49 protein-coding genes (1 of these 49 cut by a window edge) are annotated in these 57,040 nt (G+C 70.5%); 21 read left to right on the top strand and 28 right to left on the bottom strand.

What is annotated here, in order from left to right; all coding sequences use genetic code 11:
* The 3 genes in view from ACIBHY_RS51530 to ACIBHY_RS51520 are tightly spaced (at most 49 nt apart) and all read left to right on the top strand, a layout consistent with a single transcriptional unit that may run on beyond the window.
* Nucleotides 1–341, top strand: partial view of a helix-turn-helix domain-containing protein gene (locus ACIBHY_RS51530; RefSeq protein WP_397310663.1) — the 3' portion only. The gene continues 118 nt to the left of window position 1, outside the view; the window shows 341 of its 459 coding nt (coding positions 119–459); the start codon falls outside the window, past its left edge; the stop codon is at nt 339–341.
* 49 nt (nt 342–390) lie between these two features.
* Complete coding sequence (locus ACIBHY_RS51525) at nt 391–933, top strand: hypothetical protein (RefSeq protein ID WP_397258900.1); 543 nt, start codon at nt 391–393, stop codon at nt 931–933.
* Nucleotides 930–2,123: an MAB_1171c family putative transporter gene (locus tag ACIBHY_RS51520; protein WP_397310662.1), complete on the top strand. Its 1,194-nt coding sequence runs from the start codon at nt 930–932 to the stop codon at nt 2,121–2,123. Before ACIBHY_RS51525 ends, ACIBHY_RS51520 begins: the two co-directional genes overlap by 4 nt.
* 11 nt (nt 2,124–2,134) lie before the next feature.
* Here ACIBHY_RS51520 and ACIBHY_RS51515 read toward each other — a convergent pair whose 3' ends face one another.
* Nucleotides 2,135–2,569 (bottom strand): hypothetical protein, encoded by a 435-nt coding sequence (locus ACIBHY_RS51515; RefSeq protein ID WP_397258904.1) that lies wholly within the window; start codon nt 2,567–2,569, stop codon nt 2,135–2,137.
* A gap of 166 nt (nt 2,570–2,735) precedes the next feature.
* Nucleotides 2,736–5,003, bottom strand: a complete 2,268-nt coding sequence (locus ACIBHY_RS51510; RefSeq protein WP_397310661.1) for a phosphatidylserine/phosphatidylglycerophosphate/cardiolipin synthase family protein — start codon at nt 5,001–5,003, stop codon at nt 2,736–2,738.
* Between the two features lie 187 nt (nt 5,004–5,190).
* Between ACIBHY_RS51510 and ACIBHY_RS51505 the strand changes: the two genes are divergently transcribed.
* The 5 genes from ACIBHY_RS51505 (at nt 5,191) to ACIBHY_RS51485 (ending at nt 10,486) form a co-directional block, all read left to right on the top strand.
* Nucleotides 5,191–6,321 (top strand): ROK family protein, encoded by a 1,131-nt coding sequence (locus tag ACIBHY_RS51505; protein ID WP_397310660.1) that lies wholly within the window; start codon nt 5,191–5,193, stop codon nt 6,319–6,321.
* Between the two features lie 134 nt (nt 6,322–6,455).
* On the top strand, nt 6,456–7,637 hold the full coding sequence (locus ACIBHY_RS51500; RefSeq protein WP_397258910.1) for a Gfo/Idh/MocA family protein: 1,182 nt from the start codon (nt 6,456–6,458) through the stop codon (nt 7,635–7,637).
* On the top strand, nt 7,634–8,446 hold the full coding sequence (locus tag ACIBHY_RS51495) for an SDR family NAD(P)-dependent oxidoreductase (RefSeq protein WP_397310659.1): 813 nt from the start codon (nt 7,634–7,636) through the stop codon (nt 8,444–8,446). Before ACIBHY_RS51500 ends, ACIBHY_RS51495 begins: the two co-directional genes overlap by 4 nt.
* A gap of 31 nt (nt 8,447–8,477) precedes the next feature.
* On the top strand, nt 8,478–9,548 hold the full coding sequence (locus ACIBHY_RS51490; RefSeq protein ID WP_397310658.1) for a glycosyltransferase family 4 protein: 1,071 nt from the start codon (nt 8,478–8,480) through the stop codon (nt 9,546–9,548).
* On the top strand, nt 9,545–10,486 hold the full coding sequence (locus ACIBHY_RS51485) for a DMT family transporter (protein ID WP_397258916.1): 942 nt from the start codon (nt 9,545–9,547) through the stop codon (nt 10,484–10,486). The genes ACIBHY_RS51490 and ACIBHY_RS51485 overlap by 4 nt, the downstream gene beginning before the upstream one ends.
* A 147-nt stretch (nt 10,487–10,633) precedes the next feature.
* Here the strand turns inward: ACIBHY_RS51485 and ACIBHY_RS51480 are convergent, their stop codons facing one another.
* Nucleotides 10,634–11,617: a saccharopine dehydrogenase family protein gene (locus ACIBHY_RS51480; protein ID WP_397258918.1), complete on the bottom strand. Its 984-nt coding sequence runs from the start codon at nt 11,615–11,617 to the stop codon at nt 10,634–10,636.
* Between the two features lie 57 nt (nt 11,618–11,674).
* Nucleotides 11,675–12,826 (bottom strand): amidohydrolase family protein, encoded by a 1,152-nt coding sequence (locus ACIBHY_RS51475; RefSeq protein WP_397310657.1) that lies wholly within the window; start codon nt 12,824–12,826, stop codon nt 11,675–11,677.
* 61 nt (nt 12,827–12,887) lie between these two features.
* On the opposite strand from ACIBHY_RS51475, the gene ACIBHY_RS51470 reads away from it, so the two are divergent.
* Both ACIBHY_RS51470 and ACIBHY_RS51465 read left to right on the top strand, forming a co-directional pair.
* On the top strand, nt 12,888–13,523 hold the full coding sequence (locus ACIBHY_RS51470; RefSeq protein ID WP_397258922.1) for a TetR/AcrR family transcriptional regulator: 636 nt from the start codon (nt 12,888–12,890) through the stop codon (nt 13,521–13,523).
* 57 nt (nt 13,524–13,580) lie between these two features.
* A complete protein-coding gene (locus ACIBHY_RS51465) occupies nt 13,581–14,729 on the top strand; it encodes an FAD-dependent oxidoreductase (protein ID WP_397310656.1) in 1,149 nt (382 codons plus the stop codon).
* Between the two features lie 118 nt (nt 14,730–14,847).
* Here the strand turns inward: ACIBHY_RS51465 and ACIBHY_RS51460 are convergent, their stop codons facing one another.
* Nucleotides 14,848–15,618 carry a TetR/AcrR family transcriptional regulator gene (locus tag ACIBHY_RS51460; protein ID WP_397310655.1) on the bottom strand — a complete coding sequence of 257 codons (771 nt, stop codon included), beginning with the start codon at nt 15,616–15,618 and terminating at the stop codon, nt 14,848–14,850.
* Nucleotides 15,619–15,678: 60 nt separating this feature from the next.
* On the opposite strand from ACIBHY_RS51460, the gene ACIBHY_RS51455 reads away from it, so the two are divergent.
* Nucleotides 15,679–16,686 (top strand): helix-turn-helix domain-containing protein, encoded by a 1,008-nt coding sequence (locus ACIBHY_RS51455; protein ID WP_397310654.1) that lies wholly within the window; start codon nt 15,679–15,681, stop codon nt 16,684–16,686.
* 54 nt (nt 16,687–16,740) lie between these two features.
* Here ACIBHY_RS51455 and ACIBHY_RS51450 read toward each other — a convergent pair whose 3' ends face one another.
* Complete coding sequence (locus ACIBHY_RS51450; RefSeq protein WP_397258930.1) at nt 16,741–16,908, bottom strand: hypothetical protein; 168 nt, start codon at nt 16,906–16,908, stop codon at nt 16,741–16,743.
* A 73-nt stretch (nt 16,909–16,981) separates the two neighbouring features.
* Between ACIBHY_RS51450 and ACIBHY_RS51445 the strand changes: the two genes are divergently transcribed.
* Nucleotides 16,982–18,367, top strand: coding sequence for a PLP-dependent aminotransferase family protein (locus ACIBHY_RS51445; RefSeq protein WP_397310653.1), 1,386 nt, complete (start codon nt 16,982–16,984; stop codon nt 18,365–18,367).
* Nucleotides 18,368–18,430: 63 nt separating this feature from the next.
* Here ACIBHY_RS51445 and ACIBHY_RS51440 read toward each other — a convergent pair whose 3' ends face one another.
* The 18 genes from ACIBHY_RS51440 to ACIBHY_RS51355 all read right to left on the bottom strand — a co-directional run bounded on the left by ACIBHY_RS51440 (nt 18,431) and on the right by ACIBHY_RS51355 (nt 38,149).
* The gene (locus ACIBHY_RS51440; protein WP_397258933.1) at nt 18,431–19,957 is read right to left on the bottom strand and encodes a carboxypeptidase regulatory-like domain-containing protein; all 1,527 of its coding nucleotides are present in this window, start codon (nt 19,955–19,957) and stop codon (nt 18,431–18,433) included.
* A 244-nt stretch (nt 19,958–20,201) separates the two neighbouring features.
* Nucleotides 20,202–21,116: a helix-turn-helix domain-containing protein gene (locus tag ACIBHY_RS51435; protein WP_397310652.1), complete on the bottom strand. Its 915-nt coding sequence runs from the start codon at nt 21,114–21,116 to the stop codon at nt 20,202–20,204.
* On the bottom strand, nt 21,116–21,811 hold the full coding sequence (locus ACIBHY_RS51430) for a VWA domain-containing protein (protein WP_397310650.1): 696 nt from the start codon (nt 21,809–21,811) through the stop codon (nt 21,116–21,118). Before ACIBHY_RS51430 ends, ACIBHY_RS51435 begins: the two co-directional genes overlap by 1 nt.
* Nucleotides 21,812–21,837: 26 nt before the next feature.
* Nucleotides 21,838–23,010: a hypothetical protein gene (locus tag ACIBHY_RS51425; protein WP_397310649.1), complete on the bottom strand. Its 1,173-nt coding sequence runs from the start codon at nt 23,008–23,010 to the stop codon at nt 21,838–21,840.
* Nucleotides 23,007–24,170 (bottom strand): protein phosphatase 2C domain-containing protein, encoded by a 1,164-nt coding sequence (locus tag ACIBHY_RS51420; protein WP_397310648.1) that lies wholly within the window; start codon nt 24,168–24,170, stop codon nt 23,007–23,009. The genes ACIBHY_RS51425 and ACIBHY_RS51420 overlap by 4 nt, the downstream gene beginning before the upstream one ends.
* Nucleotides 24,171–24,220: 50 nt before the next feature.
* Complete coding sequence (locus ACIBHY_RS51415) at nt 24,221–25,273, bottom strand: hypothetical protein (protein WP_397310647.1); 1,053 nt, start codon at nt 25,271–25,273, stop codon at nt 24,221–24,223.
* On the bottom strand, nt 25,270–27,381 hold the full coding sequence (locus ACIBHY_RS51410) for a hypothetical protein (protein ID WP_397310646.1): 2,112 nt from the start codon (nt 27,379–27,381) through the stop codon (nt 25,270–25,272). Before ACIBHY_RS51410 ends, ACIBHY_RS51415 begins: the two co-directional genes overlap by 4 nt.
* Nucleotides 27,365–28,150, bottom strand: coding sequence for a hypothetical protein (locus tag ACIBHY_RS51405; protein WP_397310645.1), 786 nt, complete (start codon nt 28,148–28,150; stop codon nt 27,365–27,367). The genes ACIBHY_RS51410 and ACIBHY_RS51405 overlap by 17 nt, the downstream gene beginning before the upstream one ends.
* Before the next feature lie 137 nt (nt 28,151–28,287).
* A complete protein-coding gene (locus ACIBHY_RS51400) occupies nt 28,288–29,016 on the bottom strand; it encodes a Crp/Fnr family transcriptional regulator (RefSeq protein ID WP_397310644.1) in 729 nt (242 codons plus the stop codon).
* A 532-nt stretch (nt 29,017–29,548) separates the two neighbouring features.
* A complete protein-coding gene (locus ACIBHY_RS51395) occupies nt 29,549–29,956 on the bottom strand; it encodes a carboxymuconolactone decarboxylase family protein (RefSeq protein WP_397310643.1) in 408 nt (135 codons plus the stop codon).
* Nucleotides 29,953–30,099 (bottom strand): hypothetical protein, encoded by a 147-nt coding sequence (locus ACIBHY_RS51390; RefSeq protein WP_397310642.1) that lies wholly within the window; start codon nt 30,097–30,099, stop codon nt 29,953–29,955. The genes ACIBHY_RS51395 and ACIBHY_RS51390 overlap by 4 nt, the downstream gene beginning before the upstream one ends.
* Nucleotides 30,100–30,183: 84 nt before the next feature.
* Nucleotides 30,184–31,776 (bottom strand): AMP-binding protein, encoded by a 1,593-nt coding sequence (locus ACIBHY_RS51385; RefSeq protein WP_397310641.1) that lies wholly within the window; start codon nt 31,774–31,776, stop codon nt 30,184–30,186.
* 1 nt (nt 31,777) lies between these two features.
* The gene (locus ACIBHY_RS51380) at nt 31,778–33,106 is read right to left on the bottom strand and encodes a carboxylesterase/lipase family protein (protein ID WP_397310640.1); all 1,329 of its coding nucleotides are present in this window, start codon (nt 33,104–33,106) and stop codon (nt 31,778–31,780) included.
* The gene (locus tag ACIBHY_RS51375; RefSeq protein ID WP_397258938.1) at nt 33,103–34,392 is read right to left on the bottom strand and encodes a M28 family metallopeptidase; all 1,290 of its coding nucleotides are present in this window, start codon (nt 34,390–34,392) and stop codon (nt 33,103–33,105) included. Before ACIBHY_RS51375 ends, ACIBHY_RS51380 begins: the two co-directional genes overlap by 4 nt.
* Entirely contained in the window at nt 34,389–35,189 is an 801-nt protein-coding gene (locus ACIBHY_RS51370) for a carbohydrate ABC transporter permease (RefSeq protein WP_397310639.1), read from the bottom strand. The genes ACIBHY_RS51375 and ACIBHY_RS51370 overlap by 4 nt, the downstream gene beginning before the upstream one ends.
* On the bottom strand, nt 35,186–36,049 hold the full coding sequence (locus ACIBHY_RS51365) for a carbohydrate ABC transporter permease (protein ID WP_397258942.1): 864 nt from the start codon (nt 36,047–36,049) through the stop codon (nt 35,186–35,188). The genes ACIBHY_RS51370 and ACIBHY_RS51365 overlap by 4 nt, the downstream gene beginning before the upstream one ends.
* On the bottom strand, nt 36,046–37,278 hold the full coding sequence (locus ACIBHY_RS51360; RefSeq protein ID WP_397310638.1) for an extracellular solute-binding protein: 1,233 nt from the start codon (nt 37,276–37,278) through the stop codon (nt 36,046–36,048). Before ACIBHY_RS51360 ends, ACIBHY_RS51365 begins: the two co-directional genes overlap by 4 nt.
* 10 nt (nt 37,279–37,288) lie before the next feature.
* The gene (locus tag ACIBHY_RS51355; protein ID WP_397310678.1) at nt 37,289–38,149 is read right to left on the bottom strand and encodes an alpha/beta hydrolase; all 861 of its coding nucleotides are present in this window, start codon (nt 38,147–38,149) and stop codon (nt 37,289–37,291) included.
* Nucleotides 38,150–38,329: 180 nt separating this feature from the next.
* On the opposite strand from ACIBHY_RS51355, the gene ACIBHY_RS51350 reads away from it, so the two are divergent.
* Nucleotides 38,330–38,902, top strand: a complete 573-nt coding sequence (locus ACIBHY_RS51350; RefSeq protein WP_397258946.1) for a TetR/AcrR family transcriptional regulator — start codon at nt 38,330–38,332, stop codon at nt 38,900–38,902.
* On the opposite strand, the gene ACIBHY_RS51345 is transcribed toward ACIBHY_RS51350, so the two are convergent.
* The 3 genes from ACIBHY_RS51345 to ACIBHY_RS51335 form a co-directional block, all read right to left on the bottom strand.
* Nucleotides 38,872–40,740: a hypothetical protein gene (locus tag ACIBHY_RS51345; RefSeq protein WP_397258948.1), complete on the bottom strand. Its 1,869-nt coding sequence runs from the start codon at nt 40,738–40,740 to the stop codon at nt 38,872–38,874. The two genes, ACIBHY_RS51350 and ACIBHY_RS51345, sit on opposite strands and share 31 nt — an antisense overlap.
* Nucleotides 40,741–40,760: 20 nt before the next feature.
* Nucleotides 40,761–42,344 carry a hypothetical protein gene (locus tag ACIBHY_RS51340; RefSeq protein WP_397258950.1) on the bottom strand — a complete coding sequence of 528 codons (1,584 nt, stop codon included), beginning with the start codon at nt 42,342–42,344 and terminating at the stop codon, nt 40,761–40,763.
* Nucleotides 42,345–42,445: 101 nt separating this feature from the next.
* The gene (locus ACIBHY_RS51335; RefSeq protein WP_397310637.1) at nt 42,446–43,456 is read right to left on the bottom strand and encodes a LacI family DNA-binding transcriptional regulator; all 1,011 of its coding nucleotides are present in this window, start codon (nt 43,454–43,456) and stop codon (nt 42,446–42,448) included.
* A 158-nt stretch (nt 43,457–43,614) separates the two neighbouring features.
* On the opposite strand from ACIBHY_RS51335, the gene ACIBHY_RS51330 reads away from it, so the two are divergent.
* From ACIBHY_RS51330 to lanKC, 8 genes are all read left to right on the top strand, one after another.
* Nucleotides 43,615–44,904: an ABC transporter substrate-binding protein gene (locus ACIBHY_RS51330; RefSeq protein ID WP_397310636.1), complete on the top strand. Its 1,290-nt coding sequence runs from the start codon at nt 43,615–43,617 to the stop codon at nt 44,902–44,904.
* A complete protein-coding gene (locus ACIBHY_RS51325) occupies nt 44,898–45,752 on the top strand; it encodes a carbohydrate ABC transporter permease (protein ID WP_397258956.1) in 855 nt (284 codons plus the stop codon). Before ACIBHY_RS51330 ends, ACIBHY_RS51325 begins: the two co-directional genes overlap by 7 nt.
* The gene (locus ACIBHY_RS51320) at nt 45,749–46,567 is read left to right on the top strand and encodes a carbohydrate ABC transporter permease (RefSeq protein WP_397258958.1); all 819 of its coding nucleotides are present in this window, start codon (nt 45,749–45,751) and stop codon (nt 46,565–46,567) included. Before ACIBHY_RS51325 ends, ACIBHY_RS51320 begins: the two co-directional genes overlap by 4 nt.
* A complete protein-coding gene (locus tag ACIBHY_RS51315) occupies nt 46,564–47,553 on the top strand; it encodes a serine hydrolase domain-containing protein (protein ID WP_397310635.1) in 990 nt (329 codons plus the stop codon). The genes ACIBHY_RS51320 and ACIBHY_RS51315 overlap by 4 nt, the downstream gene beginning before the upstream one ends.
* Entirely contained in the window at nt 47,550–50,144 is a 2,595-nt protein-coding gene (locus ACIBHY_RS51310) for a family 78 glycoside hydrolase catalytic domain (protein ID WP_397310634.1), read from the top strand. The genes ACIBHY_RS51315 and ACIBHY_RS51310 overlap by 4 nt, the downstream gene beginning before the upstream one ends.
* A 172-nt stretch (nt 50,145–50,316) precedes the next feature.
* Nucleotides 50,317–51,558, top strand: coding sequence for an MFS transporter (locus tag ACIBHY_RS51305; protein ID WP_397310633.1), 1,242 nt, complete (start codon nt 50,317–50,319; stop codon nt 51,556–51,558).
* Nucleotides 51,555–52,718 carry a cytochrome P450 gene (locus tag ACIBHY_RS51300; protein ID WP_397310632.1) on the top strand — a complete coding sequence of 388 codons (1,164 nt, stop codon included), beginning with the start codon at nt 51,555–51,557 and terminating at the stop codon, nt 52,716–52,718. The genes ACIBHY_RS51305 and ACIBHY_RS51300 overlap by 4 nt, the downstream gene beginning before the upstream one ends.
* The gene (lanKC, locus tag ACIBHY_RS51295) at nt 52,715–55,228 is read left to right on the top strand and encodes a class III lanthionine synthetase LanKC (RefSeq protein ID WP_397310631.1); all 2,514 of its coding nucleotides are present in this window, start codon (nt 52,715–52,717) and stop codon (nt 55,226–55,228) included. Before ACIBHY_RS51300 ends, lanKC begins: the two co-directional genes overlap by 4 nt.
* A gap of 117 nt (nt 55,229–55,345) precedes the next feature.
* Here lanKC and ACIBHY_RS51290 read toward each other — a convergent pair whose 3' ends face one another.
* On the bottom strand, nt 55,346–56,683 hold the full coding sequence (locus ACIBHY_RS51290) for a hypothetical protein (protein WP_397310630.1): 1,338 nt from the start codon (nt 56,681–56,683) through the stop codon (nt 55,346–55,348).
* Nucleotides 56,684–57,040: the final 357 nt, after the last annotated feature.

The raw sequence follows: 57,040 nt of genomic DNA, 5'->3' as shown, positions 1-57,040 counted from the left end.
CGGACGTCTCGGCCAGTTACGTCGGCTACCTCCGCAAGGGCGTACGGGACAACCCGTCGGTGGAGACGATCCAGGCCCTGGCACGCTTCTTCGAGGTGCGCCCCAGCTACTTCGTCGACGAGGATGTCGACGAAGAGCACGCCGCCGCCGTCGAGGCGCGGCTGAAGCTGGTCCAAGCCCTGAACGATCCGGGGATCAAGCGCCTGGCCATGCGCGCCATGGAGGCCGAGCTGTCCCCCGCCGCCCTCGACGCGATCACCGCCATGATCGATCAGGTGCGCCGGCTGGAGGAGTCGATCGCGCCCAGGCCGCCCCGCAAGCGTGACCCGGACCAGTCTTGACCGGTCGAGATCTTCGGTCAAAACTGAGGTCGTGGCGTCGGGGGAGCTCATGTGCGCTGTTCGCGGGCGGCGGCAGGTAGGCGCGTTATGCCGTCAGTTCGAGGCGCTGCTCGACTCCCTGGGATTGCCGGGAACGTTCACGATCCCCGAGTTGTGCCGGCGGATCGAGGAACGCCGCGACCGCTCGATTCACCTCATCGCCCGAGAACTCCCGGTGCGCGCACCGCACGGGCTCTGGGTCGCCGGCGAACACGCCGACTACGTCTTCTTCGACAGCTCCATCGGGCCCGTCCGGCAGTACCAGATCATCGCCCATGAACTGGGCCACATGCTGTTCGACGACGACACGGCCGCCGCGGACGTCCGCGAACTCCTGGCGATGCTGAGTCCGGAGATGGACCACTCGACGGTGCGGAAGATCCAGCAGCGCAACAGCTACGCGGAGCCGGCCGAACTGCGGGCGGAGTTGTTCGGCACGGTGACGGTGCGGCGCGTGCAGACCTGGTCCTCGTTGTCCTGGAGCCGGACGGCCGCTCCCGAGCAGTTGGCCCGGCTGACCGAGACGCTGGAAGGCCGAGCGTCCCGGCCGTGACGCCGGTCCAGGTGGCCCAGCTGGCCGTGGCGCTCGCCTGCTGGGTCATGACCGCGATCAAGATCGCGCATCTGGTTCACCGGCCGCGCGACCGGCCCCTGATCTTCATGTGCCTCACCCAGACGGCGATCACGCTGGCGTTGACCGTCCAGCCGATCGCCCCGCAGCTCGACCAGGCGCTGGGAGTCCTCGGTGTGAGCCGGGCGCTGGGGAACTGCCTCGCGCTGGTCGCGGTCGCGGCGGGACACGCTCTGATCATCCTCCTCACCGCGCAGGACCCGGCCGCGCTCCGGCAGGTCCGCCACGACCTGGCCCTGGCGGCGGCCTCCGTGGCCGCCATCGTGGCCGTGTTCCCGCTGGCGCCCGCGCCGTACGACCTCGCCGATCATTACGTACGCAGCATCGCCTACTACACCGCCACGCCGACACCGGCCGAGGCCCCGCACACCGTGCTCTACCTGATCTGCCTCGGCTGGTGGGTGGTGCATCTCGCGATCGCCGCCACCCGCTACGCCCGCATCGCTTCCCGCCCGCTCCTGGCCGTCGGCACCCGGCTGATCGCCGCGGGCGTGCTGATCGGCCTGGCGTACGTCGTGGCCAAACTCGCGGCGATGATCGCCGCGAGCGTGGGAGCGTCCACCGTCGTGCTCGACCAGCTCGTTCTCGCGCTGTACGTCGTGGCGATCCTGACGGTGCTCATCGGCGGCACCGTTCCCGCCTGGGGCCCGAGGGCCGGCGTCGACCGCCTGCTCGACAGCCTCCTGGCCCGCCGCGACTGCCGGCGCCTCAGGCCGCTCTGGCAGATCATGCACGACGCGGTGCCGCAGATCGCGTTACGGCCCCGCCCGGTCGAACCCCGGCTACGGCGCATCCGGCTGACCGTGGAGATCCTGGATGGCTACGTCCTGCTCAGCCCGTGGATGTCCGCGGGCGCCGAGCAGGAGGTACGGCGGCACGCCTCGGGCAGGCCCGATCCGGAGGCCGCCGTCGCCGCCAGGATGCTCACGCTCGCCATCTCCCTCAAGCGCGCGGGCCGGCCGCCGGTGGACGACCCCGCCGCGATCCGGAGCTTCGTCGACGCGGCGCCCGGGGAGCACCAGGCGAACGCCGCGGCGCAGGTCCAGTGGCTGGCCCGGATCGCACGGGTAATGCGCCGGCAGGCGGGCATCCGCGTTCGACAGCCCCCGTGATGACCAGCTGATCACCACGTTTCGTGGGTCCATCCCTTACGCCAGCTGCCATAGGTCATGCCGCCCGCGTTGCAGCCCCCGCTGTAGCAGAGCTGGGTGCGCTTGGTGAGCCGGCTGACCTTTCCGGCGTCGATCCCGTAGTAGATCTCCTGGATCGTCTTGGAGCAGACCCGTTCGACACGGGCCTTCACGAAGCCTGTTTCGCGTCCCAGGGTGTACTTGTAGTTCCCGACGGACCAGGTTCTGATGAAGCTCCCGCCGTACGAGTGCCGCGGAATGTCCTTGCTCGGGATATGGGGAGGGCTGACCTTACAGAGGTTCGCCGTGTTCCGGTAGTACAGGTAGTAGGGCGGTGACGCGCTCGTGGCTCCCGCTGCGACGGCCGGGAGCGCGGTGAGGGCGGCCGCGACGACTAACGCGAGCTTGGCAACCGATCCAGTCTTCATGTGACCTCTTCACGTCGGAATGTTGGCCCGAAGCTATAGATCACGGCTTTTGATTTGCTTTTGCGCGACGTTGGCGGGATCGCGGCTGCCAGGAGGCGGTCGGGCGACGGCTGCGGCCGGTGTGGTTCTGGCAGCCGTCGCCGGACGGGCCCGCCCCGCAAGCCGGTTACATGGTGGCGGAGGTGTTGGTGAAGCCGGTTCTGGCCACGATGTCCGCGTAGCCGTTGACGTTGAAGTCCTCGGTGTAGAAGTAGGTGAAACCGCCCGGCCCGGCGCTGACCGCGGTGGCGAACTGGTTGCCGACGGTGTTCGGGTTCATCCGCTCGGCGGGAAAGCGTCCGGTCGCGGATCCGTCGGCGTTGAAGCCCTTGGCGTACACCTCGTGCGTGCGGTCCTGGTTCCAGATGTCGGTCTCGGTCCAGCCGACGACGAAGCTTCCGGACGGCTCCGCGGCGATCGACGGCGTCCCCTGCACGGCGCAGACGTTCAGGTGGCAGAGGGGCGGGTACTCCAGGTTGCCGTCGGCCTGGTCGCCCAGGGTGTAGCGGCCGTTCTTCACCGGCTTCTCGGCGAACCGGCCGGCGAGCGACGGGGTGAATCCGCGGGCCCGCACCCGCCAGATGCCGCCGAGGTTGTCGCTCCAGGCCACCACGCTGTTTCCTGACGAGGTGGTCGCGACCGCGGGTGCGAGGTGCTGGCCCGCGTTGTTGGCGTTGATCTGGGTACGGCCGGCCACCACGGCCCCGGTCGTGCCGAGCCGCTTGCCGTACACGTGAGGGGCCTGTTGCCAGACGACGGTGGCGACGCCGGAGGCGTCCACCGCGACGTCGGGCCGGTTGCCGGCGCCGACCTCGTCCGGGCCCCAGAGCCGGGTGACGGTCGAGGAGTATCCGGCGGCGCGGACGGACGAGGTGTGACCGTCCTCCCAGGCCACGGTGAACGCTCCGGCGCCGGTGACCGCGATCCTGGGCCGCGTCTGGTCACCGCGCCATTCCGGCTGGTTGACCCAGATCGTGGCGCCGAGCTGGCCGGTGACGGAGAGCTTGCGCACGGCGATGTTGTGCTCGCCGCGGCAGTCGCCGTCCTCGGCCCAGGCGACGTAGGCGTTGCCGCCGTCGTCGACTCCGGCCGCGGGCTGGACGTGGTTCCAGCCGGTGGCGCAGCCCGCTCCGCCCATGTCCACGCGGATCGGGCCGGTGACGGGCTGGCCGTACCGGAAGATTCTGGCGAAAATCCGTGCGCCGCTCTCCCAGGTGAGGGCGGTGTAGCCGTTGCGTTCGGCCGAGGCTCTGGGGTTGCGCTCGTCGGCCGCGTCGTTGGCGGCCATCCGCAGGGCGGCGTTCGGGTAGGCGGCGGGCACGACCTTGATGGCCTGCGCGTACAGCAGATCCATGGTGGCGGTGTAGGCGGTGTAGATCGCGGCATCGTCGATCTTGACGAAAGAGTCGTCGGCCGTGGTCAGCGAGCCCATGTTGATGTTGTGCGAGCCGGTGTAGACGTACTGCCCGCCCAGCGCGTCCTCGGTCAGCATGATCTTGGAGTGGAGTGTGCCCACGTCGCAGGTGGTGACGGGCTCGTGGCAGCCGCCGGGGCGGAAGGTGTGGACGACGAGGCCGTCCTTGGCGAGTTCCTTGGCCACGTCCGTGGTCTGGTTGCCCTCCGGTACGAAGATCTGGATCGAACAGCCCCGCTTCTTGCGGTTCACCAGCGCGGTGCGGACCGCGACGCGGTCGAGCGCGAACTGGGAGTGCGCCAGCCGGATCGAACCCGGGCACTCGACCGCGTCGATCGCCTCCGCCATCGGGTCGTCGGCGCGTGGTGTCATCCAGACGGTCACCTTGCCGCTGTCGGAGGTGAAGGAGCCCGACCAGGTGTGGATCTGCTGCGACCACAGCTTGTCGAAGACGCCGCGATATCCGGCGGCCAGCCCGGCGTCGCCCGAGCTGACCAGCATGTTCTGGTGGGCGCCGAACTTGGCGTCGAGGTTCTGCGAGCTCTGCGCCACCACGTCGGTACGGCCGTCCAGCAACCGGCTGAAGACGGCGAACTTGTGGTGCATGACATCCTTGGCGGTGCTGTTGCAGGCGTCCGCGCACAGCACCACGCGGCCCGGACCGAGATCGTTGGCCAGCTGGTCGAGAAGGGGGTTGTGCCCGGTCTTCTCCGCCACGACCCGGACGTCCACGCCGCGCCCCGCGGCCTGGACGAGCTTGTTCTTGATGACCGCCCGTTCGAGCACGAACGTGGCCAGCCGGAGGGTGGAGCCCGGCGCCGCCTGGTCGATCAGCCCGGTGAGCTGGGTCTCCAGCGAGTCGTCGGTGGGGCCGGTGACGCCCGGGGCGGCGAAGTACGCCTCGAGCTGCGGGGTGGCTGCCGCCTGAGCCGGTACGGCCAGGCCGAGCAGCATGACTAAGCTGGCAAGAATCTTGAGCATGTGACCTCTCTCGCGGGAAGAAGCACCGGCCGTGTCAGTTCGTCCCCCGAGCCGGACGGGTGCGGAGGATAGTGGGGGGTGACCGGTTCGAAGGTGGCGGACACAAGATCGTCTCTTAGCGCTGATCCCCGAAATCGCATTTATAGTGGACTCCACAATTAATAACCGTCAAGAGGGGATCAACGCAGTGACCCTCGCTGTCAGCGGTGGCGACCTCCAGCGACTGCGGCGGCTCAACGCCCTCGCCGTCGTCTCCGCCCTGCGCGGGGCCGGGCCGCTCCCGCTCACCCGGCTCGCCGAGCACACCGAGCTGGCCAGAGCGACGATCAAGGAAGTGGTCCGCGACCTCATCTCCATGGGCTGGGTCGCCGAGATGGATCCGAGCACCGGCGGCGGCAAGGGCCGCCCCGCCCGCCGCTATCGCTTCCGCGCCGAGAACGGCCGGGTGCTCGGCCTCGACATAGGGGCGCACAAGGTCCTGGCCGCCATCAGCGACCTCGACGGCGAGGTCCGGCACGTCTCCCGCGAGCCGATCACCCCCGGGCACACCAGGCGGGAGCGCCTGGCCGCCGTCGACCGGGCCGTCGACGCGTGCCTGGCCGCCACCGGCACCTCACCGGCCGACGTGTGGATCACCACCGCCGGGAGCACCGGCTACGTCGACAACGAGGGCAACGTCGTCATCTCGCGCGCCATCCACGACTGGTCCGGCGTGCCCCTGGCCGACCACCTGTCCGGCCGTCTGGCCGGTGAGGTCCTGGTGGACAACGACAGCCGTCTCGCCGCGCTCGCCGAATGCCGGCGCGGGTCCGCCCGCGACGCGCGCAACATCGTCTACCTGCACATCGGCCGCCGGGCCGGCGCGGCCATCATCCTGGACGGCGTCCCGCTGCGCGGCTCCACCGGAGCGGCCGGCGAGATCGGCCTTCACCCGCTGTTCCACCTGGCCGACTCCAGCGACGTGCTGACCGCGGGAAACTCGGGGCAGGCGGTCTTCGACGCGGCCCGGCGCGGTGAGGCCGACGCCCTCAACGCGGTCCTGCGCTACGTCAAGGTGCTCGCCCTGGCCACCGCCGCCATGGCGCTGACCGTCGACCCCCAGGTGATCGTCATCGGCGGCGGGTTCTCACGCTCGGCCGACGTCCTGATGCCGCCGCTGCGCGCAGAACTGGAGACGATGTGCCTGCGCACCCCCGAGCTGCGCGCCTCGACGCTCGGGGACGAATGCGTGGCCATCGGGGCCGTCTGCCTCGGGGTCGAGCACCTCAACCAGCGGTTCTTCAACCCGGAGGACGGACCGGTGGCCCCGCTTCGTTAATTACGATCTCCACCATATATAGCGATCCGTGCGCGAAATCGCTTCAAGTCTTGTCTTTTCAATCACCATTAGGCATCTTGATCGCAACGGCATCACGCCTTGACGATGCAACGTGATGGAGAGGCCGACAGAGCATGGACGATCTCCGCATTGCCGCCATCGGGCTGGGACAGAGGCGCAGCCTCGCCGTCGCCGCCCACCGAGAGTCAGGCCGCGGATCGCGTGTCACCGCCGTCTGCGACCTGGATGAGACCACCCTCCGCGCGGAGGCCGGCTTCTTCGGCGCGAACGCCGCCGAGACCGACTACCGCCGCCTGCTGGACCGCGACGACGTCGACGCGGTGCTGGTGGCGACCCCCGACCACACGCACGCCCGGGTGGCGATCGACGCGCTGCGCGCCGGCAAGGCCGTCTACCTGGAGAAACCGATGGCGACGACGGTGGCGGACGCCGACGCCGTCCTGCGTGCCGCCAGGGAGTCGGGCTCCCGGCTGTACGTCGGGCACAACATGCGGCACATGGAGGTGGTACGCCTCATGCGCCGGCTCGTGCTCGAAGGCCGGATCGGCACCCCGAAGGCGGTGTGGATCCGCCACTTCGTGGGCCACGGCGGCGACTACTTCTTCAAGGACTGGCACGCCGAGCGGTCCAAGGTGAACAGCCTGCTGCTGCAGAAGGCCTGCCACGACCTCGACGCCATGCACTGGATCGTCGGCGGCCACACCGAGGAGGTGCAGGCACTGGGCGGGCTGACCGTCTACGGCGACCTGCCGCGGCGCGCGGCCGGGGTGCCCAAGGCGGAGAACTGGCTGAGCCTGGAGCACTGGCCGCCGTCGAGTCAGCGTGACCTCAACCCGGTGATCGATGTCGAGGACCTGGCGCTGCTGAACCTGCGCCTGGGCAACGGGGTGCTGGCCGCGTACCAGCAATGTCACTACACCCCCGACTACTGGCGCTCCTTCACGGTGATCGGCGACGCCGGGCGGCTGGAGAACTTCGGCGACGAGCCGGGCGGCACGATCCGGGTGTGGAACTCGAGCCGTCGCGGCTACGATCCGGCCGGGGACGCGGAGTTCCGCATCCCGGGGCCGGTCGGCGGGCACGGCGGGGCGGACGCGAAGGTGATCGAGGAGTTCGTCCGGTTCGTGCGTGAGGGCGGTCGTACCGACACCTCGCCGGTGGACGCGCGGACGGCCGTGGCCGCCGGTGACCTGGCCACCCGCTCGTTACGGAACGGCGGCGCCGTACTGCGGGTTCCCGAGCTGGAGAAGTCGCTGCGGGCCTACTTCGACAACGGACAGGTGGAGGCGGCATGAGCGGACGTCAGGACCGGTTCGACCTGAGCGGACGGGTGGCGCTGGTGACCGGCGCGGCAGGAGGCGTCGGCCGGGTGACGGCACGGCGGCTGGCGGCATCGGGCGCGGCGGTGGCCGTCACCGACATCGACGAGACCGGAGCCGTTGACCTCGCCCGGGAGATCACCGCCGGCGGTGGCAGGGCGCTCGGTCTCCGGCTGGACGTCACGTCCGCCGAGAGCGTGTCCGCGGGATTCGCCGCGGCCGCGCGGGAACTGGGCGGCCCGGTGGACGTGCTGGTCAACAACGCCATCGTGGCCTGCCCGGTGCCGCCCCGCTTCCACGAGGGGCCAGAGCGGCTCTGGGACACCGACTTCGACGTGATCGTCAAGGGCGCGGTGCGCTGCGTACAGACGTCGCTGCCCGAGATGATGGCTCGCGGCGACGGCGTGATCGTGAACGTCGTCTCGGTGAACGCCTTCGCCTTCTTCGGCCACCCCTCCTACAGCGCGGCCAAGGCGGCGATCGTCTCGCTGACGCGCTCACTGGCCGTCGAGTACGGCGGGCACGGCATCCGGGTGAACGCGATCAGCCCCGGCACCATCCGCACCCCGGCGTGGGACGAGCAGATCGCCAAGAACCCCGCCACCTTCGACGCGCTCAAACAGTGGTACCCGCTGGGCCGGGTCGGGGAGCCGGAGGACGTGGCGGCGTCGATCTGCTTCCTGGCCTCCGACAGCGCCGCCTGGATCACCGGGTCGGTCCTGACGGTCGACGGCGGGCTCACCGCGGGCAACGCCCTCATGGCCCGCTCCGTCGAAGGCAACTGACCCCTCGACCCCACAGGAAAGGACGCAACGCATGCGTGTCATGCATCTGGTGCAGTGCGGCCCCACGACCGGTGGAACCGTCAGCCACGTCGCCACCCAGGTGACCCACCAGATCGCCCGCGGGCTGAAGGTCGCCGTGGTGGCCGGGAGCGACGGCGTGCTGACCGGGCACTGCCGCGAGGCGGGCGCCGACGTCTTCGTCGACCCGACCCTGCTCCCGGTGCCGGCGCCCGGACAGCCCGGCGACCCCGCCGCCCTCCTCGCCGCCGGCGCCGGCTGGCGGCCGGACCTGATCCATGCCCACCTGATGCACGCCGGCTTCCGCGGTGAGGAGCTCTCCACGGCGATCGGGACGCCGTTGCTGTACACGCAGCACATGTACAAGCCGGTGGACCCGTTCCTGGAGGCCGCCCTGGCCACGGGAGCGGGCTTCCCGGTCATCGCCGTCGCCGAGTTCGCCCAGCGGGCCATCGGCAAGTTCCTCGGCGACGCGGGCCGCGTCCACTACGTGCCGAACGGTGTCGACGTCCCCGCCCCGTCGGGCTTCCGGCTGGAGCGGGGCGCGGGGCCACGGGTGCTGTACTGCGGACGCCTGTCGCCGGAGAAGGGCGCGGATGTCGCCGTCCTCGCGTTCGAGCTCATGCTCGGGCAACTGCCCGGCGCGAAGCTGCACCTCGTGGGGACGGGCCCCGACGAGACTCTGCTCCACCGGCTGGTCTCGGCTCTCGGGATCGCCGAGCACGTACGCTTCCACGGCAGCGTGTCGGGCGCCCTGACCGCCGAGATCGGCGCGGACGTGCTGCTGGCCTCGTCCCGCGGCGACGCGGCCAGCCTCGTCGTCCTGGAGGCGATGGCCTCGGGCGTCCCGATCGTGTCGACGGCGGTGGGCGGCATCCCCGAGCTGGTCCGGCACGAGGTCGACGGCCTGCTGGTCGCTCCCGACAACCCGCACGCCCTGGCACGCGCCGCCCTGAACGTCCTGGCACGCGAAGACCGCGGCGCCGCCATGGCCGCCCGCGCCCGCGACCGGCACCGGGAGCTGTACACGGCCGCCCTCATGGTGGAACGCACCTGCGCCGTCTACGAAACCGTCACGCGGTGAGCGGTGGCAGAGGGCGGTTGATCTGGCAGTCCGCTGCGCTGGTCCTCCTGCTGGCCTCGACCTGGCTGGTCGTGGAGGCCTCCCTGCGCGACGCGAGCACCGGGATCGTGTCGGCGGGCCGTACGGCGTTCACCGTCCTGGGCCTGGTGGCGCTCACCTGGTGGTCGCCCGCCTCCGCGTCGCCCGCCTCCCCGGCCACGGGTTATCGATGGTGGCAGATCGGGCTGCTGGCGCTGACCGGTGTGACCGCGTACACGGTGCTCTCGACCGTCGCGATCAGCCTCGCCGGACCGGCGTTGCCCGCGCTGACCCTCTCCCTGACCCCGGCCGTGGTGCTGATCGCCGAGAGCGTCATGCTGCGCACCCGGCCCTCACCACGCACCATCGCCGGAACCGTGATCGCCGTCGCCGGCGCCGTGCTCTACACGGTCCCCCGGCTTGCGGGATCGCTCGGCGACGACGTGGCGCTCGGGGCGCTGGTCGCGCTCGCGGCGATGTTCTCCATGGCCTTCTACGGTCTCTACTTCAGCAGAACGAACCGCGGCTACCAGGGGGCGATGGCGCCACGCATCCTGCCGATCTTCGCGGTCGGGACGATACCGCTCGCCGCTTGGGCGGCGACGGACGTCGCGGCCGGCGAGCGGGTCAGCTGGCCGGTGCTGGGCATGCTCGTGCTCCTGGGCATCGTCATCTACGTGCCCGTCTACCTCCTTCAACATCGCATCCTGCTGACCGGCGGGCCGTCCTACTCCGCTCTGCTCGGCCTCGCCGTACCGCCGCTGGTAGGGGTCAGCTCGGCGCTGCTGCACCTGGCCGGGGCGCCGACGTCGATGCAGATCGCCAGCATGGGGCTCACGCTCGCCGGGATGGCACTCGTCATCCGGAGCAAGCTGGCTCGGGAGAAGAAGGATGAGCCCGCGCACGCCGCGTCTTCGTAGAGTGATGCGAGACTCACGCCTTGCCGCCCTGCCGCCGGGAGGACCAAGCGGCCGTCCCCCGGTGGATGAAGATCACGAAAATCGACGGGAGAGCCGCCCCTCTCGTACGCTCCCGGCTGGGCGTGCACGATGCCCGGGGACGGCTCCTCAGCCGGCATGGTCGAGCCGGAGGTCGAATCCGTCGGCCGCGAGCTCGGTCAGGAACGCGATCGGGTCCACCATCTGCTCGATGTGCCGGACGCCGGGTGGTTGCGCGGGCAGGTCGCGGATGAGCAGTGCGGCGGCGCGCCCGGTGACGCGGCTCTGCCGTCGCCCGCTGAAGGACGCCCCGCCCTTGCCCGAGGTGACGGTCACGGCGAACCCGTCGCCGCCATAGTGGAACCTCGCCAGCGCGCCGAGCAGCAAGGAGCGGACCCCCTTCCGGCGCAGCAGGCGCGCGGCGGCGGGCCGGCCGGCCACGGCCAGCAGCCTGGTGAGCAGCCGGGAGTCCAGGCACAACCCGGTCCGTACGGCGGGCACGCCGAGCGTCCCGGGCAGCGTGTACTGATCCGAGAACGGAAAGCGGTGGACGACGCGGGAGCCGTACGGCAGGGGAAAGTCCATCGTCCAGGAGCCGTCCAGGGCGCCCAGCCCGTCCAGGGTCCAGGCGATCGCGGCCGGGCCGTGGTGTTCACCGGAGCCGAGCAGGACGCCGACGCGCAGTTCCGTGGCCGGTGAGCGCTCGGCGCAGACGCGGGCCAGCAGGTTGGTGACCCCGGGGACCAGGCCGACGCTGAGCGCGGCGGTCGCGCCGGACGCACGGGCCACGTCGTCGAGGCGGCCGATCTCGGCCAGCAGGTCGTGGGAGGCCGACACGTCCACGTAGTCGATGCTCCTCTTCAGGCAGGCGTGGGCGACGCGGGCGTTGTCGATCTCGGCGCACATCAGGACGGTCGTGACCCCGTCCAGCGCCCTGGCCAGGTCGGCGGGGTCGGCGGCGTCCACGCGCATCGCGGCGATGCCGGGAACGGGCGCCGCCCGGCCGGGGTTGCGCCCGGCCACGATCACCCGGGTACCGGGAACTCCGGTGAGCGCGGCGGCGGCTTCCCGGCCGACCGCGCCGTAGCCGCCGAGAATGAGGACGGTGTTCATCTCTGACTTCCTCCTTGCCGGCGAACTGTTTGGCTGAGCACGCCGGGCGGGTGCGGGCTAGGGGGTGACGACCGCGCGTCCGCCCGCCATCACGAGCAGCGGGTACTCGAGGTTCTTCACGCCGCCGTGCCCCTTGCGGATGTCCCCGGCGGCGGCGATGAGGTCGGCGGGCGCGCCGGGCCGCAGGGTGCCGAGCGGCGCCAGCCCCAGGTGCTCGCCGGCGAGCGAGGTGGCCGCGGCGAGCGCCTGCTCCAGGGAGAGCCCGGCGTACATCATCAGGCTGAGCTCCTGGGAGTCGAACCCGTGCGGGATCTCGGGATGGGCCATGTCGGTGCCGTAGAGCAGCCGGCCGCCGTGGGTGACGAACTCCTTGGCGTTCCTCATGGCGCCCTTGGTCCTGGCTTGGGTGTCGAGGGTGCCGATCATGCGTACACCCTGCCGGACGGCCTTTTTGAGCAGGTCGGCCGGCAGCGGGTCGGCGGGGCTGTGCGCCCATTCGTCCACGCCGGCCGCCAGCGCGAGGCGGGCCCCACGTTCCTCCCCGATGTGCGCGCTCACCCCGCGTCCGCGCCGGTGCGCCTCGCGCACCACGGCGAGCACCGTCTCGAGCGACGGCATCGGCCACGGCGGAGGCGTCGTGGCATGCTCCCCGCCCCACGGCGCCCCGGACTCCCCTCCGGGCTCCAGCGCGATCTTGATGACGGCCGCTCCCTGGTCGACGAGCTTGGAGACGGTACGGCGAGCCGAGTCCGCCCCGGTGACCACGGCGGCCAGCCCCGTCCCCCAGGTGGGGATCGGATAGCCGCGCGGCGCGGTGACCAGCGGCCCGGAGCCCAGGTAGCGCAGCCGCCCGGGTCCTTGCGGGCCGCCCCGCACGTGGCCGCCGAGGTCGCGGACCGTGGTCACCCCGTGGCGCAGGATCCGGTCGAAGGGCACGTGGTTGTGGGTGGCGTGCACGTGAAGGTCGATCATGCCCGGCGCGATGGTCGCCGCCCCCAGGGCGAACCTGCGGGCCGAGGGCGCGCCCACCGCCCGCGCCGGGCCGGACCGCACCACCTTGCCGTCCCTGACGAGCACCGCGGCGTCTTCGACGAAGCGCCGGCCGTCGAACATGAGGTCGGCGGTGACGAGTACTTCCTTGCCGGGGGCGAAGGCCGCGCCCGGCACGGCGACCAGGGCGCCCAGCTTGATGCTTTCGCGTCTGTTCATCTCACCTCATTTTGTAGTGTGACTACAAGAATGTTTTTGTAGTGCTGCTACAGTCAAGTGGATGGGAGAAAGATCACAGCAGACGGACGGCCGCACCGCACGGGCGCAGGCCACCAGGGCACGCGTCGTCGCGGCGGCGGCCGACCTGTTCACCGGCGCCGGCTACACCTTGACCAGCATCGGCGCCATCGCCGCCGCGGCCGGAGTGAGCGAGCAGACCATCTACTACTCCTTCGGCACCAAGAAGGCGGTCCTCGCCGCCGCGCTCGACCGGGCCGTCGCCGGTGACGACCAGCCGATCCCCACGCTGGAGCGCCCCTGGGCACGGGAGGCGGTCGCCGACCCCGACCCGCGCGGGCAGCTCCGCCGCCAGGCCGCCGGGGCGGGCGACATCTACCTGCGCGCCGCGCCGCTGCTCGACGCCGTACGCAGCGCGGCGCCCACCGATCCCGACCTGAGCGAGCTCTGGGCGACCAACCTGCGGCAACGCCTGACCGTGCAGCGGGTCTTCGCCCGAGCTCTGGCGGGCAAGACTCCGCTGCGCGACGACATGGAACCGGAGACCGCCGCCGACATCGCGCTGACGATCTTGTCTCCCGAGACCTACACGCTGCTGGTCGCGGAGCGCCGGTGGAGCCACGCCGCCTGGCAGGCCTGGGCGGAGAACGCCCTCACCCGAATGCTCACACTCCTGTGACTCCGCGCACTGCTACGCTCGTACTAGTACGATCGTAGTGAATGCGAGGGAGGACTCATGCGGATCGCGGTGGTCGGTGCGGGGCTGGGGGGAGTCGCGGCGGCGGTCGGGCTGCACCGCCAGGGTCACGAGGTGAGCCTGTACGAGCGGGGCGCCGAACTCAGGGAGGCGGGCACCGGGGTGGTGATCATGCCGAACGGCACCCGGGCCTTGCAGCGGCTCGGGCTGGACGGCTACGTCCGTACGCTGTCCCTGCCCCCCACCGACGCGGGCCTGCGCGACTGGCGCGGTCGGCCGCTGCTGGTCACCGACTCGGCCCAGGCGCAGCAGGAGATCGGCGCCGCCGCCGTCGTCGACCGGGCGGAGCTGCACCGGTCGTTGCGCGCCCCGCTGCCCGACGGCCTCGTACGCACCGGCATGCCCGTCGAACGCCTGGACCCCGGCCCCGGCGGAGTCACGGTGATCAGCGAGGGGCGTCCCGTCGAGACGGTCGACGCCGCGATCGCGGCCGACGGTGTACGCAGCAAGCTGCGCGCGCACCTGTTCCCCGGCCACCCCGGGCCGAGACGGACCGGCCGGATGGACCTTCGCGGCACGCTCCCCCGAAGCCCGGAGGCGGCGGAGAACGGCCTGCTGGCCGCCATCATGGTCGATCGGCGCACCGGGGCCGGCTTCGGCCTCTTCCCCCTCGGTGACGACACGTTGTACTGGTACACCGACACCCCGCAGGACGGCCCTCCCCCCAGCCCGGAGGAAGGGCGGCGGGAGGTGCTGGCCATGATGGCCGGATGGCACCCCGGAGTGCTCAAGGTGATCGCGGACACTCCGGCCGAGGCCATCCACGTCGATCCGATCGTCAAACTCGCCGAGCCGCTGACCTCGTACGTGTCCGGCCGGATCGCGCTTCTCGGCGACGCCGCGCATGCCATGTCACCCGACCTCGGGCAGGGGGCCAGCCAGGCCTTCGAGGACGCGGCGGCGGTGACCCGGCACCTGACCGGCGCCGAACCGGGAGAGGTCGTCCAGCGACTGCGCCGCTACGACGCCGAGCGCCGTCCCCGCGCCAACCGCATCCTGCTGGCGGCCGCCCGGCAGTCGCGGCTGACCTCCCTGACGGGCGCGCCGGCGTGGGTACGCGACGCCATGCTGCGCCTGGTCCCGAAGCGGCTGGCCACCCGGCAGCTCGCCGCCCTCTGGCACGCTTAGAGGCGGCCCGCTTCAGTCGGGACCCGCGACCACCAGAACGACCATCATCCCGGCGATGGCCAGAAAGACGAGCACGGCGAGGGTGGTGAGGACGGCGACGACCACGCGCCGCCATCCCCTACGGGGATCCATGCCGGATACCCGCCTCCGCGGCGATCAGCGTCTCGATCCCGTCGAGGATCAGCCCCAGGCCGAAGCCGAACTCGTCCTCGGCCCCTTCTTCGGCGGGCGCCCGGAACACGCTGGAGGCGAACAGCTTGGCCGCTTCGGGGAAGCGGGCCGGCTCCACCAGCGGCGAGAGGGCCGTCCCGTAGTCCCGCTCGCTCTGCGCCTGGTCGAGTCCGCTGCCGAGGCGGCCCTGCGCGAGTTGCTGCTCCAGGGCGCTGACGGTGCGGACGTATCCGCCCAGGAGGTTCAGGATGCCGAGTTTCGCCGGCCAGCCGAGGCCGGTCTCACGGAGGGCGCGCAGCAACGCGTCCATCCAGCCGATCGCGTTCGGACCGACGGGCGGGCCCGCGATGGGCAACTGCGCCAGCCAGGGGTGACGCCCGTAGACCCGGCGGCTGGTCAGCGTCCACCGCCGTAGAGCCTCCCGCCAGCCGACGGCCTCGTCGACCTCGGGCGCCGGGCCGATGGCCAGGTCGCCCATCAGCTCGCACAGTTCGTCCTTGGAGCCCACGTGGCGGTACAACGACATCTTCGTGAACCCCAGCGCCTCGGCGACCTTGGGCAAGGTGGCGCCGCCCAGGCCGTCGCGATCGGCGAGCTCTATCGCCTTGCGCACCACCTGCTCCACGTCGAGCTCGGCCGGACGCCCGCGCTGGCGTCCCGGAGAAAGGCGCCACAGCCGTTTGATGTGCGCGGAAGCCTGCGCCGACTCGTCCTGCATACCTATAGTCTCCCATAGATAGTATATGGAGGACACTAATCGAACGGAAAGGAAGACGCTGTGTGGGTACGGGTGGCCACGGACGACGTTCCCGCGCGCGAGAGGACGGACTGGTACCAGGACGTGGTGGCACAGACCATCGCGCCCCACCGGCTGAAGATCACCGACCCCGCGGGCTTCCAGGCATCGGCACGCGTGCTGCGCCTGGGCCGGATCGAACTGTCCCAGCACGTGCAGTCCGACCATCTCGCATGGCGTACGCCGCACCTGATCCGCCGTGGCGACCCGGAAGACTACCTGCTCGGGCTGATCACCCACGGGCGGAAGGCGATCTCCCAACGGCGCACCGTCAGCGTCATGGACCCCGGGGACGTGGTCCTGTTCGACACCTCGCACCCCTACTCGGCCGGATCGCCCGGCCCCCGCGACACAGCGGTCACCCTCCTCCGCATCCCCCGTGGCACGATCCCCCTCCCCCAGAACCGGCTCGACGCGGCTCTCGGCCACCGGTTCGGCACCCGCCAAGGACTGGGCGCCGTCTTTCGCCGGTTCCTGACCTCCATCGACGCCCACGCCGCCGAATGCACGCCCTTGGGCTTGCGGGTACTGGAACGCACCGTGCTCGACCTCGCCGCCGGCCTGCTCGCCCAGGAACTCGCCAGATGGCGGCACCTTCCGGAGGAAACCCGCCGGCAGGTCCTGCTGCACCGCATCGACGCCTTCATCGACCACCACCTGGCCGACTCCCGGCTCACACCCCAGGCCGTCGCCGCCCGCCACAACATCTCGCTCCGCACCCTCTACGCCCTCTTCGAAGGCCGCGGCGACACGGTGTCCGCGCTGATCCGGCGACGCCGCCTCGAACGATGCCGCGAAGAACTGGCCGACCCGTCCAGGCACCGGCATCCCATCCAGGCGATCGGCGCCCAGTGGGGCTTCCCGAACACCTCCTCCTTCTCCCGCGCCTTCCGCCGGGCCTACGGCATCACCCCCAGCGCCTACCGCCAGTCCCACCTGACCCCGGCTGTTCCACCGGCAGGACGACGCCAGACTCCATCAGAGCGGTGAACCGCCGGGAGGCCCGGCCGGCGTGGACGTGCCGGCGAGGGGCGCCGACGCGGGTCAGCGGTCCGGGGGGCGGGCCACGCGTCTGGCCCAGCGGGCGATGCCCCACAACCGGTCGCCGCCCGATCGATCCGGGTCCGCCTCCGCCTCTGTCGCCGTCGCCGCGGGGGCGGCCTGGCCGAGGAAGTACTCCGTGAGCCCGATGGCCATGGCAAGGTGCCTCATGCCTTCAACGTAGGTGGCATCTGGCTCAGAGATATAGTCCAGATTTATGCGAGATCAATGGTCCAGTTCGGGGTTGGATCTTCATCTTCAGGCAGGCACGGGTGAAGGGCTGAGAGCCGGGCTCGAGCTCGCTCTGCGTGAGGCCGTACGGAGCGGACGGCTCGCGCCGGGAACGCGGCTGCCTTCGTCGCGGACGCTCGCGAACGATCTCGGGGTCTCGCGTGGCACCGTCACCCAGGCCCTGGACCAGCTGGTCGCCGAGGGGTATCTGGAGTCGAAGCCGCGCTCGGGCCTGCGCGTGGCGCCGCAGCCCGCTCCGCCCATCGAGTCCCCACGCCCGTCGCGCGCGACGCTGCCGGCCGTACCGGGGATCGATCTCAGGTCGGGCTTCCCCGACCTGGCGGCGTTCCCGCGACGTCAGTGGCTCGCCGCCACGCGCCACGTCCTGCGGACCGCGCCCAACACAGCGTTCGGCTACCGGGATCGGACCGGCGCCGTCGAGCTGCGGCAGGCGCTGGCCGAGTACCTCGGCCGGGCCCGCGGAGTCGCCACCACCCCCGCCCACATCGTGGTGTGCGCCGGATACGCCCAGGCGCTCCGGCTGGTGTGCCAGGTCCTGAGCCACCACGCCGGTCCCGGGAGCGCGATCGCCTACGAGGATCCGACCGAGCCCGACTACCCCGCCCTCACCGAGCAGCTGGGACACCGCGCGCGTCACATCCCCGTCGACCAGGACGGGCTGCTCGTCGACCGGCTCACCGACGAATCGGCCGCCGTCGTCACCCCCGCCCACCAGTATCCGCTGGGGGTCACGCTGAGCCCGGCCCGGCGGGTCGAGCTCGTCTCCTGGGCCAGGCGGTCCGGCGGACTCATCGTGGAGGACGACTACGACGGCGAGTTCCGTTACGACCGCCGCCCCGTCGGCGCGCTCCAGGGAATGGCCCCCGACCGGGTCATCTACGTGGGAACCACCAGCAAGACCATCGCCCCCGGCCTGCGCCTCGCCTGGCTCGTCCTGCCCGGCAGCCTTGTCGACCCGCTACACGAGGCGACGCGCTGGGACGAGTCGTACGTCAACGTGATCGACCAGCTCGTCCTCGCCCGGCTCATCCAGACCGGCGAACTCGACCGGCACATCCGCCACTGCCGAACCCGCTACCGCCGCCGCCGCGATCTCCTCGGCCAGGCGATCGCCGGGCAGCTGCCGTACGCGCGGCTGTCGGGCGTCGCCGCCGGGCTGCACGCCGTGCTCCAGTTCCCCGCGCATACCGGCTCCGAGGCTTCCCTGCTCGGCCACCTCGAACGAGGCGGCATCCACGTCGAGGGCCTGTCGCCCTTCTACCACCGGCGGGAGAACACGCCGCCGGCCATCGTGATCGGCTACGCCACCCCCGCCGAGCACACCTACCGCCACGCCCTCGGCGCCCTCGTCGACGCCCTCCGCGCCGCTCCCACATGAGAGCCCTTCATCGGTCCGGTACGGCTCCCGCCTTCCTCGGCGGGAGCCGTACCGGATGACAGGTCAGGACGGGGACGGGAGGGTGATGTCGAGCGTGCGTTCGCGGCCCCGGGTGACGCGGACCGGGTCCGCCCCCTCGAAGGCCGCCGCGTCCTCGTGCCAGCGGAAGCCGCGGCCGGACGCCCAGAGTTTGATCTTCACGTGCTGGCCGGCGAGCCCGCGGAGGGTGTAGGCGCCGCCGTTGCCGTACTCGGCCGGTCCCGCGACATCGCCGGTGCGGGTGTTGTAGCTCCACAGGTCGACGAATCCGGAGTAGACGGTGCCGTCCTTGTTCAGGGTGCGGCCGGTCAGCGTTCCCCCGCTTCTCAGTGCGGCGTCCGCGGTCACGCTCTGGCCGGAGGTGACCTTGACCGGTACGGCCGAGCGTCTGTCGGCGGCGCGCCCCGACCATTCCCAGGCGTAGTACTTGGAGAAGAGCTTGGCCGTGTACTGGATCGGCCAGGCGTAGGGGCCGAGGCCACGGAGTTCGAATGTTCCCTCGGCCGTGGTGCACGTTGCTCCGCCGACGCTGCTCTGCCCGGTGCGCAGGGGGAGGATGGTCACGCAGGCGTTGCCGTGCCGGATGGGCTCGCCCGTGTCCGCGTCGGTGATGGCGCCGGTGACGGTACCGGCCTGGTCCAGCCGAATCTGGCTCGCCCGCGTGGCCGATCCGACCACCGCCTTGAGCCGCTGGGCGCGGTACTGGCTGCCGGTGCCGCCGGAGGATCCGACCCACTGGATGCCGTGGTCCAGGCCCGGCACGGCGAGCAGGGAGTAGGTGCCGCTGTCGAGTTCGCCCACGACCACCGTGCCGTCGGCGGCGCTTCGGTACTTGCAGTCCTGGTAGCCGACCTGACCGAAGTAGCGAGGCAGGGCGATGACGCACACGCCCTGAACCGGGCTTCCCGTCACCCGGTCGCGCACCACCGTGGCGATCGCCGCCGACGGCGCCAGGCGGATCTCGACGTCGGTGGTCTGGCCGAGGACGGTGGCGACGCGCCGGGTCACCGCACGGTGCAGCCCGTCGGGGGCGTTCACCTCGACGTTGTGCTCGCCACCGGGAAGGTCGGTGAACGTGAACAGCCCGCCCGCCTGGTCGCACACGCGGTCGATCCCGACGGAGACGCAGGCCGAGCTCACGGGGTTTCCCGACCGGTCGTCGACGAGCTTGACGTTCAGCACCGCGCCGGGCAGCAAGGTCTCGTCCACCACGGTGGTGGCCCCGGCGGTGACGGTGAAGACGGCGCCGTCCTCATAGGCGATCTTCTGGGGTACCCATTGATAGCGACCCTGGTAGCGGATCTGGAGCTTGTAGATACCCGGGCGGAGGTTCGGACGGGAATAGCTGCCGTCGAACTGGGTGAAGACCTCGCCCTGACCGATGCCTGTGGCGGCGTCCGTCAGAGCCACCGCCGCGAACCGGGCGGGCGCGCCTTCGGCTGTAACGATCTTGCCGGTGATGGCTCCCGTGTCATCAGCGGCGTGGGCGGGCTGGGCCAACGCCCAGCCGGGTAAGAGGAGAAGGGAGATAGTGGCCAGGATCTTGCGCATCTTGCTCCTATGCGTTCGGCGTTCTAGCTTTCAAGATCCTTATACCCCGGCAAATCCGAATTGTCAGCGCGTGCACTCGCCTACGCCGTAACCCCACGCCTCGACGAACTCGGCCGCACGTGAAGAGCATTCCGGCGTCAGGGTCGAGTGCACCCAGCTGAATGTCGCGAAATCTCAAAGGCTTCGGCCGCCAGGGCGATCGGAGCCACGGCGGGAACGCACTGCCGCTGAGCTCCAAAGGGCGTCAGGCTGATGGAGGTCTGGGCGCGGCAGGGATGGCCGGGTTGTGTCTGGCTGTTCCGTGCGCGTGTTCCACACGGGCGGAGAGCGCGCGAGAGAGGTTGGCGAGGTATTGCGCAGTTTTCGGCGGATCGTAGGCTTGCTGGACGATCTCATCGAGTCGTGCCTTGTACGTCTCACCCGCCTCCGGATCGGTGAGGAGTGTGGAGGACGGCCCTGTGTCCACGAAGACCACATCGGTGTCCTCGGGCAGGAACCGCATGTGCGTGACCGCCCCAACCGGCTTCGGCGGATGGCCGGCCGAGAACGGGTGCAGCCGGAGATCGATGTTGGGACGACCGCCGAGCGTGATCAGGCGGAGGAGCTGCTCCAGCCGGTCGGCGACGCTGCCCCAGTCGTAGCAGAGGGCCGCCTCGGTGATGACGGCGATGATGGAGGGAGCGGCAGCGTCGCCGTCCAGGATGCGCTGCCGGCGAATGACGGTCTCCATCAAACGGGAGCCTTGCTCGGCTGCCGGACGTAGCTGGAGTTCGGCGTATCTGCGCGTCTGGAAGAGCACCGGGAAGGTCAAGGGCGAGAAGAGCCTGATCTCTCGTGCGTCGTTTTCGAATCCCGGATACTCCGTGTCGAACACGTCACCGTACTCTCGCCACCAGGGCCGCTTACGGGCCAGCGTGACGAGCTCGATGATGCCGTCTCGCTCGTGCCGCTCGATCCGGTAGAGCCAGAGCAGGTCGCGAATATCGCTGATCTCCGGTCGCTTCCATTGATTGGTTTCGAATCTGCCGAGCTTGCCCCGCCCCCATCCGAGCGTTTCGCAGACCTGGGTGGCTGTGAGTCCGCGACGGCGGCGGAGGCGGGACAGCGTCTCGGCCAGCCTTCGTTTGGCGATCGTGGCCCCGTGGGCGTCATCATCCATCACTGGTCGATGAAGTCCAGCGGCACCGTTTTGAACCCCTCTACCTTTTCCGGTACCAGCAGTTGCTGGGCAACCGCCGACGCCACCAGCGAGTTCAGCAGCGAATTCAACGCCGAGGCCAGCGCATTCTTGTTGTCGTCGCGGCGGTCGTCGTCGGCGATATAGGCGGCCAGCGTCGACACCTGCTTGAGCACCGCCTCGCTCGCATCTCCGAATCCGTAGGTGATCGTGCGGGGATGGGCCCGCCAATCCGGGTCGAGCAGCGAGGTGAGGGCGTCCTTCCAAACCCCTCCGGGACGGTCGGTCGGGTTTCCGTCGGTGAGCAGGAAGACGACCGGGCGGAGGACCGCGACTCCCTTGCCCCGCAGTGTGGGGATGTCGCTCTCAATACGCTCCCTGATCAGCTGGAACATCGGGGCGAAGTTGGTGACTCCGCCGCAGGTCACCGTAGGCAGCGCGGTCAGCTGGGAGATCTCCGTCATCTCCAGAACGACGTGGGGCATGGTGTTGAACGAGACGATCGACAGGTGAATGAAGTCGCTCACCTTGGGACTGGTGTAGAGCGTGTCCACGATCTCGGTCAGGGTGTCGTTGAGAAGACGCTCGAACGGGTCCATTGATCCGGAGGTGTCGAGGACGACGTACGTCGGCAGGCCCTGAACTCCGTCGCCGTGTCCTTCTTCGTGAGGGTGCATGGAAGTCTCCTTCGCGGTCAGGTGAGCTACGTGGTCAGTTGGTACACGCCGAAAACCACCACGCCGATGAGAATGAGCACGATCAGGCAGCCGACGAATCCCAGGAGGAATGGCAGAGGGTCCGTCTGGGCGGACGAAGCCTTCGTGGGTGAGGGCGCGACCCGGGTGGATTGGCCGGCGTTGACGGTTCGCGTCCCAGCCTTGGGAGCGGGCCGCTTGGGCGTAGGCGGTGGCGGGGAGGAATGTGGACGGGTCCCCGGGGGCCGCCATGGCCTCAGGACGGTGACGTTGTGCCCGCCCGATGGCGGCGTCGTCGCAGTCGCCTCCACCGGAGACTCGATGGCCCGGTGGAGCTCGGCGAGCGTCGGTCGCAGGTCGATGGTCTTGGAGTCCAGTGCACGGCGGAGGAGGTCGGTGAGCTGAGAGTGATCCGGGTAGAGCCGTTCCATCTCGGCGAGCGCCGCCCGGCTGTCCTTACGTTGCCCGGTTACCGCGCGCGTCACCAGGAGGGCGACCTTGAACCGGTCCGTATGAGTGGTCACCGGCTGGTTGCGCCTCATCAGCGGATCTTCCCAATTGGGGGTTTCCACGAAACGGCGCCGCCCGATGCCCGACGCGTCCACGTCGATGATCAATGTGTTCTGCGTGCTCGGTGACCAGAAGGCATTGGCGAACGACCAGTCGGCGTACACGATGTCGTACTTCTCGAAGAGCGCGGCGCAGGCGACCAGGTTGCTCATCGCGCTGAGCCGGCTCCGCGTATCCGGCACAGGCAAGCCGAGCTTTCCCAGCTTGTCCGCGGTGTTGGCCAGATGATCGACCTCCACGACCTGGCGTCTGGTCCGGCCACCAAGCAGTGTCATGTCCCAGAAGAACTCCGGCTCGGCCTTGGCCATGATCGTGCCGACGGTGCGATAGCCCTCCACGACCCGGGCCACTGGCCAGGCGATGGCCCGGTCCACCAGAGCCAGTTCGGCGGGCGGCATGGTCTCCGGCAGCTCGATCAGCTTGCCAAGTACCCGATGGTCGACCTTCGTCTCGGGCCGGTACCGCTTCACGAGCCAGCCCTTGAAAGCGGGCGGCTCGAAGATGACGGACGACTCGCCATTGTCTCGGGCGACGACATCCGCGTCGGCATACTGGTCGAGCGCCGACAGCGGCATCGTCCGCTCGAAGGGAGAATCCGACCAGGTCCTCATGGACATCTGCCCGGAGACCAGATCACGACCGCGGTTCTGTCGTCCAGCCGGCCTTTCGCTTCGAACCCGACCGTGTCGATGAAGCCGCCGATGGAGGGCGGTCGCTCCCACTGTTCGGTGAACCACTCGGCCAGTCGGCCGGGGCCGAGGAGCACGTCCCCGATGCCATCGGTGGTCAGCGCGAGGACATCGCCTGGTGCCAGTTCAATCCTTCGCAGAATGACCTGGCTGGGGAAATGAGGAAGGAAGGCGGAGAGGTGACCGGCGTCCATGCCCTGTTTGGTGTCGCCCGCGACCTGGCGCCACGAGCATTCCTGCCGTAGCCACCCGCTCACGTCGGCGATGGTCGCGAGAAGGACCTCTCGTCCACCCCCGGAATTGGGGACGAGTTCTATGGTTGCGCCGAGGGCTGCCGCCCGGACGTCGTCCGGCTGCAGCCCGCGTTGCTCGGCCGTGGTCGTCATGCGTTTGGCCGCGCTTCCAAAGCAAGCACCCAGATCCTCCAGAGTGATGGAACGTCGTTCGGCCAGGACGGATCGCAGCCGCGTGGCGATGGTGTCGGCGGCCACATTCGCACCGAGGTCTGAATGGGAGCTGTCGGACATCCCGTCGGCGACCGCGACGATCAAATGCCGCCGCGCCTGGTCGACCCCGAGACGATAGGCATCCTGACGCGGCATCGCGGGCTCCTGGCATCGATGGCTCGGGCCGACGATGGAGGCGGCTCGCACGTGGAGATCACCGACGAGTGCGGAGTCGGCGCAGATCCCGGCTGGGCCGGGGGATCCTGAGATTCGCCATGGCTCCATGCTGGCTGTTCCGGGCGTGCCCAGGGGCCAGGGGAAGTGGTCGGCTACAAGAGCAGGTCCGGCTGGACCAAGGTCTACGGCCGCCGGCGGCGGAGGTGCGATCGCCCGCGCCGGAACGTCGGGAATGCTGATGTCCTCCTCCTTCACGGGATGGGGTGCCCCTCCCACGGCATGAGCTCCACGGCGGGCTCCCGAGGTCTGCCGGAACAGCAGGACGAGGAACACGACCGAGGCGGTCACCGCCGCGATGACCGCGCCCACAAACCCTGCCCACCCGAGGTGATACCAGCTCAGCGCGGTGAGAGTCAGCACCAAGGCGATCCATCCGGCGATGAGGAGCACCTGCCGCACACGAAAGGTCCTGATCCGCCGGTCGGGGAGTCGTATGGGCTTACCCGGGTTCACGAATCATCCTGATCGTCGGCGGTATGGCCGAACTTGACCCAGCCGACGACCCCGTCGGAGGCCTGTGCCTGCTGGGCGGGCGGTGGTGGCGATGCGGCGGGGGCCGCGGGAGCTGCGGGGGCTGCCTGGCCGCGAGGTGGCGCCGGTGCGGGTTGGAGCGCCTGGGGCGGGGCCGCCGGCCCCAGTGCGGTGGTCGAACCCAGATGAGCGGCTTGTTCTATGGGCTTGAGGAGAACCTGCCGCATGGACTCGACGTCCGCCTCCTGGATGTACCCCTCGTCGACCAACTTCTCGAACAAGGCCATCTGGGTCTTCAGGTTGAGCTCGCGCCGCTTGACTACCTGTTCAAGGACGGTCCCGACCTGGTCGGGATGGCGCGACAGGAACAGGAAGAGGAGGTCGTCCTCACCCATAGCAACCTGTTTGAGCGCGGCGACCCGCTGCTTCTCCAGGTGACTCTGGTTTTTGAAGGACGCCTGATCCGTGATCCCGATACGGGTGAGATTGCGTTGATGGGCGTAGAACTGGGCTGTCGGGGCGTCCGAATGCAGCTTGACGATCACCGTGTAGAGCGTGATCCCCTCGTCGAGGACGATCGGACCTGGTTCGAAGCCCTTCTGCAGTTCCTCTTCGGCCAGGCCACACTGCTCGATGTCGAACCGGCGGGTGACCTTCCACGCGCGGTCGACGAGGTGGGCTCGGACCAGGCTTTCGCCGTCGGCCGTGCCGTGACGGACGATCACGACCGGGTCGCTGACTCCCCACATCACTTCGGCCTGCAAGTGGAAATGCATGGTATCGACGTGGCTGCGGACGTCGGCGTGAACCGTGCTCTGGTGGCGGGCGATGTCCACCTCATGCCACGTCTGATACTCACGGACCATGAGCATCGAAGGGCGGTGCGGCAAGACCACCGCATCACCGTTGCGGTTGGCATAGACGACGGCTGTCCCGGGACGGGGAAGGGGTCCACGGTCCCCATACCGCACCTGACCAGTGTGACCGATCAGGCCTGCCGGCGGTGTTGGTGGAATGAACGGCCCGCTCATCGGGGATTCCTTTCCGAGCGCAGAATGTCGAGGACGGCGGTTCTGCTTCGCGGCGCACGCGTCCACCGAGTCGCCTCGATCTCGATGATCCGCATTGTGCGCGAGGTGGTGGCGGCGGCGGCCAGCAGCCGCCCCAGCGCTCGAGCCGCCTTGAGGCTGGCGTCGGCGAACCGCGCCCACTCGGCGAGCACCTCTTTGGCGACTTGATGCAGGTCCGCGGAGTTCAGAACGGCCGACCACAGGTGCGCGATCGCAGGAGCTCTCTCCGCGTCGTGTTCGGCGATGTCGAGGAGGGTGGGCCAGGTCCCGTCGGGCAGCTCACGGACGAGGTCGGCGGCAGCCAGGACGAAGGCGAGCTTGGCCAGAACCTGCCGGTCAGCGTTGCGCCCGGCCAGCCAGTTCCGCAACAACGTGAGCCCTTCTGCGGCGAACGCGGAGGCTTCGAACTCCAGCATCTCCGTGACGCTCTCGCACAGTGCCTCGATGACCACCGGCTCCTGGCTGCCCGACAGCTCGTCGAGAAGCGCGACAGCCCGTACGCAGTCGCGTGGATCGGTCTGCACCCGCCAGCTCCGGGCGGCGGTGGCCTGCAGGCGCGGGTTGGAGCCGTCAGCGCTCCACGCTGACACCAGATTCCGTACGGCCTGCCTCAGCTCGCGACTGTCGGCGGTGACACCGAGCGCGGCGGCCGCCACATCCCGCAACTCCGGCCTGTCGGCCCGTGCCCACGGGAGGATGATCGCCGACCGGATGTGGTCGAACGCCCGGGTGGCCAGCAGGCCCGCCGCGACAGCCGCGCGAACGCGGACCGTGGGCACCTCGTGACGGGCGCATGACCGGAGCCACGTCAGCAGTTCGGGCCGTATCTCGTCGTACTCGTTCCAGACATGCAGGAGAACCTGCTGGGAGCGGGCGGGCTCCCGGTAGCGGATGACCTCGCCCGGCATGGTGCCGCCGTGCCGGGCGGCAAGGTTGGACGGCACGAGATGAGCGTTGAGCAGGGCGAGTCGCGAGCCTCGGGTGGGGCCGAACGGACTCGCCGCCTTAGGTGGCGGGTTGGGCGGCTCCAGTTGCTTGCACAAGGTCTCGGCGGCCGAGGCCACCAGCTCGTACGACTCTCCACCGAGAACCGCGATGCCCACGGCCAGGGTCTGCGTCTGGAGATCCGGCAGCTTCGAGAACCAGCTCTCCAGATCCGGCCGGGTTTTCACCTCCAGGCCCTGACGGACGCTTTCGGCGATCGGAACGGGCGCCTTGGCGATCAGCGTGGCCAGCGTCACCACATGCCCCGGTACCGCGGTTCGTAGCTCCTCCTGGCAGAGAGCCCTCACGTCGTCGTCGCGAAGGATCGCGGCGACGCGCTCGGCGGATCCCAGGAGCCGCTTCAGGTGCGCTTTCAGCACCTGATCCGGAGGAGGAGACTCTGTCTCGACGACGTACCGCTCGATGTCGGCCTCGTGGAATCGCACCTCGCCGGTGATCGTCACAATCAGTTTGTGGCCCGGAGCCAGCTCGGCGGCCAGCCGATCGAGGTCGAAGGCGCGCAACCTCGCCGCCCGGTGTGGTTCGAGGTCGGCCAGCAAGTAGCCGCCGGGTTCCAGGTCATCGGCCGCGAGCAGGCTCAGGTCCGTCTCCGGGTGGAGCCGTCGCACCGAGCCGGCCGTCAAGTCGAGGAGGAGATGCCGCGAGAGGGCGAACCGCCCGGAGGCGGCAGCGCCCCTGATGATCAGCACGGCTCGGGCACGGGCCTCCGACTCCGCCAGGTCGAAGCCTGGTGGCTGGACGAAGGACTCGTTCAGCCAGACGTCCTCAGCGGTCAGCTCAACGAGCCTCAGCGGTGTCCCGCCCGAGGTCACGGTGATGTAGTTGATCTCGTCTCCACCGACCACCTTCCCGGCCGTGACGCGGGCGAAGGCGAGGTTGGTGCGCGCGTCGCGTTCAGCGCTGAGGCGTTCCTCGGTCCCCCCGGGCTGGGCCGCCCGGTTGGAGAACTCGCGTCCCAGCGTCTGGGCGTCCTTCGGTGCCGTATCGTCCTGCTTCTCCTCGGCCTCGTCCGCTGGGCGCTGGGAGTCCTGTTCGGACGCTTCCCCGTCAGGGATGCCGGTCATCGGTTCTGTACCTCGTCCCGTGGTAGTTGATTTCATCTCCGCCCACGACCTTCGCGGCCCGGATGTCGGCGTGGGAGAAGTTGCCGCGGATCTTCCCGACCTCCTGCCGCCGCGACTCCGGGCGGGCGGCGTCGGCGGGTTTTGGCTGATCTGGTGGGGCCGGGGCTTCCGGAAGGTCCAGATCGTTGATGTCATGGTCGGGAACCCACACCCAGGCCTGCTCGGCGAACTCCTTGACCTCGACGGTCACCTTGCGGAACATCGCGGCCTCAAGGGAGGTGTGCTCCTGCGCGACGGTCTCGGAGAACACACGCTCAGACAGGATGACCGCCAGCGCGGCTCCCGAGCTGTCAAGCGCCATGCGCACCGCGTCGCTGTCACACAGCCGCCGGACGGCGATCGGCCCCGCGCCGGCGAAACCGTTCCCGGCGGCGATGGTGGGGCCGTAGTGCACCGCGAGGCGCAGCCGCAGTTCCTTCCCCTTGGGAACGTCGCGGTTGTGCCTGCGTAGCTCGGCCGCCAGATGCCTGGCGAAGTCGTCCACGACTCGCGGTTCCGGCTCACTCGGCGGCAGTACAGCCAGCTCACCGTCGCCCGCGCCCTGCAACTGCCATGTGGAGCGGGACAGACCGGCGCGTTCGGCCGCCCTTTCGAGAACTGTCAGAAGATCAGTCTGGATCCGTCCCTGCCAATGAGCGGTACTACCGCTGTATCCCTTCGCATCCACGGAGACCAGAAGACTCCGGTGGAAATTGTCGCCTTCGGGCAATTTGTCCGCCCCCCTCGCATCTGCTGTCGGCTGACGGCAGCCTGACATCGACATCGGGGGGAGATACCGTATTTGTACGGAGTCTTGTGCGTTTCACAAGATGTGTTTCGCGAGAGGCGTGATCCGGCAGTCAGGACTCAGCGCGGCCCCGCCGCGTAATCGCGAAGCCGGTCGAGATCGTTGATCACCACAGTGCGGTAGGAGCTCCGGACCAGATCCATCCGCTTCAGCTTCGCTATCGCCTGCCCGATCGAGTCCCGGCCGGCGCCGATGAGCATGCCGAGCTCATCGTGGGAGAGCGTCACGCCTGGGGTCAGGCCACCTTGTGTCGCGCCTCCATGGCGTTCGACGAGAGCGAGCAACACCCGTGCCAACCGCACGGGCACCGGGTAGCCGGTGAAGTCGAGCCGCCGCTGATTGGCCCATTCAAGCTGATCGGCGATGATGTTGCTCAACGCGATCCACCCCTCGGGAAAGCGGTTGAGGAAGGCGACGAAGTCTTCGCCGCGTATCGCGTGCACTACCACGTCGGAGCAGGTAGTGGCCGTGGCCGAGCGGGGCGTGCCCCGCACGGCGCCGAGCTCTCCGATCACGTCCCCGCACAGCCTGATGCCCAGCAAGGTCTCGGCGCCGTTGTCGAGGCTCGCGGTGATCTTCACGCAGGCCGTCCCGTTCGTCCGTGCCCGCCTGATGACGTAAGCGTGCCGCGTGGAGGCGTCACCTTGGTGAAGAAGCACGGTCCCCGCGGGAACCTGACGCGGCGGGGCGAGCGAAAGCAGCTCTGTGGCCGCATCCCGGCCCAGTTGGTTGAGCAGAGTGTTCCTCGCCCACCGGTCGCGGTCATTGGGCCGGTGCTTGTCGAGCATGTGGGCTCCCGGATGCCACGCTCTCGCGTTTGTCCCCTGACTGCTGGCCTCGCCGCGGTGCGCTACATGTGTGCCGGACGAGGCATTTCGCCTATTTGGAGTTACTCATGTTGTGCGTGAGAACACATATGAAGCAAGCCGACAGTTTATCGCGGAGGCAACTTTCCGACCAAACAGACTATGCACCATTTGGGTGGATATCCGATGATTTAGCCGTTCAAGTGAAGGAGTCTGATACGCAGCTCTCTGGCGGTAAGGAGCGTCGCCCTCATTTGGAGATTCGTTCATGAGGCGCTCACGCGCGCCGGTCCTGAACACCACCCGGCTTCATTCGAAGTCCGTACGGGCGCCAGGAGGGTGGCGCCAGGGTCCGCAGGACACAGAACTCGTTGGCCTCGGGGTCGGCCTTGAACACCCAGCTCCGGCCAGGTCCCTAACCCACAGCCGCCTTGGTTGCGCCGGGGGCGAGTTTTCACCGCATTGCGCTCAGGCAGCCTAGATCGCGCTCGTGCTCAAGGAGCCAGGTTGAGTGCTAGGTGGCCGGGACCGTGCGGCCCAGACACCACCGATGCCTGCGGGCGTTACCGGCTGTAGTTCTTGCCGAACGGTGGCCGGGGATCGGCTTGCCGATGAGCGCGACGGGGATGAACAGGCTGAGGTGGCCGAGCGCCATCGTGAGCGTCCACAGCGCCTGGTCGTCGTAGTGGGCGGAGGCCCTGGCGAACAGGTCGTCGGAGACGCGCTCCTCGAACGGGTTCGGGGTGAAGACGGCCTCCGCCGGCTCCAGCGCGACGCGTTCGGCGTCGGTGAAGTAGGGCGCGCTCTGCCAGGTCGCCACGGCGGTGATGCGCTCCTCCGTCTCCCCGCCCTTGCGGAGCTCGCCGGTCATCCGGACGACGTGGTACGTGCTGCCGACGATCTGCGCGGCACGCAACGTCACCAGGCCGATGACGGCCTTCGGGACCGGACCCCGTCCCCGATGGCCTTGCGCAGGGCTCCGGACAGGGCTGCCAGTTCGGGGAAGGCCTGGGTGAGCTCGGGCAGCCGAGACGGGAAGCCGTTCTGCCCGGTCGTCGTGGACATGGTGAGGTTCCCTTCTGCGGATCAGCGTCTCACCCGGTCCGACAACGCACCGCTCGGGAATGTGAGGTGGCGCACACCCGAGGCTCACCGGTCGAGCCCGAGCAGGCGCATGCCCTCCTCCCGCATCTCGACCTTGCGGATCTTGCCGGTGACCGTCATCGGGAACCCGTCGACGACGTGGACGTAACGCGGGATCTTGTAGTGGGCGAGCTTGCCCGCGCAGAACTCCCTGACGGCCTCGGCGGTCAGCGGTGCGCCGCCCCGGCGAAGGACGATCCAGGCCATGAGCTCCTCGCCGTACTTCTCGTCGGGCACCCCGACCACCTGCACGTCGGCGACGTCGGGGTGGCGGTGGAGGAACTCCTCGACCTCGCGCGGGTAGACGTTCTCGCCGCCCCTGATGACCATGTCCTTGATCCGGCCGACCACGTTGACGTAGCCGTCGGCGTCCATGGTGGCCAGGTCGCCGGTGTGCATCCAGCGGGCGGCGTCGACGGCCTCGGCCGTCTTCGCGGGCTCGTTCCAGTAGCCGAGCATCACCGAGTAGCCGCGGGTGCACAGCTCGCCGGGTTCGCCGCGTGGCACGGTCAGCCCGGTCTCCGGGTGCGTGATCTTGACTTCGACGTGCGGCATCACCTGTCCGACGGTCTCGGTGCGGCGCTCCAGGCTGTCGTCCGGCCTGGTCATGGTGGAGACGGGCGAGGTCTCGGTCATGCCGTAGCAGATGGCGACCTCGGCCATGTTCATCTCGGTGACGACGCGCTTCATCACCTCGACGGGGCAGGGCGAGCCCGCCATGATGCCGGTGCGCAGGCTGGACAGGTCGAAGCGGGCGACCAGCTCCAGCTCCGCGATGAACATGGTCGGCACGCCGTACAGGGAAGTGCATCTTTCTTCCTGTACGGCCCGCAGCGTCGCATCGGGGTCGAAGCCGGGCGCGGGGATGACGACGCACGCGCCGTGGGAGGTGGCGCCGAGGTTGCCCATCACCATGCCGAAGCAGTGGTAGAAGGGCACGGGCAGGCAGATCCGGTCATCGGGGGTGTAGCCGAGCAGCTCGCCGACGAAGAAGCCGTTGTTGAGGATGTTGTGGTGCGAGAGCGTGGCGCCCTTGGGGAAACCGGTCGTGCCCGAGGTGTACTGGATGTTGATCGCGTCGTCGGCGCCCAGCGACGCCATGCGCTCGCGCAGCCGCTCCTCGGGGACGGTCAGCGCCAGCAACGCGTCCCAGCCGGGCTCGCCGAGGTAGACGACGTCGGCGAACCCGATCTCCTCGACCATCGCGCGGTAGTCGCTGCCCTTGTGCGTGAGCGCGCTGATGAGCAGGCGCAGGCCCGACTGCCTGACGACGTAGTCGAGCTCGTGGGCGCGGTAGGCGGGGTTGACGTTGACCAGGATCGCGCCGATCTTGGCCGTGGCGTACTGCACGAGCACCCACTCGGCGCAATTGGGCGCCCAGATGCCGATCCGGTCGCCCTTGGCGATGCCGGAGGCCAGGAGCGCGAGCGCCAGCCGGTTCACGTCGGCGTCGAGCTCGGCGTAGGTCCAGCGACGGCCGGAGGGCGCGTCCACCAGGGCCTCCCGGTCACCGAAGCGGGCCACCGTACGCTCGAAGTTGTCGCCGATGGTCTCGCCCAGCAGCGGGGCCGGCGCTACCGCGCTCGCGTAGGACCGCATGTCAAAACCTCCGTAGAAGATCAAGTGGCCAGCCTGGATCGCCGGTGCGGGCGAAGCGGACCCACGCGGCGTGCATCGCGTCGGCCAGTTCCTGGGGCGCGTCCGGCCCCGCGGTGCGTTCGACGCCGGGCGCGTCGAGCACGTCGAAGACGAACGGCAGGTCGAGGTTGTGCACCGCGCCCACGCGTCCGCCGCCGGCCGGGCTCTCGACGGGCGACTCCCACCGGAACTCGTAGGCGTAGGCGGGCCTGGCCTCGCGGATCCAGCGTGTCTCGCGGGCGAACAGGTGCTCGGTGAAGGCGCGCCCGACCCGCTCGGCGGGTGTGAGGCCGGCTTCGCCGACCTGGACGCCGAGGTGGTCGAGCAGAGCCTGCGCGGAGGCCTCGTCGACGTCGGCGGCCATGCGGCGGACGAACACGTCGGCCTCCTGGGAGGTGCAGCCGACCAGCAGCGGAACGTGAGCGCTCGCGGGCAGGGCGGCCAGCGGGACGGCCGGGATCAGGTCGCCGTCGACGACCGGCTTGATCGGCACCGACTCGTTGAGCCCGCCGGAGCCGCCGGCCAGCGGCGGCGGCTGCTCGGCGACGAGCTCCGAGGGGGACAGCCGGGCGAAGGCGGACCTCGTAGGGGCTATCCCCAGCCGGGTGGCGAGCGTCTTGGCGTAGTCGCGCGCCTCCTGCTCGGTGGCGACCAGGCCGGCCGAGCCGCTCATCACGATCGCGCGCCGGAACAGCCCTTCCGCGCGGGGCATCGTCAGCAGGGTCGCGACGGCGGCGGCGCCCGCCGACTGACCGGCGATCGTCACGTTGCCGGGGTCGCCGCCGAAGGCCGCGATGTTGTCGCGTACCCATTCCAGCGCGGCCAGCCAGTCGAGCACGCCCCGGTTGAGCGGGGCGTCCTCCAGGGCCAGGAAGCCCTCGAAGCCGAGCCGGTAGTTGATCGCCACGCAGACCACGCCGTCGCGGGCGAAGCGGTGGCCTTGGTGCCAGGCCGCGCCGTTGCCGCCGATGGAGAACGCGCCGCCGTGGATCCAGACCAGGACCGGCAGGCCGGTCCCGCCGGGCGACGGGGTGCGGATGTCGAGGTGGAGACAGTCCTCGCCGGGCTCGAAGACGTCGGGCGCGTACAGGCCGACGTCCTCCCCCGCCGCCTGCGGGGCGGCCGGGCCGTGGGTGACGGCCGGCCGTACACCCTGCCAGGGAAGTGCGGGAGCGGGCGGGCCGAAGCGGTGCTCGCCGAAGGGCGGGGCGGCGTACGGCACGCCGAGGAAGGCGAGCACGCCCTCCTCTGCCTTGCCCTCGACCAGCCCGGCGGTGGTTCGCACGATCATGCCCGGCGCCATCCGGCCGTCCCTTCGACGATTCTGATCGCCGCCCGGGTGAGCGGCTCAAGGCTGGGCTCGTGCACCTTGTCGAGGGTGTCGGCCGAGTCGAACAGGTACATGGGCGCCGACAGGAAGTGCACGAGCGGCACCCCTTCCGGATGGAAGAAGGCCCCGTCGGTGGGCGGCATCGGGGAGAACACGTCCGGCGGCAGCACGAACGAACGTTTCAAGTCCTCCGCGACGAGGGCGCTCGCCACCAGGCTCTCCAGCTCCGGCTTCCTGGTGGTGAACCACCAGCCGGGTTCGGGATCGCCGGTGGGCACCAGCTCGCCGTCCACGACCACGCACCGCCGCGCGGCGTGCTCCAGGTGGAGTTGGAGAACGACGTCGCCCAGCAGGTCGCGGTGGGTCTCGATGAAGGCCCGGGTGCCCGCGGCGTGCGCCATGTGCCCCGCGGTGAGCAGGAAGATCAGGTTGTGCGGCCGGTCGTGCTCGGGCACGCCCGCCCAGTGGCGGGCGGCGGCCAGCACCAGCGCGATCCCCGAGGCGTCCTCGACGGCGGAGGCCCAGGGCGCGTCGTGGTGCGAGCCGATGATCACCCACTGATCGGAGCGGCCGGGGAGCGTGCCGATCACGTTGTGCGAGACGGCCGGACCCGTCTCCGACTCGACCGTGAGCGTGCCCGTGCAGGGGCCGTCGTCGACCAGGTCGAGCACCCGCCGCGCGTCGCCGCCCGACAGCCAGACGGCAGGGAGGTCGCGGTGCACGGCGTCGTAGGGCACGTAGTAGTCGCGGGTCTCCCACGGCACCCCGGTCAGCGCCCCCGCGAAGGCGGCGGCGCCGCCGTCCATGACGCCCTGGATGACGTCGAGGTAGTCGAGCTGGAACGGCAGCGTCTGGACCAGCTCGTCGAAGACGCCCTCGGGGTCGTGCACGGCCGTCGCCAGATCCCTGACGAAGGACTGCGGCAGCTCGGTGAAGGTGTACTCGGGCACGACGATCGCGCCCGGCACGACCTCACGGCTGACCGGGGCGCTCACGACCGCCTTCGGTGTGGTGTACGGCAGCGCCGACGCCGCCACCCGCACGACCCGGGACGGATCGGCGTCGAGGCGCACCTCCAAAGAGGCGGAGACCGGCCGCCAGACGGGCAGCTCGACCGGCTCCAGCCGTACGTCATGGAGCCCGAACTCCGTGAAGCGCTCGGCGGCCCACGCGGCGGTCCAGTCGTCGGCCGGGTAGCCGGGGCGCCTGATGCCCTGCGAAACGATCGTCTCGATCCAGTCCATCATCGCTTCAGCCCTCCGAAGGTGAGCCCCGCCACGTAGTAGCGCTGCAGCACCACCATCAGGATGAACGGTGGCACGGCGGTGACCAGTGCCGCGGTGGTGGTCAGGTGGTAGGTGATGCCGACCTCGCTCTGGAAGTTGGCCAGTCCCACCGGCAGCGGCCACAGCTCCTGCTCGTTGGCCACGATCAGGGGCCACAGCAGGTTGTCCCACTGCGCCAGGAAGTGCACGAGGAACAGGGTGATGAGCGCGGGCTTGAGCAGCGGCACGGCGATGCGCGCGAAGATGCGGAACTCCCCCGCGCCGTCGACCCGCGCGGCCAGCAGCAGTTCCTTCGGGATGCCGAGGGCGAACTGCCGCACCAGGAAGACGCCGAACGCGCTGATCATGCCGGGCACCATCATGCCCTGGAAGGTGTTGACCCAGCCGAGTTCCTTCACAATGAGGAAGACGGGGATGACCAGGACCATCGGGGTGAGCGCGAGCGTGCCGACCACCAGCGCGAACAGGACGCGGCGGCCGGGGAAGGACAGCTGGGCCATCGCGTATCCGGCGGCGGCCGAGAAGATCACGTCCAGGAGGCCGGTGCCGACGCACAGGATGAGGCTGTTGCGCAGGTAGGTGGGCAGGTTGCCCGCGCCGAACAGCACCTGGATGTTCTCGGGCAGGTGGAAGCCGTTGAAGACCAGCCCGCGCAGGTCGGTGTCGTCGGGCGCTGAGGCGACGACGAGCATGACGTAGACCGGCAGCAGCATCGCACCGACCGCGGCGATCAGCCAGGTGGCGCGCAGAATCCTCATTCGTCGCCGCCCTTCAGGAACCCGAACTGCAGCGCCGAGACGATCACCATGGCGACGAGCAGCACCATGCCCATGGCGGCGGCGTAGCCCATGTGCTCGTAGGGGAAGGCGTTGGCCCAGATGTAGTACGGCAGGACCTGGGTGGCGTCGGCGGGCCCGCCGCCGGTGAGCAGGAAGGCGGGCACGAACGCCTGCATCGATCCGGCCACCGAGATGACCAGGACGAACAGCAGGGTCCTGCGCAGCAGCGGGAGCGTGATCCGGGTGAACGTGGTCACCGCTCCCGAGCCGTCGATGGCGGCGGCCTCGTACACCTCGCCGGGCAGGGCCTGGAGACCGGCGGTCAGGATGATCACGAACAGTCCCATGCTCTTCCAGACGACCATCACGACCAGGGCCCAGATGGCCAGGTCGGAGCTGGTCAGCCAGGACTGCGGCTCGATCCCGGCCAGGCCGGCGAGGGTGTTGGCCAGGCCGCGGTCGGAGTAGATGATCACCCAGACCATGGACGTGGCGGCCAGCGGCATCACGGCCGGGATCATGACGAGCGCCCTGAGCCAGCGGTTGAGGCGTCCCGGCTTGCTCAGCGGCACCGCCACCAGCAGGGCCAGCACGATCGTCGGGACGACCGTGCAGACCGTGTAGACGACGGTGATCCACGCCGAGTTGAGGAAGCCGGGGTCGGCGAACATGCGCTCGTAGTTGGCGAGGCCGATCCAGCTGGGCGTCCCCGCCATCTCGTAGTCGGTGAAGCTGAGATAGATGGCGGCCAGGAACGGGACGAGCCAGAACACGACGAAGAAGACGGCCACCGGGAGGGTCAGCGCCACCCCCGCCGTGGCCTGGGGCCGGGTTCTCATTGGATCAGTCGCACGGCGGAGTCGAAGGTCGCCGCGGCCTGGGCGGGGGCCGACTTGCCGTGGGCGACGGAGTCGATGGCGCTCGCCGCGGCCTTCGCCAGTTCGAGGGTGCCGGGGATGATCGGGCCGAAGTCGACGTGCGGGAGGCTGTCGGCGACGATCTTCATGATCTCGGACTTGCCGCGCGGCCCGGCCTCGCGCCAGCCCTTGGTCGGGATGATGATGCCGTTGTCGAGGTTGGCGGTCACCGACGGGGCGCCCTGCAGGTAGTTGACGAGGTGCCAGGCGGTGAACTGGTTGGGTGAGTCCTTGGCCACGCCCCATCCCCACGTGTAGGCGGGTACGACGGACTTGCCGCCGTCCCAGGCGGGGATGGGCGCGACGCCGTACTGCTTGCCGAAGGTGAGTTTGTCCTTGCCCAGCTTCTCCAGGGCGGGACCGAGGAAGGCGCCGCTGACGACCATGGCGGCCTCGCCGGAGTAGAACAGGCCGAGCGCGCCCAGCGGGTTGGAGAGCTTGGGGTTGCCGATCCCCGACATGTACGTCAGGGCGTTGACGCCATGCTCGGTGGCGAGCGCCGGGAACGTGCCGCCCTTGCCCTGGATGAGGGCGGTGAGCATCATGAGGGCCCACTGCGGGTCGCCGTAGAGCCACTGCAGTCCGACCCGCCTGCGGTCCCCCGAGGTCAGCTTGGCGCTGTACTCGGCGACCTCCTCCCAGGTCGCCGGGGGTTTGTCGGGGTCGAGTCCGGCCTCCTTGAACCGGTCCTTGCGGTAGTAGAGCATGCAGGGGTTGAAGTCGATGGGCACGCCGTAGGGCACGTTCTGGTAGGTGAGCGGGGTGGTCGTGCCCGGCTCGTAGTTCTGCAGCGGGAGCGCCTTGGTGTCGACGGGCGCGAGCCGCTTCTTCTTGGCGTGCGCGGGGAAGCTCCAGTGGCCGATCTTGAAGACGTCGGGCGGGGCGCCGCCGCTGAAGGCGGTCAGCAGTTTGGCGTCGAGCTGGCCCACGGGCAGGTAGAGCAGTCTCACGTCGATCTGGAAGTCGGCCATGTAGCGGTGCACGAGTTCCTGGAACTGCCGGCCGGTGTCCTGCGAGCCGTGCAGCCAGACGTTGACCGTGCCCTGCGGCTTGCCGTCCGCGGCCCGCTGCCGAGGCTGGTCGTCGCCGCATCCGGCGAGCAGGGTGAGCGCGCCGGCGGCGAGGAGCCCACGCCGCGTCAGATCCGCCATGGTGGTTCTCCTAGGTGAGGTTCTTGAGGGCCTGGTTCTGCCAGGCGGTGTTGGTGGGAAGCTCGGGGGTGGCGCCGGCGAACGCCCCGCGGGCCTGGGTGTCGGACTGGAGGCGGTATCTGAGCCAGGCGGTCACGTAGCCGAGGAAGGCCCCGCCGGTGTTCTGGATGTCGTTGTGTCCCGCGCCCTTGAGCAGCGCCTTGCCCGCTCCGGCGGTGGCCTGGTCGTAGTGGCCCTGCACGGTCGCGGCCGAGGAGATCAGCCAGTCGTTCGCGCCGCTGAGGAAGAGCACCGGGCAGGTCAGGTCGGCGACCGAGAACTCGTCCCCCGGACTGGCCATCCACGGCGCGGGCACGGCGATCGGCACGACGGTCTTGATCAGCCCGGCGGAGTCGTTGGCCGCGTTGATGGATCCGCCCGCGCCCTGGGAGTGCCCGACGGCGGCGACCTGGGCGGTGTTGAGCTTGCCGTGGAAGACGCTGGCCGGGTCGGTGTTGAGACCGGCGAGGTGCTGGGCGGCGGCGAGGATCTCGGCGCCGGTGCCCGTGGTCGTGTCGGTGGAGGCGACGACCGCGAAGCCCCAGGAGGCGAGGTGGTTGAGCAGCCCCGGGTAGTTGTCGGGAGTGGCCCACGAGCCGTTGCCCCAGGTGACGATCGGGTGGGTGGCGCCGCCCGAGCCCAGGGTCGACGGGTAGTAGAGCCGGTGCCCGCCCGAGGTGCCGGTGGCGACCGGCCACGGACCCGCTGCCTTGTAAATCGTTTCGATCGTGGAGGCGGCGGCGCCGGCCTCGGTGGTCGACGACAGGAATCCGGCCGACATGAGGCCGAGCGCGCCTGCCCGTAATGCCTGCCGACGGGTGAAGTTCTCCATGGTCACCTCGTAGATTATTTGGAGACGTGAACGTCTCCCAACAGAGGGAAGTACGATCGGTGAGCGATGTCAAGACATGAACAGAAGGAAGTTCCGGCGGCCCGGCCACTCCCCAGAGGGCGGCACGGACTCTCCCCCGACACAGTGCGCACCTCCCAGCGGGAACGCCTCGTGGAGGCCATGCTGAAGCTCGTCGCGAGGCGTGGATACACCGCGACGAGCGTGCCGGACGTGATCGCCGCCGCGCGGGTCTCGCGCAACGCCTTCTACGCCCAGTTCGCCGACAAGGAGGCGTGCTTCCTCGCCGGATGCGAACGCGACCTGCCCGAGATGATCGACTCGATCTCCACGGCCGCGTCGGGTGCGGGCGAACGCTGGAACGAGGCGCTCCGGCTCGGGATGAACGCCTACCTGCGGTGGTGGCAGGAGCGCCCGGAGTACGCGCAGGCGTACTTCGTGGAGTTGCCGAGGGCGGGTGAGCGGGCCGTCGAGCAGCGTGAGGCCGCCTACCGGCCCTTCCTCGACATGCTCGCGGCGCTGGCCGCGCGGGCCAGGCTGGAGGATCCCTCGCTGCCGCCGCTGCGTGCCGCGGTGCCCCGCCTGATCGTCTACGGGACCACCGAGTTCATCGCCTCGGAGGTGCGCGCGGGCCGCGTCGCCACCCTGACGTCGTCGGCCGGCGACCTCTACCACTACACGGTCGCCCTGCTCGCCGGCCCCGATCACGGCATCGCGACCACCCCTTCCGCCTGAACCCGCCAGCCTTCCGGGAAGCACTTCGACGCCGCCATGTGGGCGACGGCGGCCAGCAGGCCGCCGTTGCCCGGCAGGTAGAGCGGCAGCAGATCGGGCCACTGGTGGTTGTGGCCGCTGGCCAGGTAGGTGTTCTTCGGGGCGTCCATCAGCAGCGCGTCCACGGCGGTGCCGGGCTCGCCGAGCCTGGCCGCGCACATGGCGAGCATCGGATAGTCCCAGCCCCAGGTGCTCTCCAGGTCCCAGTCGGCGAGCACGTCGTGCAGGGTGGCCCGCATGATCTCGGGGTCGATCAGCGGGGTCGGCGGCACGAACCCGAGCGCGCCGGTCATCGAGGGGTGATCGGTCCTGATCGTGTACGGCTCCACGCCGACGGCCGCGTAGACGCCGTCGCGCACCGTCGGCCGGGCCAGGCCGCGCAGGACCCGCGCCCACTCCGGGTCGGGATCGAGGCCGAGCAGGCCCCGCCACCGCTGGGCCGTCTCCAGCCCCCACCACCAATAGGCCAGCTCGAACGTGGGATCGCGCACCACCCGCCTGGACTCGTGGTAGGACTCCTGCGCCGGGACCAGCGGCGGCCCCAGATGCCCGCCGCCCGCGAAGGAGGCCATGAACGCGGCCGTCTCGAACACCAGGTCCCGGTAGTCCTCCAGCGCCTCCGGGCGCACCCGGCGGAGCAGCTCGGCGAAGTAGATCAGGTGCGGCTGCTGCCAGACGATGAAGGCGCCGATCTCGCTCGGGCTCTCCCTGCCCTCCGGCCCCACCTGCTTGGGCCAGCGGGCGCCGCGGAACCCCTGCCGCGCGGCCGTGGCCCTGGCCGCCGGCAGGATCTCGCGGTACCAGGGCAGGCTGCGCTCCAGCAGTTCCGGCCTGCCCCACAGGGCGAAATGGGCGGCGTGCCACCAGTGCATCTCCAGGTGGAACTTGCCGCTCCAGGAGTTGACGGCCAGGCCCGTCTCCTGCGGCGGGGTGGAGCCGGCGCAGTTGACCGCGGTGAGGTACTGCGAGAGCACGACCCGGCGTTCGAGCTCGGGTGCCCGCGGGTCGGCGCTGCCCTCGAAGCTCACCGCTCCCCCGCTGGTCCAGAACCTCTCCCAGTGTTCCTCGGCGGCCGCACTGACCTGGGAGAAGGACGGGAGAGCGCCGCTGACGGGACGCGGGGAGAACTCGACGACGAGTTCCTCGCTCTCGATCAGGTACACGTGAGGTCCAGGCGAGGTGAGCCGCGCCGGCCCCGCCCACCCGGCGGCCACGTGGTAGCGGTCATCGTCCAGGATCCGGACGAAGTCGCAGCGCGAGCCGTCCTGCTCGTGCGTGGTGGCGTGCCTGCCGGGTTTGTCCCAGTCGGCGGTGGTGTGCCAGCCGTCGCTGGCGTAGGGGAAGGCGATCCTGATCATCGCGCCGCCCGCGACGCGGATGGCCAGCAGGTCCCGCTCGGGGTGACAGACGGTCTCCACCTCGTACGGCACGCCGTCCAGCTCGAAGGAACTGGACAGCAGCCCGGTCCACAGGTCGAGGGTCTGCTTCGACCGGCCGAGCACGGCTGCGGGGCCGGCATCGAGGCCGATCCGGCCCAGATGCAGGCGGTGCGGGTTCACGTGCAGCCAGCCGCCCGCCTCGGTGGCCGGATACAGATCCGGATAGCCGACGCCGTCGTAGTCGGTGAGCGCGTCTTCCAGCACGTGGCCCCTGGGGTTGGGCATCGTGTGCCAGCCCCACTGCGCCTGCGTGCCCAGCGGCGCGAAGGTCTGCAACCCGGTCGCGTCGGCGGTGAAGGCGAACTCCCCGTTTCCCACGGTGAGCGGACACCCGGCGTCGGCGATGGTGTGCCGGCGCACGAGCGTCCTCCTGTCTATGCTCACGCACACCCCGGCGTACCGGAGGCGCGCTGCTGGCGCATGGCGGTCACGTCGCCCGCGACGGCCGACTGGGCCATCGGGCCGAGGTCGAGCACGACGTCGGTGAAGGCGAGCGACGCCTTGCGCATCGCCGGCAGGTCGATCGCCTCGGCGCCGAACTGCGGCGAGAACAGCGTCTTGGGCGCGGCGATGGGCGAGATGACGGGCAGCAGGTGCTGGTTGTACGGCGTGCCCTCGCCACCGAAGCCGCAGTGGTGCGGCACCGTGCCGAGGTCGGCCGCCGACAGGCCCTTGAGGACCGCGGTGCGCTTCACGTCCCAGTACTGGACGTGGCCCTTGACCAGTTCGCGCAGCGGCGTGCTCTCGCTGACCGGGACCATCAGCAGTTCGGTGAGGGTGGGGCTGGCGACGAGCTGCTTGCCCGGCAGGCCGTTCGGCCTGGCGACCGCGTCGTAGCGCTTGGCGCCGAGGTGCTCGAGCACGACGACGGAGGAGACCCCGCCCTGGTCGTACTCGGCGTCGAGCTGGGCGGCGAGCTGGCCCGCGCCGCCTTCGCGCACGTTGGGACCGGTCAGGTGCTGGTAGAGGTGGCCGGTCACGAACGCGAACTGCACGGTACGCGGACGGCACTCCACCGGGAGCGTCGACAGGTAGCGGGCCATCTCGATCATGGTGAGCGGGCCGTTGTCCCACACCGGGCTCATGCCGTCGGTGTGGCTCTCCACGACGATCTTCTGGGCGCTCCCGCCGGGCAGCGTCGCGAGCAGGGTGCGGGTGGTCGTCGGCGTCCAGGCGGCGTTCACGGTCAGCTGGGCCTGGACCGGCTGACCGGCGGCCAGCGCGTCCTTGATCTGCTTGCCCTGGTCGGCGCCGACGTACGCGCCCGGCACGCCGTACGGCAGGCCCTCGTAGGGCGCGTACATGCCCTGGATCTGGGCGTGCGGGAGCTGGCTGACCTCGATCACGCCCACCGCGCCCGCGGCGGCGGCCGCCTTGAGGTCGGCGTCGGCCGCGGCCGGGGCCTCCATCGACTCCGAGCCGAGCAGGTTGATCGTCATGCCCGGGTCGTACATGGAGTAGCCGAGGCCGAGCGGATAGAAGAGCAGGTTGGGCACGTTGGTCCAGGGCAGGTCTCTGACGACGATCTTCCCGGCGGCGTTGGCGGCGGTGATGTTCGTGCCGGCGGCCAGGTGGACGAGCGGCGCGGTGACGCCGCCCGCTCCGGTGGAGGAGGAGAACGGCACGGGGGCCGCGACCTGCACGGCCGTGCCGCCGACGGTCAGGCCGGTGCCGAGGCTGTCCCAGCGGTCGATGTCGTAGGGCAGGGAGGAGAACTGGAGGCCGGGGATGGCCGCCATCTCGTCCTCCAGCCAGTCGACGTAGCCGGCGTGCGCGGTGGAGCCGGTCGGCCTGGGGCCGAACGCCTCCTGCTGCTCGGCCAGGGTGTTCAGGCGGGCCTCGGAGGCGAACGCGGCGGGGTCGACCCTGACCGGGCAGGCCAGGGCGGCGGACGTCTGAGCGTAGGCCGGTTGCGCGGGCGCGACCAGCGGGAGGAGAAGGGCGAGGAGAGCGAGTCGTCTCACGTGGGGGGTCCTTCCATTGAATCGTTTTAACGCACGGCATGTGACGGCCGGAACGTTTTTCTGCGTGGGCCGCGGCAGTCCCCCGGCATGCGGCCCGGTTCTCAGGGGCGAGGCGGTCCGGTGGTTCCGCGGACGATCAGCGTGGGCGACACGGACGAGGTCACCGAACGTGTGCGCCCCTCGATGCGTTCGACGAGCAGGCGCGCGGCGGTCGCCCCGATCACGTGCCCGTCCTGGTCGACGCTGGTGAGCGAGATGCGCTTCAGCGAGGCGATGCCGATGTTGTCGTATCCGGCGACGGAGAGGTCCTCCGGCACCGACAGGCCCGCCTCGTCGGCGGCGCGCAGCACGCCGAGCGCCGCGATGTCGGCCCCGGCGAAGATCGCCGTGGGCCGGTCGGCGCGGGCGAGCAGCTCCCGCGCGCCCTCGAAGCCGCCCACCTCGGTGAAGGAGGTGGCCAGCACGTCGTCGGCGAGCCCGTGGGCGCGCATCGCCTGGCGGTAGCCTTCGGCGCGCACCGTGTGCGGCAGCCCCTGGGCGCGGGCCCGCTCCAGGTGGGTGATGTGCGAGATCCGGGTGTGCCCGAGCCCGACCAGGTGGTCGACCACGAGCCTGGCCCCCATCACGTCGTCGTCGACGACCGCGTCGTAGGCCGCGGCGCCGCCGTGCCTGCCCACCACGACGACCGGGGTGGCCGTCGCGATGGCGGCGAGTTCGGCGTCCGTCATGACCGGCGAGATCAGGATGAGCCCGTCCATGCTCCGGTCGATCATGGCGTCGGTCATCCTGGCCTGCGTCTTGGGCTCGATCCCGCCGGGTCCGAGCAGCACCTGGTACTCGGTGTCGCCCAGCCGGCCGGTGACGCCCTCGATGATGTCGGGGAAGAACGGGTTGCGGGTGTCGGAGAGCATGACGCCGAGGGTGTAGGTGCGACCGCGCAGGGCGCGGGCCGCGGCGTGCGGACGGTAGCCCAGCTCGTCGATGGCCTGCGTTACCTTGGTCTGCATCTCCGCGCTCACGCCGTAGGCCCCGCGCACCACCTTGGACACGGCGGCCATGGAAACCCCGGCCCGCCTGGCCACATCGGCGATCGTCACCCGTCCGCTCGTCACACGCCGTCCTTCGTCGAGTCTTCGTAGAACGATTTCTAAAAATGGAGGCTAGCTCTCCACCGCTACTCAGGTCTACCTCTTGACGGGCTATTCTCTCATGCCCTACCAATGGAGAACGTTCTACACGAAGACTACCCAACATGAACAGGAGGGCGGGCGTGAGAGCACCATCCCGTCTGCTCGGCGCGGCACTCGGCGCCGTCCTCGCCCTGTCACTCTCCGGCTGCGGATCCTCCGCCCCGGAGGGGACCGGTCAGGTGAAGCTGACCCTCTGGCACAACAGCGCGGACCCGGCGCCGCTGCTGGAGATGTACAAGAAGTTCGAGAAGCAGTCCGGCCACAAGATCGAGCTCGTGTCGATCCCGTCCGACGGCTTCGAGGACACCACCCAGACCAAGTGGGCCACCGGCGAACGCCCGGACATCCTGGAGTACCACGCCACGGTGAGCGGCCTGCTCGCCCTCAACCCGGCCCAGAACCTGCGCGAGCTGACCGGCGAGTCGTACATCGCCAGGTCCGGCGACCTCTACCAGGCCGCCGGATCCGTCAACGGCAAGGTCTACGCCGCCATCACCGGCTTCCCCCAGGTCTTCGGCCTCTACTACAACAAGACGGTCTTCACCAAGGCCGGGCTGATCCCGCCCACGAACTTCGCCGAGCTCGCCGCCGCCTGCCCCAAGCTCAAGGCCGCCGGGGTCACACCGGTCTTCGAGTCGGGCGGGTCGATCTGGCCGGTGCAGATCCTGCCCATCCTCTACCTGGCGGGCGCCAACCAGTCCAACGCGTACGGCAAGGCCATCGCCGGCCACAGCAGCACGCTGGCCGACGCGGGCTCCCCCTTCGTCTCCGGCCTGACCGCCTACGCCAAGCTGAAGAGCGACGGCTGCTTCAACAAGGACATCGTCACCGCCAAGTTCGAGGACTCCATGAAAGCCCTCGTGACCGGCAAGGCCGCCATGGTCGCCCAGCACTCCGACATGCTCCCGGCCCTCCTCGCGGCCGCGGGCGGCGACCAGAAGACCGTCGACGAGTCCGTCGGCTTCGTCGGCCTGTCGAGCGACAAGCCGCTCGTCACCTACGCGCCCGGCCCGATCGGAACGTTCTACCTGCCGAAGACCGGTGACGCGGCACGGGAGAAGGCCTCGCTCGACTTCGTGCGCTTCATGACCGGCCCGGCCTACGCCGAGTACATCACCGCGTCCAAGACCTTCCCCGTCCTCAAGGACGTGCCCGACCCGCAGGGCGTCTCGTCCGTGCTGCGGGACGTCAAGAAGGCCTACGACACCGGCGCGGTCATCGCCTTCAACTCCGACATCCCCGGCATGGGCGGGCTGGCCCAGCTCATGTCCGAGCTGATCGCCGGGCAGAAGGATCCGCAGAAGGCGGCGGCCCAGCTCCAGGGCCAGGTCGAGCAGGCGGCCAAGGCGGCAGGGCTGCCCGGATGGTGATGCGGAACCGGGCGGCCTGGCTGCCGTGGGCACTGCCCGCGATCGTGCTGGTCACGGTCTTCTTCGTCGCCCCGTTCCTGCTCAACGTCCGGTTCGCGTTCTCCTCCTGGACGAGCTTCCGCGCCGAGATCACCTGGAACGGGCTGGACAACGTCCGCACGCTGATCGACCAGGACCTGCTGGCCAACGCGGTCACCGTGACCGTGCTGTACGCGATCCTCTGCATGGCGATCCAGAACACGGTCAGCCTCTCGCTGGCCCTGGCCCTGCAGCGGACCAGCCGGATCAACACCGTCTTCCGCTCGGCGTTCTTCCTGCCGACGCTCATCTCGCCGCTGGCCGCCGGATACATCTGGCGCGGGCTGCTCGCCCCCGACGGGGCGGTCAACTCCTTCCTCGGCCTGGAGTGGGCGTGGCTGGGCGAACCGGCCACCGCGCTGGTGGTGGTCGCGTTCATCGACGCGTGGAAGTGGAGCGGGCTGATCACCCTCGTCTACATCGCGGGACTCAACTCCATCCCGAAGTCGCTGCTGGAGTCGGCGACCGTCGACGGGGCCGGGCCGTGGACCCGGTTCCGGCGGGTGGTGTTCCCGATGCTCGCCCCGGCGCTGACCTTCAACGTGGCGGTCACGCTGGTGGGCGCGCTCAGCGCGTACGACGTGATCGCCGCCACCACCGGCGGCGGGCCCGGCGACCACACGCGGGCGCTGAACGTGGTGATGCGCCAGCAGTGGGGGCAGGGCTTCTTCGGCTCGGCCAGCGCGCTGGGGTTCACGGTGACGTTGCTGGTGATCGCCACCGCCGTTCCCCTGGTGTGGTGGCTGCGGCGCAGGGAGGTGACGGGATGAAGGCTTTCGTGAAGTACGCGGCGCTGACGCTCTTCGCCATCCCGTGGGTGATCGTGCCCATCTGGCTCGTGGTCGTCAACTCGTTCAAACCCGCGGGCGAGGCCGCCGAGCTGGGCCTCGGCCTGCCCAGGACGTGGGCGATCGCCGAGAACTACGGCGTCGTGCTCGACCGGGGCGGCTACCTGATGGGACTGCTCAACAGCCTCAAGGTGACCGTGCCGATCGTGGTGGCCGTGGTGCTCCTGGGCGCGGCGGCGGCGTGGGCGTTCGGGCGCAGCCGGTCGCGGTGGCTGCAGGCGGCGTACTTCGTGATGGGATTGTCGATCCTTCTGCCGCCGTCGATCATCCCGACCGTCTACCTGCTGCGCGCGCTGTCGCTGGACGGCGGTTCGCTCGGCTACGTGCTGACGATGACCGGCTGCCGCCTGGGCATCGTGATCTTCCTGGCGACCGGGTTCGTGCGGGCGTTCCCCCGCGACCTGGAGGACGCCGCCGCCATCGACGGCGCCTCGCGCCCGCAGGTCTTCGTCCGCGTCCTGCTGCCTTTGCTGCGCCCCGTGCTGTTCGTCGGCGGCGTGATCCTGATCATCAACGTCTGGAACGACTTCTTCTTCGCCCTCTTCCTGCTCCAGGGCAGCGCGAACGCCACGCTGCCGCTGAGCCTGTTCCAGTTCGCCTCCGGCACCTTGCAGAGCCTGAACTGGAACCTCGTCTTCGCCCACGTCCTGCTCACCACGCTGCCTCTCGTGGCGGTGTACGTCGTCGCGCAGAAGCGCGTCCTGGCCGGTCTTACGGAAGGTGCACTCAAGGGATGACCACTCACGACTTCGCGCTCGACTGGGTCAGGCGCGAGATCAAGGCGGGGCGGCTGCCGTGCGCGGTGTTCGGCGCCGCCACCTCCGGCGGGATCCAGGTGCTGGAGGCGTTCGGGGAGCACGACGGGCGCCCGACCAGGACCGACGACCACTTCGCGTTGTTCTCGGTGACCAAGCCGCTGATGGGGCTGGTCGCCCTGCGCCAGGTCGAGCGCGGGCTGCTGTCGCTGCGCCGCCCGCTGCGCGACGTGCTGCCGCGCTTCGCCCGGCCCGACGTGACGCTCTGGCATCTGCTCACCCACACCAGCGGCATCGCCGAGCAGACGCTCACGCCCGACAGCCTGGTGGAGCACCTCCTCACCGCGCCGTCGATGTTCGAGGCGGGCACGCTCAGCCAGTACTCCAACCTGGCCTTCGCCGGGATCGCGGAGATGGTCCGCGACGTCACGGGCCGCGACGTGGCAGACGTGATCGACTCCGACCTGAACACGCTGGTTCCGGGCGGCGGGCGGATCACGTTCGATCCCGCGTGCGATCCGGCCGAGGTCCACGGCCTCGAGTTGCTCGGGCCCGGCTTCGACTTCGACGCGTTCGTACGGCTCCGCCACCCCGCGGGAGCCTTGTTCTCCCGCGCCGAGGACCTCCTGGCGCTGGGCGGGGCGCTGCTGCGCGGCGACCGCGAGCTGATCCACCCGACCACGCTGGCCGCCATGACGACCCCGCAGACGACGGGCCTGGTCAAGCTGCAGCCCGACCCGGTCAACGCCGGCCAGGACTGGGGCCTCACCTGGAACCTGCGCAACGCGGCCCCCGGCCTGCTGGAGCGGCGGCTGTACGGGCACGGCGGCGCCTCCGGCTGCCAGTGGTGGATGTACCCGGAGCAGGACGCCTGCTTCGTGCTGCTGATCAACGTGATGGCGCCGAGCCTGTCCGGCGTCGACGTCGACGGCCTGCACAACGCCTTCACCACCGGGCTCGATGCGTGAACCGGGATTCGGGGGTCCAGGTCTCGGGCGCGCAGACGCCCTACATCCGTCCGGCTCCGCCCGGAGCGCGGGCGGGCCTGACGTGTGGTCTGGCGGATCCGGTGGGCGTGGACGAGCCCAGGCTGTCATGGGACGCCCGGCTGCCCGCGGCGGCCGCCGTCACCGTGTCCGCGGACGGGCGTGAGGTGTGGCGGTCGTCCGTGCCCGCCGGGTCGAACGTCGTGGACGTGCCGGGTGAGCGGCTGGATCCGCTCATGCCGTACACGTGGAGTGTGGAAGGACACGCGACCGGCGCGTTCACCACGGGCCTGCGGGGAGAGTGGACCGCTCCGTGGCTGGCCGGAGACCCGCGGGCGGCGGTGAGCCTGCGCGGGTCCTTCACCTGGCGGTCCGGGCGCGCGTGGCTGGCCGCCACCGCGCTGGGCCTCTACCGGGCGCTGCTCAACGGGATACGGCTGGGCGAGGAGGAACTGGCCCCCGGCTGGACCGACTACGGGCACCGGACGCGCTATCGGCTGCTGGAACTCACGGATCTGCTCGTACCCGGTGAGAACGAGCTGGAGCTGTGGCTCGCGCCCGGCTGGTACGCGGGTCACGTGGCCGGCGGCGGCCCGCGCCGCTACGGCGACCGGCCCGCCGCCAGCGCCCAGGTGCTGGTGCGGGACTCCGGCGGGGTCCGCCGCGTGGCCGCCACGGACGCCACCTGGACCGTGCGTGATCTCGGCCGTCCACGTGCCGACCTGGTGATGGGCGAGACCGTCCAGGCCCCTTCCGCGCAGGCGGGACCCGCCGTGGAGATCCCCGCCCCGGAGATCGTGGTGGAGGCCGACCCCGCTCCCCCGGTGCGGGTGACGGGCACGGTGCCCGCCGTGTCCGTGACCGAGCCCGTGCCGGGCGTCCAGGTGGCCGACTTCGGGCGCAACGTCGTCGGGCGGGTACGGCTGCGCGTCGACGCGCCCGGCCCGGTACGGATCGTGGTGCGGCACGGGGAGGAGCTGACCGCGACCGGGCGGCTCTACACCGACAACCTGCGCACCGCGGACCAGCGTGACGAGTTCGTCCTCGGCCCCGGCTCGCACGTCGCGGAGCCCGCGTTCACCCTGCACGGGTTCCGCTACGCGGAGGTCACCGGCTGGCCGGGCACGCTGACGCCGGACGACCTGGAGGCGGTGCTGCTGTCCTCGGCTCTGGCCGTCACCGGCTCGCTGACCGTGAGCGATCCCGCCGTACGGCAGCTGGTCGCCAACATCGGCGCGTCGGCGGACGGCAACCTGGTGAGCGTGCCGACCGACTGCCCGCAGCGCGACGAGCGGGCCGGCTGGACGGCCGACATCTCGGTGTTCGGCTCGACGCTCAGCTTCCTGCGGCACACGCAGGCGTTCCTGTCCGGCTGGGTGACGACGCTGATCGACGGGCAGCGGGCCGACGGCGCGGTCCCGCATGTCGCGCCGGTCCTGCCCGAGTACGGCTACGACTCTCCCGTATGGTCCGACGCCCTGGTCGAGGTGCCGTGGCTGCTGTGGCGGCGCTACGGCGACGACCGTACGCTGCGCCGCGCGTACGACCCGATGCGGCGCTGGGCCGACTACTGCCTGGCCCAGGCCGAGGGGGGCATCAGGCCGGGCCGGGCCCTGGGCGACTGGCTGGCCCCCGGCACGGTCGAGACGCCCAAGAGCCTCATCGCCACCGCCGCACTCGCCCGCAGTCTCCGCCTGGTCGCGCACGTGGCCGACGTGCTCGGCGAACCGCACGCGCCGGAGTACGGCGAGGCCTTCACCCGCGTGTCGGGCGCCTTCCAGCAGGCCTTCCTCAACGGACCGAGGCTGCACACCGAGACGCAGACCGGCTACGCCGTCGCCCTCGCCTGGGACCTGGTCCCGCCCGAGGACCGGGCCGCGTCGGCGCAGGCGCTGGGCGAACTGGTCCGCGCCGACGGGCACCGGCTCATGACGGGCTTCGTCGGCACTCCGCTGCTGCTGCCCGTGCTGTCGGAGACCGGCCACCACGACCTGGCGTGCCGGATCTTCAACCAGGAGGGCTACCCGTCCTGGCGCTACCAGCTCCGCGCCGGGGCGACGTCCATGTGGGAGCGCTGGGACGCCTGGCACCACCGGCACGGCCTGCAGACGCCGGCCATGAACTCCTTCAACCACTACGCCTACGGCTGCGTGGGCGACTGGCTGTTCCGGCACGTGGCGGGCCTGGGCGACGACCCGCGCGGGACGGGTGGCGGCTTCGGCGAACTGCTGCTGCGTCCCGGCCCCGTCCCGCTGCTGCGCCAGGCGCACGCCCGCTACGCGAGCGCGTCGGGGACCGTCGAGTCGGGCTGGCGGGCCGGGCCCGACGGGGTCCAGTTCACCTTCGATGTGCCGGAGGGCGTGAGCGCCCGCGCGGTGCTGCCCGTGCGGGGCGCCTGGGACGGGATGACCGTCAACGGCACCTTCCTCATGGGCCTCAGCGAGCAGTTGCCGACCACCAGGCTGGCCGACGGGGGCTGCGCCCTGAACCTGCCGCCGGGCCGCTGGTCGTTCACGGCCCCCGCGGCGGCCACGGCCCACCTGCTCCAGGAATGGGACGACCTGGGCCGGTGAGGGGTGGCGCGTCCGCCTGAAGTTCGGCGACCACCAACCAGAGTTGTGGCCTCCGCCGCGACGTGCCCGAAGCTTTCGGTGTAGCTGGTCGCGCGGGCTCCGTCCCGCGTTCCGTTCATCCTGTTCCATCGCATGGCTCGGCCAGAAGTGCGTCACCTGTCACGGAGAGGGTGTGGATCAGGTGCACCGTACGGGCGCGTTGTGGAACCACGATTTCCGGGCACTGTGGCTCGCCCAGGCCGTGTCCGGTCTGGGGAGCACAGCGTCCGGTTTCGCGCTGCCGCTGCTGGTCATCACGGATGGGCGCTCGGCCACCGCGGCCGGTGTGCTGATGGCGGTCATCGTGGTGGCCACCATGGCGGCCCGGTTGCCCGCGGGGTTCGTCGCGGACCGCTACGACCGCCGCGTCCTGATGGTCGGCTCCGACGTGGCGCGCGCGGCGATCATGGGCGCCTTCGCGCTCGTCGTGGTCGCGGGCGGCGGCGACCTGGTCCTGTTCGCCGTGATGATGGCGGTGATCAGCGCGTTGTCCAGCCTGTTCACCGGTGCGGCGGCGGCCGCGCTGCGCCGGGCCGTACCCGATGAGGATCTTCCGACCGCGGGCGCCTTCATGCAGGGCAGGCTGGCGGTCGTCACCCTGGCGGGGCCGCCGCTCGGCGGGCTGCTCTTCGCGCTGTGGCCGGCCGCGCCGTTCCTGCTGGACGCCGTGGCGTGCCTGGCGTCGGCGGTGTTCGTGTCCCGGCTGCGCACTCCGCAGCGCATAGCTCCGCGACGGCGGCCCCGCCTGCGTCCGGGCGAGGTCGTGGCCGGACTGGTCTTCCTGGTGCGCGAGCCCTTCCTGCGTCCGGCGGTGATCATCGCGGCCACCCTGAACCTCGCGTTCAGCGGCGTGTACGTGGCGGTGGTCACGGCCACCGCCGCGGCGGGCGTCTCCTCGGTGATGATCGGGATCGTGGTCGCGGTGCCGGGTCTGGGGGCGCTGGCGGGAGCGGTGGTGGCCGCCCACGTGCAGAAGCGGATGCCGCCCGGCCGCGTTCTGCTCGGGGTGAGCTGGCTGTCGGGCATGTTGATCGCGTTGCTGGCGACCACGCTGAATCCCGTGCTGATCGCGGTCCTGCTCGCTTTGAGCAGCGCGCTGGCGCCGGTCGCGGTGGTCGTCGCCGGTTCGGCGCAGGCCCTGCGCACCCCTGACCATCTGCAGGGACGGGCCCAGAACGCGTGGGCGCTGGTGGCCGGCTCGGTGGCCCCGCTGGGGCTGTTCGCCGCGGGCGCGCTGGTGGACGCGGGTGGCCACGCCCTGCCGTTCCTGGTCCTCGGGGGGACGGTCGCCGCGCTGGCGCTGGTGCTCACCGGCTCGCGCGCCCTGCGCGGCGCCGGCCCGCTCGTGACGATGAAGCCCGAGGTGAGCCGATGAGTTCCGTGCTCGACGCCGACCTGCTGTCGCCCGGGGTCCTGGCCGACCCGTACGCGTTCTATGCCGGGCTGCGTGAACGGGAGCCGGTCCATTGGAGCGAGCGCATGGGCTGCTGGCTGATCAGCCGCCACGCCGACTGCGTGGCGATCCTGCGGGAGCCGGAACGCTTCACCGCCGATCCGGCCGCGGCGGGCTACGCGATGGACGAGGCGCTGGCGAGCGTGCAGAACCTCGATCCGCCCCGGCATGGCCCGCTCAGGAACCTGCTGATGACGGCGTACCGGACGCAGAACCACGAGGCGCTCGCCCGCGAGCTGACGCGACGGGCGGACCGCCTGGCCGGCCGCCTCATGACATCGACACGGCCGGACCTGATCGGCGACTTCCTCGCGCCGCTGGCGATGAGCGCGGTCGGCGAACTGCTGGGGGTGCCCGAAGGCGACCTGGCCGAGCTCGGCGCCATCGCGGAGGCCGTGGCGTACAGCATGGACACCCACCTCGACGCGGAGCGCGCGCGGGCGGCGGCGCGGGCGCGCGGCGAGCTGAGCGACCTGGTGGGCAGGCTGCTCGACGGCGCCCGCCCGGACGCGCCCGGACTGCTGGGCGCCCTCAGCCGCGATCCCGCCCCCGCCGGGGTGATGCCTTCGTGGGTACGGCACAGCGTCCGGATATTTCTGTCAGCCGGATACACCTCCAGCTACGCCACCGCCGCGAACGCCTTCGTCGCCCTGCAGGAGGCCGGCGTCCATCCGGCACGGGCACTCGACGGGACGGCGTTGAACGAGCTGCTGCGCTACGCCGGACCCGTACACGGGCTGGCGCGGATCTGCGCCCGCGACGGCGAGGTCGGCGGGCGCGTCGTACGCCGCGGTGAGATCGTCCTGCTCCTGCTGGCCGCCGCCAACCGCGACCCCGCCCGCTTCGAGCGCCCGGAAGAGCTGATGCTGGATCGCGCGCAGAACCCGCACCTGGCACTCGGCTGGGGCCCGCACGCCTGCCTGGGTTCGCTCACCGCCAAGGCCACGCTCTCGGCGGCGCTGGACACCGCGGCCCGCCGGTTGCCGTCGCTGCGGCTGGAGACGCCGGTGCGCTACCGGCCGCAGGCGACCGTGCGCTGCCCGGAACGGCTTGTCGTCACCCCGACGGGAGCGGTGTCATGATCGAGCAGTTCACCCGGTACGCGCTGTTCTCCCAGGCCGATGAGACCTTCTACGAGGCACCCGAGCATCTGGACGACGACGACGACCGGTTCGCTCAGGCCGACCGTCCGCCACCCGGCTGGCAGTTGTCGCACAGCGGACTGTGGGTGGAGCTGTTCCCGGGCGGCGAGCCGCTGCCCGACCAGGGGTGGAAGGTCCACGTCTCGGCCACGCTCGCCGACGCGCACACGACGGTGGAAGAGGTCTTCGACTACTGCGTGCGCCGCCGGCTGGCGTTCAAGTTCCTGCGCGGCCGCCGTGCGCTGCACCTGACCAACGCCAAGTACGCGCCCCGTTCGTCCAGCGGCAAACTGATTACCGTCTACCCGCCGGCGGCCGAGCTCCGGCGAACCCTGGAAGAGCTGTCGGCTCTGCTGCGCGACCGGCGCGGCCCGTACATCCTGACCGACCTGCGCTGGGACGAGGCGCCGGTGTTCGTCCGGTACGGGGGGTTCCGGCAGCGCCACTGCGTCGGCGCCGACGGCCGGACCGTCCCGGCTGTCGAGGATCCCGGCGGCCGGCTGGTGCCCGACTCCCGTGAGCCGTGCTTCCGCCCGCCGTCCTGGGCTCCGGTGCCCGGGTTCCTCACCAGCCGCATGGCGGAGCGGGACGCCGGACGCCAGGACGACTTCCCCTACGAGGTCGACCAGGCATTGCATCACTCCAACGGCGGAGGCGTCTACGTCGGCCGGGATCGCCGCACCGGCACGCGGGTGCTGCTGAAGGAGGCGCGCCCGCTCGCGGGCCTGGACGGCGGCGGCGCGGACGCCGTCACCCGGCTCCAGCGTGAGCACGACACCCTGCGCCGTCTCGCGCCACTGGGGTTCGTCCCCGCCGTGTACGACTATCGCACGTGGTGGGAGCACCACTTCCTGATCATGGAGTACATCCCCGGCAAGTCCCTGTACACCACCTTCAACCTCCGCTTTCCCGGCATCAAGCCCAGGGGCCACGCGCCCGGCGGGGCCCGTTCATACACGGTCTGGGCGCTGGAGCAGGCCCGGCGGGTGGAGGACATGCTGCGAGAAGTGCACGAGGCCGGGATCGTCTACGGCGACCTGCACCCGCACAACATCATCGTCCGGGCCGGCTCCGGCCTGGCGTTCGTCGACTTCGAAGCGGCCTTCCCCGTGGGCGAGACCCAGGCGGCGGTGATGGGCGCGCCGGGCTTCGCGGCCCCGCCGTACCTGCGCGGGCCCGACATCGACCGGCACGCGTTCGGGCGGCTGCTGCTGTGGTTGTTCGCGCCGCTGACCATGCTGCTCGACCGCGACCCCGGCAAGCTGGAACAGCTCCTGGACGTCGCCACGAGCACGTTCCCCCTGCCTGAGGGCTTCGCGGAGCGCGTCCGCGATCATCTGCCGGCGTCGGACGGCCGTAGCGTGGCAGCGTCCCCGCCGGTCGCGGACCCGCCCGGCTGGGACGCCGTCCAGGCGTCCGTCGCCCGGGGCATCCTCGCCAGTGCCACACCCGGCCGCGACGACCGGCTCTATCCCGGCGACCCCGAGCAGTTCCACGACGGCGGCATCGGGCTGGCGCACGGCGCGGCCGGTGTGGTGCACGCCTTGCACGCATGCGGCGTCGCCGTACCGGATGATCATCTTGACTGGCTGACCCGGCGCGCGCTGCGCCTCGAACACCCTCGCCCCGGTCTCTACGACGGCCTGCACGGCGCCGCCTGGACCCTGCACCGGCTGGGCCGTCACCACGACGCGCGACGCGTGCTCGACCGCGCCCTCCGGCTGCCCATGACGACGCGTCATCTGTACGGCGGGCTCGCCGGAGCCATCCTGTCCCTGGTGTACTTCGCCGAGGAGGGCGGCGAACGCGAACTGCTCGGCCACGCGCTCGCCGCGGCCGAACAGCTGGCCGGCACCTCCGCGCGGCCCGCTGTCCCCGGTCTCATGCACGGCGGCGCCGGTGAGGCCATGACGTTCGCGCGCCTGTACGAGGTGACCGGCGACGCCGCCTGGCTCGACCCGGCGGCCGCGGCCATCCGCCGTGACCTGTCGTCCTGCGAGCGCGACGGCGCCGGAGCCCTCCAGATGAACCACGACGGCCGGCTCCTGCCCTACCTGGCCGGCGGCAGCGCGGGCCTCGCCGTCGCCGTGAACCGGTTGCTGCGTCACCGCGCCGACGAGGAACTGGCTCAGGCCGGGCACGACCTGCGCCGCGCCTGCGACGTGCCGATGACCACGCACGCGGGCCTGTTCACCGGCCGGGCCGGCATCATCCACGCTCAGCGTGCCACCGGGGACGGCGAGGCCGATCCCGCCGGTCTCCTCTGGCACGCGTCCGCCTGGGAGGGCCATCTCGCCTTTCCCGGAGACCAGCTTTTGCGACTGTCCATGGACCTGGCCACGGGGTCGGCCGGCGTGCTGCTCGTCCTGCCCGCCGCCACGCCCCGCGAGGTCCTCCCCCTGCTCGGGCCGGTCACCACAGCGACCGGTCCGCTCCCTGCCCACGCGTGAAGGAGGTGAACAACATGGCCCAGGTCCTCGAACTGCAGACCCTGACGACGGAAGCCACCTCGGTCGAGGTGGTGTTCAGTTCGTTGAGCATCCTCGCGTACTGCCACTAGAACGCGCTCACGGGCGGGCAACGTCCCGGGGTTGTCCGCCCCGCACCACCGCGAGCCCGGCCGCCACGCAGACCAGCGGGATGGCCGGGACGACGTAGCGCACGTCGAAGCCGGCGGTGAAGAGCGGGGCCAGAATGAGCGCGGTGGCCGCGAGCGCGGGCAGCAGAGCGTCGTGGCGGCGCCGTATCAGCGCCGTGGCCAGGGCGCCGGCGAGCAGCACGAGCAGCAGCGGGATCGGCAGGTAGCCGAAACGCTGGTAGGCGCGGAGCAGGCCGGCGTACGGCTCGGCGATGCGCGGCCGGAGCGGTTCGCCCTCGTAGGCGGCGGCCGCGCCGTCCTTGAGCGGCCGCGGCTCGAAGGGGAACCAGTACGGGTTGGTCTTCCTGACGGCGACGCTTCTGTCGGTGGTGCGTTCCCAGCGCAGCAGCCAGCGCATGTCCCTGCCGACCGCGGCGAGGTAGTCGCCGGGCTGGGCGGCGAGGGCCGTACGGGCGAACTGGCCGGCCAGGGCGTTCCTGTCCTCGCCCGGCACCTTGTACAGGGGCGACGCCGGCTGCCACAGCCAGAACGGCGCCGCCGGTCGCTCGCCGACGGGCTGGTCGGGGCACAGGACCGCCAGCCGAGGCTCGGGCTTGATCACCGAGCAGTCGGCGAAGCTCATCGTGCGCGACCACAGGAAGATGCCCTCGGACTTGGTGAGCCCGAAGGTGCCGCTCGTGGCCGCCATCCAGCAGGCGTAGGCGAGGAGCGGCGCGCCGGCCGCGAGCAGGTGGGGGATGAGGGCCTGCCGGCCGCGCCACAGCAGGTAGGCGGCGGTGAGGAGCAGGACGACCGCGCCGATCGTCCTGGTGAGCGTGGCCAGCGCGAGCAGCAGCCCGGCGCAGGCCCCCGACACGGGCGTGATCCGGCGCAGCAGGAGCACGATCCCGCCCGTGGCCAGCACGGTGAACAGGGCGTCCGCCATGATCATGTGCTCCAGCAGGATCAGGAACTCGTCGTACAGCACGGGCGTGACCGCGAGCGTCGCGCCCCAGCCGGGCAGGCCGTGCCGGCGCAGCAGCGCGTACGCCGCCACCGCCAGGCCCAGGCCGAGCAGGTGCTGGACGGTCGTCACCAGCGCCAGGCTCTGCCCCGGGCCGAGCACGGCCAGGAATAAGGAGTATCCGAGCGGCCGGAACGTTCCAGGGACGGGTTCGGCCGCGGACCTGAGATAGGTGAAGGAGTCTGCCCAGAAGAACAGGGCGGGCGGGTAGCCGTGGATCGCCAGTCCCCGTAGGGCGATGGCGGACACCAGCACCGCCAGAAACGGGATATGTCTGGACATGGGCAGCAGCAAGCTCGGCACGAGGCTCCTCGGGGGTGCCGGAGTAAGCCTTCCGGCGGACTCCAGGGCGGCATGGCGGCTGCCGACGGGGCGAGCGTTCACGGGCGGCCGCGATCGGCCCTCTTCCGGTACGGCTCGCCGACGTCTTCAGCCGGGTGCGACTTGCGTAACTCCAGGTCAGTTCTACCTCAGACAAACCTGGAGTCACAACCCTCAAGGGAACATAGTTTCGAAAAGGCTGCCTGATATCGGCCTTAAGGTCGATACAGAATTGGCCGCGGGCTCAGGACCAGCTGGGCGCGAGGAAGATCAGCCAGGTGAGCAGGGGTGCGATGACGATCATGCTGAATCCCCAGCGCATGAGGCCGCGGAAGACGT

Source organism: Nonomuraea sp. NPDC050547, assembly GCF_044457345.1.
Classification (GTDB): Bacteria; Actinomycetota; Actinomycetes; order Streptosporangiales; family Streptosporangiaceae; genus Nonomuraea.
The sequence above is the reverse complement of the archived record's forward strand: the minus strand, read 5'-3'. Positions and strand labels throughout refer to the sequence as shown.

Bases quoted from the DNA above. Each gene is read 5' to 3' on its own strand.
- ACIBHY_RS51385 (WP_397310641.1), bottom strand. From the start codon at position 31,776: ATGCGGTCCTACGCGAGCGCGGTAGCGCCGGCCCCGCTGCTGGGCGAG.
- ACIBHY_RS51450 (WP_397258930.1), bottom strand. From the start codon at position 16,908: ATGAGGCACCTTGCCATGGCCATCGGGCTCACGGAGTACTTCCTCGGC.
- ACIBHY_RS51475 (WP_397310657.1), bottom strand. From the start codon at position 12,826: ATGAACAGACGCGAAAGCATCAAGCTGGGCGCCCTGGTCGCCGTGCCG.
- ACIBHY_RS51425 (WP_397310649.1), bottom strand. From the start codon at position 23,010: ATGAGGACCTGGTCGGATTCTCCCTTCGAGCGGACGATGCCGCTGTCG.
- ACIBHY_RS51415 (WP_397310647.1), bottom strand. From the start codon at position 25,273: ATGAGCGGGCCGTTCATTCCACCAACACCGCCGGCAGGCCTGATCGGT.
- ACIBHY_RS51390 (WP_397310642.1), bottom strand. From the start codon at position 30,099: ATGTCCACGACGACCGGGCAGAACGGCTTCCCGTCTCGGCTGCCCGAG.
- ACIBHY_RS51510 (WP_397310661.1), bottom strand. From the start codon at position 5,003: ATGCTCAAGATTCTTGCCAGCTTAGTCATGCTGCTCGGCCTGGCCGTA.
- ACIBHY_RS51355 (WP_397310678.1), bottom strand. From the start codon at position 38,149: ATGGAGAACTTCACCCGTCGGCAGGCATTACGGGCAGGCGCGCTCGGC.
- ACIBHY_RS51315 (WP_397310635.1), top strand. From the start codon at position 46,564: ATGACCACTCACGACTTCGCGCTCGACTGGGTCAGGCGCGAGATCAAG.
- ACIBHY_RS51490 (WP_397310658.1), top strand. From the start codon at position 8,478: ATGCGTGTCATGCATCTGGTGCAGTGCGGCCCCACGACCGGTGGAACC.
- ACIBHY_RS51300 (WP_397310632.1), top strand. From the start codon at position 51,555: ATGAGTTCCGTGCTCGACGCCGACCTGCTGTCGCCCGGGGTCCTGGCC.
- ACIBHY_RS51320 (WP_397258958.1), top strand. From the start codon at position 45,749: ATGAAGGCTTTCGTGAAGTACGCGGCGCTGACGCTCTTCGCCATCCCG.
- ACIBHY_RS51325 (WP_397258956.1), top strand. From the start codon at position 44,898: ATGGTGATGCGGAACCGGGCGGCCTGGCTGCCGTGGGCACTGCCCGCG.
- ACIBHY_RS51365 (WP_397258942.1), bottom strand. From the start codon at position 36,049: ATGAGAACCCGGCCCCAGGCCACGGCGGGGGTGGCGCTGACCCTCCCG.
- ACIBHY_RS51500 (WP_397258910.1), top strand. From the start codon at position 6,456: ATGGACGATCTCCGCATTGCCGCCATCGGGCTGGGACAGAGGCGCAGC.
- ACIBHY_RS51465 (WP_397310656.1), top strand. From the start codon at position 13,581: ATGCGGATCGCGGTGGTCGGTGCGGGGCTGGGGGGAGTCGCGGCGGCG.
- ACIBHY_RS51375 (WP_397258938.1), bottom strand. From the start codon at position 34,392: ATGATGGACTGGATCGAGACGATCGTTTCGCAGGGCATCAGGCGCCCC.
- ACIBHY_RS51495 (WP_397310659.1), top strand. From the start codon at position 7,634: ATGAGCGGACGTCAGGACCGGTTCGACCTGAGCGGACGGGTGGCGCTG.
- ACIBHY_RS51410 (WP_397310646.1), bottom strand. From the start codon at position 27,381: ATGACCGGCATCCCTGACGGGGAAGCGTCCGAACAGGACTCCCAGCGC.
- ACIBHY_RS51370 (WP_397310639.1), bottom strand. From the start codon at position 35,189: ATGAGGATTCTGCGCGCCACCTGGCTGATCGCCGCGGTCGGTGCGATG.
- ACIBHY_RS51400 (WP_397310644.1), bottom strand. From the start codon at position 29,016: ATGCTCGACAAGCACCGGCCCAATGACCGCGACCGGTGGGCGAGGAAC.
- ACIBHY_RS51430 (WP_397310650.1), bottom strand. From the start codon at position 21,811: ATGCACCCTCACGAAGAAGGACACGGCGACGGAGTTCAGGGCCTGCCG.
- ACIBHY_RS51435 (WP_397310652.1), bottom strand. From the start codon at position 21,116: ATGGATGATGACGCCCACGGGGCCACGATCGCCAAACGAAGGCTGGCC.
- ACIBHY_RS51460 (WP_397310655.1), bottom strand. From the start codon at position 15,618: ATGCAGGACGAGTCGGCGCAGGCTTCCGCGCACATCAAACGGCTGTGG.
- ACIBHY_RS51440 (WP_397258933.1), bottom strand. From the start codon at position 19,957: ATGCGCAAGATCCTGGCCACTATCTCCCTTCTCCTCTTACCCGGCTGG.
- ACIBHY_RS51350 (WP_397258946.1), top strand. From the start codon at position 38,330: ATGCTGAAGCTCGTCGCGAGGCGTGGATACACCGCGACGAGCGTGCCG.
- ACIBHY_RS51515 (WP_397258904.1), bottom strand. From the start codon at position 2,569: ATGAAGACTGGATCGGTTGCCAAGCTCGCGTTAGTCGTCGCGGCCGCC.
- lanKC (WP_397310631.1), top strand. From the start codon at position 52,715: ATGATCGAGCAGTTCACCCGGTACGCGCTGTTCTCCCAGGCCGATGAG.
- ACIBHY_RS51380 (WP_397310640.1), bottom strand. From the start codon at position 33,106: ATGATCGTGCGAACCACCGCCGGGCTGGTCGAGGGCAAGGCAGAGGAG.
- ACIBHY_RS51360 (WP_397310638.1), bottom strand. From the start codon at position 37,278: ATGGCGGATCTGACGCGGCGTGGGCTCCTCGCCGCCGGCGCGCTCACC.
- ACIBHY_RS51525 (WP_397258900.1), top strand. From the start codon at position 391: ATGTGCGCTGTTCGCGGGCGGCGGCAGGTAGGCGCGTTATGCCGTCAG.
- ACIBHY_RS51470 (WP_397258922.1), top strand. From the start codon at position 12,888: ATGGGAGAAAGATCACAGCAGACGGACGGCCGCACCGCACGGGCGCAG.
- ACIBHY_RS51480 (WP_397258918.1), bottom strand. From the start codon at position 11,617: ATGAACACCGTCCTCATTCTCGGCGGCTACGGCGCGGTCGGCCGGGAA.